Source organism: Pseudomonas sp. FG35, assembly GCF_057809295.1.
Genome location: NZ_JBMDJR010000007.1, coordinates 56,594 through 113,662 on the forward strand (window position 1 = coordinate 56,594; position 57,069 = coordinate 113,662).

A 57,069-nucleotide genomic window follows, 5' to 3' on the forward strand; every position below is an offset into this window, starting at 1 on the left:
GCCTGACGGGGGAAGTGCTTGAGGGATTCGACCATGGTCTGGCTCGCGGCCGGGGGAATGCGGAAACGACCGCCGTATGCCGGGTCGCCGACCAACGGGAAGTTGATGTGCGCCATGTGCACGCGAATCTGGTGGGTACGACCGGTTTCCAGCTTCACCCGAACGTGGGTGTGGGAACGGAAACGCTCCAGCACGCGGTAGTGGCTGACGGCAGGCTTGCCGCCTTCCATCACCGCCATGCGCTGGCGCTGCTGGCCGTGGCGGCCGATCGGGGCGTTGATCTTGCCGCCGGCGGTCACCACGCCGATCACGATGCACTCGTAGATCCGGCTGACGCTACGGCTCTGCAGCTGGGCGACCAGCTTGGTCTGCGCCTGAATGGTCTTGGCCACCACCATCAGACCGGTGGTGTCCTTGTCCAGACGATGCACGATACCGGCGCGCGGGACATTGATGATGTCCGGCACGTGGTGCAGCAAGGCGTTGAGCAAGGTGCCATCAGCGTGACCGGCAGCCGGGTGCACCACCAGACCCGCAGGCTTGTTGATCACCAGAATGTCGTCGTCTTCATAGACGATGTCGAGTTCGATGTCCTGAGCGACCCATTCACCCTGGGCCTCCTGCTCGGCAGTGAGCTCAAGGATGGCACCGCCATGAACAATGTCGCGCGGGCGGATGACCGCCCCGTCCACAGTCAGGCGACCTTCTTTGATCCAGGCGGAAAGGCGCGAGCGCGAGTGCTCGGCGAAGAGTTGGGCGGCGACTTGATCGAGGCGTTGGCCGCCCAATTCGGACGGCACCTCTGCGCGAAGTTCAATTTTATCGGACATGCTCGGACTGGGCGTCGGCTACAGCCTTTGGTTTCGGCTGCGCGCTTGTGGTTAAATACGGCGTCTTTTGCCCCGGGGCTTTTCAACGGGGCGCTCATCATAACAGGACGGCCCCGCCCAAGACAGCGGCCGTCATAGGGACGCAAGCCGCCATGCAAGTGAAACACCTGCTGCTGATCGCCATCCTCGCATTGACCGCTGCTTGCTCATCGAAGGAAGTCGTAGACGAAAACCTGAGTGAAGCCGAGCTGTACCAGCAGGCTCAACAGGACCTGGACAACAACAGCTACACCAGCGCCACAGCCAAGCTGAAGGCTCTGGAGTCGCGTTACCCGTTCGGTCGCTATGCCGATCAGGCGCAGCTGGAACTGATCTATGCCAACTACAAGAACGCCGAGCCGGAAGCTGCAAAATCCGCTGCCGAGCGTTTCATTCGTCTGCACCCGCAGCACCCGAACGTCGATTACGCCTACTACCTGAAGGGCCTGACCTCGTTCGACCAAGACGTCGGCCTGCTGGCGCGCTTCCTGCCGCTGGACATGACCAAGCGTGACCCGGGTGCCGCCCGCGACTCCTACAATGAGTTCGCCCAGCTGACCAGCCGCTACCCGAACAGCCGCTACGCGCCGGACGCCAAGCAGCGCATGATCTATCTGCGCAACCTGCTGGCCGCCTACGAAATCCACGTGGCCGACTACTACCTGACCCGTCAGGCCTATGTCGCCGCTGCCAACCGTGGTCGTTATGTAGTGGAAAACTTCCAGGAAACCCCATCGGTCGGTGACGGCCTGGCGGTGATGACCGAAGCCTACCAGCGCCTGCATCTGGACGAACTGGCGGCCACCAGCCTGGAAACCCTGAAGCTCAACTACCCGAATCACCCGAGCCTGCAGGACGGTCAGTTCGTGCCTCGCGTTGCCGAAGCCGACAACCGTTCATTCCTGAGCAAGGCCACTCTGGGCCTGATCGAATCCCGTCCGCCGCTGCCGCCGGGAGAGACCCGCGCCAACCAGGACGTGCAGAAGCAGTTCCAGGACGCGAAAGACGCGATCCCGAACGAGCTCAAGCCGAAAGACGAAAACGGCGACGTGATCGAAGAGCCGGAACCAGAGTCGAGCGACAGCGACCGTTCCATCTTCAGTTACATGACCTTCGGTCTGTTCGACTGATCACTTCGGTGATGCCAAAAAGGGAGATCTTCGGATCTCCCTTTTTATTGCCGCGCGTGATTGGGCTGTGCGCTTGTCGGGTCCTTGGCTAAACTGCCGGATCATTAGCCGAAAAGCCGCCCATCATGCTTCGTTTACTGTTCTGGATTGCCTTGATCGCCGCCGCTGTCTGGTTGTGGCGCAAATTCAAGGCCCCCGCCTCGTCCAACCGATCGCCTCGCGAACAGGATGCCGCGCCGATGGTGCGCTGCGCCCACTGCGGCGTGCATCTGCCCCGCGACCGCGCGCTGAACCTTCAACAACAGTGGTATTGCAGCCAGGCTCATCTTGAGCAAGGCCCCGGCTCCAGTGATCGCTGAGGCCGACAACGCCGACAGCAAACAGGCTCAGCGACTGCTGCGCCTCTATCATCTGTACCGTTTGAGTGTCGGCATCACCCTGGTGTTGCTGATCTCCAGCAACATGGACAACCGCCTGCTGACCTCGGCCAACGACGAGTGGCTGCGCAATGGCAGCTGGTTGTACCTGGTGCTGAACATCCTGCTGGTGGTGTTTCTCGAGAACATTCGCCGCCCCGCCCAGTTGTTCGGCCTGGCACTGGTCGACATCCTGCTGCTATGCGGCGTGTTCTATGCGGCCGGCGGCGTGGCCAGCGCGATCGGCAACCTGCTGATCGTCTCGGTGGCCATCAGCAACACCTTGCTGCGACGACGTATCGGCTTGCTGATCGCCGCCATCGCCACCCTCGGCATCGTCGGGCTCAGCTTTCTGCTGAGTTTCAGCCATCCCCTGAGCGCCAACGATTATCTGCAGGCCGGCACCCTCGGCGCCCTCTGCTTCGCGGCGTCATTGCTGGTGCAAGGTTTGATGCGCCGTCTCGAAGTCAGTGAGAACCTGGCCGAACAGCGCGCCAGCGAAGTCGTGGGGCTGGAAGCCCTCAACGCATTGATCCTGCAACGCATGCGCACCGGCATTCTGGTGCTCGACGAACAACGCCGGGTGCAACTGGCCAACCACAGTGCCAGGGTCCTGCTGGGCCAAACGCATCTTGAAGGTGACTTGATCGACGAGCACTCGAGCGCATTGGTCGAACGCCTGCAACTGTGGCTGAACAACCCGACCCTGCGGCCGCAAAGCCTGAAAATTGCCGGCAACGGCCTGGAGCTGCAGCCGAGTTTCATCGCCCTGGAACAGAACCCGAACCGCCAGACCCTGGTGTTTCTTGAAGACCTCGCCCAGATAGCCCAGCAGGCCCAACAATTGAAACTGGCTGCGCTGGGCCGGCTGACCGCCGGTATCGCCCATGAAATCCGCAATCCGCTGGGGGCCATCAGTCATGCAGCGCAGCTGTTGCAGGAGTCCGAGGAACTCGACAGCGCGGATCGGCGTCTGACGCAGATCATTCAAGACCACTCCCAGCGCATGAACCGAGTCATCGAAAACGTCCTGCAACTGTCCCGCCGCCAGCAAAGCGCACCGCAACGGCTCGACCTCAAGCCGTGGCTGGAGCAGTTCGTCAACGAGAGCCGCGAACGCTCCGGCGAGCGCCAGCACATTCACCTGCACATCGGCCTGGGGGATTTCCGCACGTTGATGGATCCCGGCCAGCTCACGCAGATTCTCGACAATCTGTTACGCAACGGCTGGCGCCACAGCGCCCTTTTGCACGACCCGGCCGAGGTCTGGATGACGCTGTTCATCGACCCCGAGAGCACGCTGGCCGTGCTCGAAGTGCAGGACAACGGCCCCGGCGTGCCGCTGGATCAACAGGCTCACCTGTTCGAACCGTTTTTTACTACCAGTAGCCAGGGTACCGGCCTTGGGCTTTATCTGTCCCGTGAGCTGTGCGAAAGCAATCAAGCGCGCCTAGACTTCAAATCACGCCAAGGCGGCGGCTGCTTTCGCATCACCTTTGCTCACGGACGGAAACAAAGTTGAACACGAGCCCACGGCAAAAAATCCTCATCGTCGACGACGAGCCGGATATCCGCGAACTCCTAGAAATCACCCTGGGACGGATGAAACTCGACACCTTCAGCGCACGCAATCTCGAAGAAGCCCAGGCACTGCTGCACCGCGAGACCTTCGATCTGTGCCTGACCGACATGCGCCTGCCCGACGGCACCGGCCTGGAGTTGGTGCAGCACATTCAGCAACGTTATCCACAACTGCCGGTGGCGATGATCACCGCCTACGGCAGCCTGGAAACGGCAATCAACGCCCTGAAGGCCGGGGCATTCGACTTCCTGACCAAACCGGTGGACCTGACACGCCTGCGCGAGCTGGTCGGCTCGGCATTGCGCATGCCGGCGCCGGGCAATGTCTGCACTTCGATCGACCGGCGGTTGCTCGGCGATTCACCGCCGATGCGCAACCTGCGCAAGCAGATCGACAAACTGGCCCGCAGCCAGGCACCGGTCTACATCAGCGGCGAGTCCGGCAGCGGCAAGGAGCTGGTGGCCCGACTGATTCATGAACAGGGCCCGCGCGCCAGCCAGCCGTTCGTGCCGGTGAACTGCGGGGCGATTCCGTCTGAGTTGATGGAAAGCGAGTTCTTCGGCCACCGCAAAGGCAGTTTCAGCGGCGCGGTGGAGGATAAACCGGGGCTGTTTCAGGCGGCTCATGGCGGCACACTGTTTCTCGATGAAGTGGCGGACCTGCCACTGCCGATGCAGGTCAAGCTGCTGCGGGCGATCCAGGAAAAAGCCGTGCGCAGCGTCGGCGGCCAACAGGAAACCGTGGTCGATGTGCGCATACTCTGCGCGACGCACAAGGATCTCGATGCTGAAGTGGCTGCCGAGCGATTCCGTCAGGATCTGTATTACCGGCTGAACGTGATCGAACTGCGTGTACCGTCCCTGCGCGAACGTCGCGAGGACATCGAGGCACTGGCCGGCCACATGCTCAAGCGCCTGGCCAATGGCACCGGGCAACCGGCGGCACGCCTTCATCCCCATGCCCTCGAGGCGCTGAAAAACTACCGTTTTCCGGGCAATGTGCGGGAGCTGGAAAACGTACTCGAGCGGGCGCACACCCTGTGTGAAAACCGCACGATCGAGGCCGAGGATTTACGCCTGAGTGAAGGTAATGGCGCCGCCGAGGCCGGGATTGCCGATCTGACGCAGATCGACAACCTGGAAGACTATCTGGAAAGCGTCGAACGCAAACTGATTCTGCAGGCGCTGGAAGAAACCCGCTGGAATCGCACGGCGGCGGCGCAGCGGTTGAGTCTTTCGTTTCGGTCGATGCGCTACAGGCTCAAGAAACTGGGGCTGGATTGAACATTCAGGGGAACGCAGCCTTTGTCGGCTGCGTTTTGTTGATATGGCTTCAGATCCGTCCGGCCGGTGCATACGGCGCCGGATCAATGATCGGCGCGCGCCCCAGCATCACATCGGCAAACAACTGACAGGACGCCGGCGCCAGCACCAGCCCGTTGCGGTAATGCCCGCAGTTCAGCCATAGACCGTCAACCCCCGGAACCCGGCCAATGTAGGGAATGCCCTCGGGCGAACCCGGTCGCAGCCCGGCCCAGTGCCCCACCACTTCGGCATCGGCCAGCGCCGGCAGCAACTCGACTGCCGAGGCCTTGAGGCTTTCCAGTGCGTTGTCCGTCGGGGTCTTGTCGAAGCCTTCGTGTTCCAGCGTACTGCCGATCAGAATGTGCCCGTCACGGCGCGGAATCGCATAACGCCCCTTGGCCAGCACCATGCTCGGCAGGAAATCCGCTGCGCACTTGTACAGAATCATCTGACCCTTGACCGGTTCCACCGGCAGCGACAGGTCCAGGTTCTTGAGCAGTTCGCCGCTCCACGCCCCTGCGGTGAGAACGACCTGATCACCGGTGATCAAACCCGTGGAGGTCTGCACGCCCACCACCCGCTCGCCCTCACGGACAAACCCGCTGACTTCACACTGCTCGTGAATCGTCACATTCGGCAGTGCCTGCAACGCCGCTTTCAAAGACTTCACCAGCCGCGGATTGCGCACGTTGGCCACATCGGCCATGTAGATCGCCCGGGAAAAACCGCCTCCGAGCACCGGCACCGCATCATGCGCCGCCGAGATATCCACAGCCCGCAGCGGACGGTTTTCCCGCGCGGCCCAGGCCAGCGCTTCGGCTTCGTCATCCAGGTCCAGCCAATACAGGCCGGTGGTCTGCACTTCGGGGTCGACCCCGGTATCGGCAAAAAGGCGCTCGCCCAGCTGTGGATAAAAATCCTGCGACCAGTGCGCCAGCGCGGTGACGGCCGGGCTGTAGCGCCACGGGTACAGCGGAGACACGATACCGCCGCCGGCCCAGGACGATTCCTGGCCGACGTTCGAACGATCCAGCAGCACCACGCTGCCGACCTCGGAGGCGAGGTTGTACGCAGTGAGCAGGCCAATCACCCCGCCACCGACAATCACCACTTGCTGTTGCCTGGTCATGTTTGATCCAACCGTAAAAAGACAGTGGGCGCAAAAGGCGCCCGAAATAAAGCGGCTCAGCGGCCCCAGCAATCCTTGGTAGTCAGCCCGGTGGTCGCGTTGTTCATGCTTCTGACACCGGTGTTGGTGAGAGTGAAATCCCCGCACTTGTCAGTGGCCATAGCCGTGCCGGTCTTGCGGGTCGCGGTCAGCTGGAAGGTCTGATCGGTGATCGTCGGCGTGATGGTGTAGAAATCGTTGCCGGTGCTCAACCCAGTGACACCGGTGTAGACGTTGTTCTTCGAATAGAAGCGTTCGAGGATCTGTGCCTGTTCCGACAAATTGCTGACTACGTCGGCACGGCGGCCCTTCTTTACGTATTCGGTGAGGCTCGGATAGCCGATGGTGATGACGATACCGATGATCGCAATCACGATCATGATTTCGATCAGGGTGAAACCTCGGTTGGATCTGCGCATGCCTCGAACTCTCGCTTACTGAATTTGCCGCCACATGATACGACGGCTGCCGCCGCCGGATTTTTCCACCAGGGTGGTGATACCGCCACTGGAATCGTTCACGACCTTGCGTGATGCACCGTTGACGATGGCGTTCAGGGTCGGGATACCGCCGGTGAACACCACGCCGCTGGAAATCGTGTCGTTGCTGTCGACCACGCCATCAGCGTTGGTGTCGAGCACCGCGTAGTTGAGCATCTTACCGCTGAACGCATCGAGTTCGATCAGTTTGCCGGTACCGAAACTGGAACACGGGTCTGTGGTATCGACGCTGGCCGTGGTAAACACGATGCGTCCCAGCACCAGACTGGCCTGGTTGATCACCCGTTCGCCGGTCAATGCGTTGTTGTACACCAGCGGCAGGTACCAGCCCTTCTCCGCCGGATACGTCGTGTCGTTCTGGCTGGTGGTGACGAACTGCCCGGTACTGCCGGAGAACACCCCGGTAATCGCCTGCGCCTGCAAACTGCTGACCGTGATCTGGCCCGACCCGCCATCGGCGTCCCACACCGAATAGAACGCCTGCAAATCCTTGTTGGTCTTGTCGGCGGTTTCGTTGAATTTGCCGGTGCCGACGAAAATCTGTTTGCCACCCAGAGCGTTGTCCGCCAGCAACGGTTGCGCGGTGATCGGCTGAGTCGCCCCGCCAGCCGTGGTAAATAACGGCTTGCCGGAAAACGCTACGCCCCAGCTGTCGGACGACGTGGCGCTCAGGTCGAACTTCCACAACCGTCCCTTCAAGTCACCGCCATACGCAGCCTGCACCACGTTCTGCGAATTGACCCGCAGCTTCACCGAGGACAAACCGTTGGTGGTTTCCGTACTGTCGATGACGATTTTCTTGATCAGCGAGCCGTCACGGACATCCAGCACATACAGCGCCGCCACGCCGGAGTTGCTGCCGTAACCGTTGGCAATGAATGCCGCCCAGCGACCATCGGCCAAGCGTGCCACTTCCGGGCGGGCATAGGCGTAACCCAGATCATTAAATGCGTTGGAAGTACTGGCGGTGGCCGGAGCGCTGACCTCCCACAAGGCACGGATGATGTTGCCCGCCGAGGCATCGAACAACTGGAGCCCGTAGAAAGTCTTGCCGCCGGCGCCCGTGCCGCCGATGGCCAGGGTTTTCCACGCCGTACCGAATTGCGCGTCGAATACACCGAGCTGACCATCCACCAGAAACTTGTGGCTGACGCCGTTGATGTAATTCGGATCGGCAATCAGGCGCAGCGAGGGCAATACGCTGGACGGCATGTAGGCATAGCGTCGGGTACCGTTGGCCGAGTTGATGACACTGACAAAACCGTCGTTGGCGTTCACCACGAGGCTGGCATTCATGTTCGAGGCTTTGGTGGTCAGGTAGGTACTGTAAGTGGTGTCACCGGCCAGATCGGAAGCGGTTTTTTCCGTGGGCGAAGCCAGCACCAGTGGTGAGTTGATGATGTCCCCGAGCAACACGCTGCGCACTTTGAGTCCGGTCTTGTTGGTGCCCTTGCTCCATTCGACCAGGTCGATGCCGCTGATACCGGTGGGCAACCCCTGGCTGAGAACAGTCTGCTGGGCCGGGGAGAGGTTGCCGTAGGCCAGCGTCACCGCCGCGTTGTTCAGGGTGTTCCACGACTGGTAGGTCGGCGCGGTGGCGCCGGGCACGATGGCCGTGTCGGTGGACCACAATACCGCCGAGGTGTTGACCGCCCCGGCCGAGGTAAAACCAAAGGACTTGATCGTGCCGCGCCAGTCCTTGGGGTCATAACTGGTCTGGAAGTAACTGGTGCCGCTCGCGAGCGTGGTGCCACTGGCCACACCGCTGCCGCCGGAGCCGGCCTTGGAGGTGATATCGCTCAGTGCCGACGACAGCGCGGCGTTCAGGCCGGCGCTGTCGGTCGCCTGGTAGTAGCGGCCCTGTCCGTAATCCGCTGCGTCCGAGAGCATGTCATTGGAGGCGGTGAAACCCACGGTGTAGGTGTTCATGTTCTGCCTGGGAAAGTCCACCGCATTCCAGCTCTTGCCAGCCGCGTCGGTGCCGGAGGAACGCATGTCGATGTCGAAGGCGAACTTGGCGATATCGTCCAGGTACAGCGTATCGCCCTCCCCGTCCCCGTTCAGGTTGTTCCCGTCATTGTTGATGCCATCCCAGTTCGGCAAGCGGCTGCCGCCCAGCGGGTCGTTGCTCGGAAAGGTGCGGTCGTAGGTCGGCAAACCGTCAGTGATCACCACGCCGTAGTTTTTCTGGCAGCGATACTGGATCGGGCTGGTGTAGGTGCTCGGCGTGCTGTTGTAGTAAGGCGCCATCCCGCGCATGTAGCGGGTGATTTCATAATAGGTCTCGGCCAGGGGAGTGTTGGCCACCGCGCTCAGGCCGTTGATCGAGGAAATCAGTGCGTTGTAGTTGGTGTCGGCCTGGGCCTGGGTCACGCTGCCGCTGACCGGTGACAGGTCGCTGATGGAGCGTGCAATGAAACCGCCGTTGCCGGGGTTGTTGCTGGTAGCCGGATTGAAGGTGGCCAGGCCCATGCGCAGGTTGCGGTTGCTGGTGACCAGTGCGGTGGAGACGTTGCGCGCCACGTTGATCCGGTAATCATTGGGAATGGCCCCGGTGGTGAAGTCGCGTGTGCCGTTGTTGATCGCCAGCCCGACCACGTAGGAAATGTAATCCGCCGAATAGCGAGTGTTGCCGCTGCCCACCGGATCCGGCAGCTTCAGGCAGAGCGGCGTCAGGCTGTTGTTGTAGAACGCATAAGCGCCGCCGGAGCAGCCGGAGGTTGGCAGGCTCGAGAGAAAGATCGTATCGCCGGTAATGGCGCTCGAGCTCAGGCACAGGCCAATGACTGCGTTGCACTGGCGGGCCGCCGTGCGATCCACGGTCGGATCAAATCCTGTCGCATAGATGATGCTGTTCATGCTGCCCGAGTCGTCGATCATCAACATCACGTTCGGCGGCACGGCGGCCGCGCTCAACAGCGGCGAATCGGACGGTGTGAAGGCATACGCCGGCGCGGCCAGATAGAGCCCGGCCAGCATGCCGAGTAGCAGCGACAACCACTTGAAGCGTCGCTCAATACTTCGCATAGACACTCTCCACCACACTGCGCGAAGTACCCGCGATGCCAACGGCCGTGACCCGGTACAAGGTCGCCGAGGTGTTGCTCGGCACGTTCACCGCAGTCAGGGTCGTGCCGATGTTCTGCACCCCGTAGAACCCACTGCCGGCGGCGATCCAGGTCACGCCCGACGTGGAGTTGAACCCCGCCGCGCTGACCACCGAGGATTCCGCCGGCGGCGCACATTGAGTAGTGCTGGCACACACCGCCAGCGTGTAACCATCCAGCTGCACCGCACTTTCGCCGATGCGCAGTGCCGCCTCGGCAGTCTGGAACGATTGATTGCGCAGGCTCACGCTGCCAGCCATTTTTTCCTGCAGGTTGGCGCTCTGCATCGATGACAGGCCGATCACCGTCAGGAGCAGCAGAAACACCAGGCTGACCAGCAACACCATGCCGCCCTGGGACCGTCGCCGATGGAGAGAAACACTCATCGCTCGCCCCTCACTGCAAGCGGTTGCGCAAGGCGGCAACCACGTTGAAGGTTTGATTGCGGACCCGATTATTCGGGTCAGTGAGGGTCAGGCTCAGGCGCACGCTGCGGATCCGCGCCGGATCACCCGGGTTGGCGCTGTAGGTGGAAGCCGCGACGTCGGTCGCGGAACTCGCCAGACCGAACATCACAGTGAACGCACTGACGTTATTCACCAGCACTTGCTGGGCCGGATTACCGCTGCCGGTGCCCATCAGAATCTGGTTGTTGCTGAAGCTGTAGATCAACCGACGGATCGGAAACGCGATCTGTCCCGTCGCCGCAGCCCGTGCGCCGGTATAAGCGGTGGCGCTGTTGCGGCAATCGGAGACCACGGTCCAGGTCGGCGTCCCGCCCGCGCTGCCGACATCGGCGGTGACCAGGGTCAGCTTGAGGTTGGCGTTGTCCCAGCTGATCGGCGTGATCTGGGCCGCATTGAAATCTCCCGCCGAGCTGGAATCGGTAATCGTGCCCAGGCAACCGAACATGCCCACCATGCGCAGTTCCTGAATCATCTTGCTCAACACGAACCGCGCGTCTTCCTGCATGGCGGCCGCACTGTTCTGGCTGACGTAGGTGTTCTTCGCCGCCAGGAAGATTTGCACCACACCCAGCACCACGATCAATCCCAGCGCCAGGGCGACCAGCATTTCGATCAGGCCAAAGCCGAGGTTATGGCGCTTCATGGCGTGGCCACCGGATCGACCGCGGCGCGGCTGGTCAGGACGAAACTGCGGGGCGCACTGGTCGTATTGGCGGCGCGCGCGTCACTCCAGGTGATGGTGATGGTGTACACGCGCTGATTGAGGGTGATGCTGCCGGTGGCGGTCGGGCCGCCGAAATTGACGATGTTGGTGGTGAAGTCGTAGAGATCCTGATCCCGGGCGACACTCAGGTTGCCCGTGGTCGGCGGTGTGACGGTGTAGTCGGCGCCCGAGTTGGCGCGGATTCGGTCCATCATGTCGTAGGCGATGAAACTCGCCTGGCTGGTCATGCGCGAGCTGTCGGTGTACTTCAGCGCATTGAGCTGAACCGCCGCCGCGCCCAGCAATCCGACCGTCAGAATCAACAACGCGACCAGCACTTCGATCAGCGTCATGCCCTCCTGTGCGTGCTTGCTCCCTGCCCTCATCCGCAACTTCCACCCAATTGAATTCGTCCGTTCAGACACACGTTCAGCGTCCTGCTTTGCGTTCCCAGCACATAACTGATGACCACCGCCGTGGACGGTGCCGCCAGTCCGCCCAGATTGTTGAAATCCAGCGCGGTCACTCCAGAGGGTAGCGTCAGAGCCGCGCCGCTGCTCATCGCTGGAACAACCCGCAATACATTGGCCGGAGTGCCAGTACTGTCGTAGACCGACAACTCGCCGGTCCAGACACTGCCGCCGGCGCTCGGCCGCAAGCGGGTGGTGACGCCCCGGTTGATCGCCTCGAGCCTTGCGTAGTTGAGGGCCCGTTGCAGGTCGCCGACCTCGGTGTCGGCCTTGCTGCCCTGCACCGAACGGGTGAATCCCGGCACCGCCATCGTGATCAGGATCACAAACACCGCGACCGCCACCAACAGCTCGATCAGCGTGAAACCTTTTGTACGATGATCCATCGATGCCCTCCGTTGCCGTCGGCTATACCTGTACAAACCTAGAACATTCGACCGGCATGCGCCGGTTGATTTACCGCGAACGGCGCACGGATTGCGCCGCTGTGCACAATCCAGGGAGGACGCGCACATGCCGCAACAGGGTTTCAGTCTGGTCGAACTGCTTATGGGACTGGCGATCGGCGCAATTGTTCTGTCGCTGGTCAGTCCGGCGCTGGCGGACCTCACCGAATCAAACCGGCGGCAGCTGGCCGCGCAGTCTTTGCTCGACGGGATCCGCAATGCCCGGACCATGGCCATCACGCGCAACCAAAGCGTGGTGATTCATGGCATCAACGGTGATTGGGGCCAAGGCTGGCGGATCATTCTGGATATCAGCGGAAAGGGTCCGGGAGATGCCGGTAATCCCTTGCTGATCGAGCAGGCGAGTGACGCAAAGATACCGATTGTCGGCAACTGGCTGGTGAGCCGCTACATACGCTTCAGCAGCCTGGGCCAGCCACTGGTGCCGGACCGGAAATTTCAGGCGGGGACGTTACATCTATGCTCGGCTCGCGAGCCGGTAAGCCAGCTCCAGGTGGTGCTGGCGGCAACCGGTCGCGTACGCCTGGTCAGTCAAAAGGCTGAACAGGCGCTGTGTCGAAAGGATAAAGCGATCAGATCGAGCGAACGCGCAGCTCTTTAGGCATCGAGAACGTGATGTTCTCCTCACGCCCGGCCAGTTCGTCGGCGCCGGTGGCGCCCCAGGCCTGCAACTGCTGGATCACGCCACGCACCAGAACTTCCGGGGCGGAGGCGCCGGCGGTGATGCCGATACGCTCGACACCGTCGAACCAGCTCTTTTGCAGGTCTTCGGCGCCGTCGATCAGGTAGGCCGGCGTGGCCATGCGTTCGGCCAGTTCACGCAGGCGGTTGGAGTTGGAGCTGTTAGGGCTGCCCACCACCAACACCACGTCGCATTCGTCGGCCAGTTGCTTGACCGCGTCCTGACGGTTTTGTGTGGCGTAGCAGATATCGTCCTTGCGCGGCCCGCCAATGGCCGGGAAACGCGTACGCAGCGCATCGATGACACGGCTGGTGTCATCCATGGACAGTGTGGTCTGGGTGACGAAGGCCAGTTTGTCCGGGTTATGTACCTGCAACTCGGCGACATCCTTCTCGTCTTCGACGAGGTAGATCGCACCGCCATTGCTGGCGTCGTACTGGCCCATGGTGCCTTCGACTTCCGGGTGACCGGCGTGACCGATCAGGATGCATTCACGGCCGTCGCGGCTGTATTTCGCGACTTCGATGTGTACCTTGGTCACCAATGGACAGGTAGCGTCGAACACTTTCAGGCCACGGCCGGCGGCTTCGGTGCGCACGGCTTGCGAGACGCCGTGGGCACTGAAGATCACGATAACGTCGTCCGGTACCTGATCGAGTTCCTCGACGAAAATCGCGCCACGACTGCGCAGGTCTTCGACCACAAACTTGTTGTGCACCACTTCGTGACGCACATAGATCGGCGGCCCGAAGACCTCCAGGGCGCGGTTGACGATTTCGATCGCCCGGTCCACGCCGGCGCAGAAGCCACGGGGGTTGGCGAGTTTGATTTGCATGCGGTGCCTCGTGTCTTGCGCGCGAAAGATTGGATCATTACAGGAGCCGGTCAGCCGGCTCCTGCAGAACAGCAATTACAGCGCTTTGACGGAGAAGATTTCCACGTCAAAGGTCAGCGTCTTGCCAGCCAGCGGGTGATTGAAGTCGACGGTCACTTGCGCGTCGTCGAACTCTTTCACCACACCCGGCAGCTCAGTATTGGCCGCATCGTTGAAGATCACCAGCAGACCCGGCGACAGTTCCATGTCCGCAAACTGCGAACGCGGAATGATCTGCACGTTTTGCGGGTTCGGCTGGCCGAAGGCGTTTTCCGGCTCGACGGTCAGTGTACGCTTGTCGCCAGCCTTGAAACCGAACAGTGCCGCCTCGAAGCCCGGCAGCAGGTTGCCGTCGCCGACCTTGAAGGTCGCAGGGGCTTTGTCGAAAGTACTGTCGACCGTGTCGCCGTTCTCCAGGCGCAATGCAAAGTGCAAGGTGACTTCCGTGTTCTGGCCGATGCGTTGCTCAGCCAATACCTGTTCAGTCATGAACGGCTTCTCCGGTTTTTTTACTTTTGAACATGTCCAGTGCCAGCATCACCGCGCCAACGGTGATGGCGCTGTCGGCGAAATTGAACGCCGGGAAGTACCAGCGGTTCTGCCAGTGCACCAGAATGAAATCGATCACATGGCCGAGGGCAATGCGGTCATAAAGGTTGCCCAGTGCGCCGCCCAGCACCAGCGCCAGCGCAATGGCCAGCCAGGTTTCGTTGCGACCCAGGCGTTTGAGCCAGACCACCAGCACCGCACTGACCGCAATCGCGATCAGGGCAAACAGCCAGCGCTGCCAGCCGGAGCTGTCCGCGAGGAAGCTGAAGGCAGCGCCGGTGTTGTAGGCCAGCGTCCAGCTGAACAGATCGGGAATGACCACGATCTGCTGGAACATCTCGAGCTTGCCTTCGAAGTAGAACTTGCTGGCCTGGTCGATGACCAGAACCAGCAAGCTCAACCAGAGCCAGCTCAGCCGTCCGAAACGGCCAACGGCATTAGGCATAGTGACGAACCTCACCGGCGCCATCGATGTTGTCCACGCAACGGCCGCAGATCTCCGGATGCTCCGGGTTCACGCCGACGTCTTCGCGGCAGTGCCAGCAACGGGCGCATTTCGGGAAGGCGGATTTGACGATCTTCAGCTTCAGCCCGCTGACTTCGGTGGCCACAGCGTCGGCTGGAGCCTGCACGAACGGCGCAACAGTGGCAGTCGAGGTGATCAGGACAAAGCGCAACTCGTTGCTCAGTTTGGCCAGGTCGGCAGTCAGCGCGTCTTCGGCGAACAGCGTCACTTCGGCTTGCAGGTTGCCACCGACGGCCTTGGCCGCGCGCTGGATTTCCATCTCTTTGTTGACCGCCACCTTCACTTCCATGATGCGATCCCAGTACTCGCGACCCAGCTCGAAGCCTTCCGGCAACTCGGTCAGGCCTTCGTACCAGGTGTTGAGCATCACCGATTCGTTGCGCTCGCCCGGCAGGTATTGCCACAGTTCGTCGGCGGTGAAGGCCAGGATCGGCGCGATCCAGCGCACCAGCGCTTCGGAGATGTGGAACAGCGCGGTCTGGCACGAACGACGGGCCTTGCTGTCGGCGCCGGTGGTGTACTGGCGATCCTTGATGATGTCCAGATAGAAACCACCCAGCTCCTGCACGCAGAAGTTGTGGATCTTCGAGTAGACGTTCCAGAAACGGTATTCGCCGTAGTTTTCCTGCAATTCGCGTTGCAGCAGCAGGGCACGGTCCACGGCCCAACGATCCAGCGCCAGCATGTCTTCGGCCGGCAGGATGTCGGTGGCCGGGTTGAAACCGGTCAGGTTCGACAGCAGGAAACGTGCGGTATTGCGGATACGACGGTAGGCATCGGCGCTGCGGGCCAGGATCTGGTCCGACACGGCGATTTCGCCCGAATAATCGGTCGAGGCCACCCACAGGCGCATGATGTCGGCACCCAGGGTGTCGTTGATCTTTTTCGGCTCAATCACGTTTTTCAGCGACTTGGACATCTTGCGGCCCGTCTCGTCGACGGTGAAGCCGTGAGTCAGCAGCTCGCGGTACGGCGCGTGATTGTCGATGGCGCAGCCGGTCAGCAAGGAAGAGTGGAACCAGCCACGGTGCTGGTCCGAACCTTCCAGGTAAAGGTCGGCACGCGGGCCGGTCTCGTGGCCCATCGGGTGCGAACCGCGCAGGACGTGCCAGTGGGTGGTGCCCGAGTCGAACCAGACGTCGAGGGTGTCGCTGATCTTGTCGTACTGCGGCGCTTCATCGCCCAGCAGTTCGGCAGCGTCGAGTTTGAACCAGGCTTCGATGCCTTCGACTTCAACGCGCTTGGCGACTTCTTCCATCAGCTCGACGGTCCGTGGGTGCAGTTCACCGCTTTCCTTGTTCAGGAAGAACGGGATCGGCACGCCCCAGTTGCGCTGACGGGAGATGCACCAGTCCGGACGGTTGGCGATCATCGAATGCAGGCGCGCCTGGCCCCAGGCCGGGACGAACTTGGTGTCTTCGATGGCTTTGAGCGAGCGTACGCGCAGGGTGTCGCCGGATACCGGCTCCTTGTCCATGCCGATGAACCATTGCGCGGTAGCGCGATAGATCAGCGGGGTCTTGTGGCGCCAGCAGTGCATGTAGCTGTGTTCGATGACGGTGGTGTGCAGCAGCGCACCGACTTCGGTCAGCTTGTCGACGATGGCCGGGTTGGCCTTCCAGATGAACTGGCCGCCGAAGAACTCCAGCGACGGCACGTAGACGCCGTTGCTCTGTACCGGGTTGAGGATGTCGTCGTTGACCATGCCGTATTTTTTGCAGGTCACGAAGTCGTCCACGCCGTAGGCCGGGGCGGAGTGAACCACGCCGGTGCCGGCGCCCAGTTCCACGTAGTCGGCCAGGTACACTGGCGACAGACGGTCGTAGAACGGGTGACGGAAATTGATCAGTTCCAGCGCCGAACCCGGAGCGGTCGCCAATACAGTGCCTTCGACGCCGTAACGGGTCAGGCAGGATTCGACCAGCTCTTCAGCCAGCACCAGCAGCTTGTCGCCGATGTCGACCAGGGCGTAGGTGAATTCCGGGTGAACGTTCAGCGCCTGGTTGGCCGGGATGGTCCACGGGGTGGTGGTCCAGATCACGATGGCAGCAGGTTTGGCCAGCGATGGCAGACCGAACGCGGCGGCCAGTTTGGCCTCGTCAGCGATCGGGAACGCGACGTCGATGGTCGAGGACTTCTTGTTCTCGTACTCGACTTCCGCTTCGGCCAGGGCCGAACCGCAATCGAAGCACCAGTTCACAGGCTTCAGGCCCTTGAACACGAAACCGCCCTTGACGATTTCGGCGAGGGCGCGGATTTCACCGGCCTCGTTCTTGAAGTTCATTGTCTTGTACGGATTGGCGAAGTCGCCCAGCACGCCGAGGCGGATGAACTCGGTCTTCTGCCCTTCGATCTGCTCGGTGGCGTAGGCACGGCACAGTTCGCGGGTCTTGTCCGCGCCAAGGTTCTTGCCGTGGGTCACTTCAACCTTGTGCTCGATCGGCAGGCCGTGGCAATCCCAGCCCGGGACATACGGCGCGTCGAAGCCCGACAGGGTCTTCGAGCGGATGATCATGTCCTTGAGAATCTTGTTCAGTGCGTGACCGATGTGGATCGTACCGTTGGCGTACGGAGGGCCGTCGTGCAGGACGAACTTCGGACGATCCTTGCCAATCTCGCGCAACTTTCCGTACAGGCCAATACTGTCCCAGCGCTGCAGGATCTGCGGTTCGCGCTGTGGCAGGCCGGCCTTCATTGGGAAGGCGGTGTCCGGAAGGTTTAGCGTGGCTTTATAGTCGGTCATTTAAGGCTCTTCATTAGCGATGGGCGCTAGGTGCGGCTAGTGCACGGGCGGCGGCGACATCCGCGCTGATCGCCGTTTTCAATGCCTCCAGGGAGGCGAAACGCTGCTCTTCACGCAGCTTCTGGTGGAAAACCACCGTCAAACGCCGGTCATACAGATCGCCGGCAAAATCTAAAAGATGGACTTCAAGGTGGGCCTTGCCATCACCTTGCACCGTGGGCCGCACGCCGATATTGGCGACGCCGGGCCAGGTCTTGCCGTCGATGTCGACGTCGACCAGGTAAACCCCGGTGAACGGCACGCGACGGCGTTTGAGTTGAATATTCGCCGTGGGCGTACCCAACTGGCGGGCCAACTTCTGGCCATGCAGCACGCGCCCGGCAATCCGGTACGGGCGACCCAGCAGGCGCTCGGCCAAGGCAAAATCGGCGGCGGCCAGCGCGTTGCGCACCTGAGTGCTGCTGACGCGGATGCCGTCCAGCTCGACGGTTTGCGCCGCTTCCACGGTAAAACCGTGGACCTGCCCGGCCTGCAACAGGAAATCGAAATCGCCGAGACGGTCGCAACCGAAGCGGAAATCGTCACCGACCTCCAGATGCTGCACGCCGAGGCCATCAACCAGGATGGTATCAACGAACTCGCTGGCGCTGAGCTTGCTCAGGCGCTGGTTGAACGCCAGGCACAGAACCCGGTCGACGCCTTCGGCGGCCAGCAGTTGCAGCTTGTCGCGCAACCGGGCCAGGCGCGCCGGCGCGGTCTCCGGGGCAAAGAATTCCCGTGGCTGCGGCTCAAAAATCACCACGCAGCTGGGTACGCCCAACTCGAGCGCACGCTCACGCAGTCGGGCCAGGATGGCCTGGTGACCGCGGTGAACACCGTCAAAGTTGCCAATAGTGGCGACGCAGCCCCGATGCTGGGGGCGCAGATTGTGGAGGCCTCGAACCAGCTGCATAACGCGCTTCTTGCTCATAAAGTGGCCGATTATAACCACACCCGACGGCCGACGACAGGCAACACCGTAACCCAAAGTGAACGAGCCGACAAAACTGCCGGCTCGCGCCCGCTTTTCAAGGGTGAAACCTCAGCTCAAGGCCTTGCGATTGAAGTCGCGCAGGCGGAAACCGAGCAGCAGCAACATGCCGAAGTAAGCCACCACACCGGCAACCACCAGGGCGCCCAGGCGCAGGAAGCGCTCCAACATGTGACCCTGATCCCACGCGGGCATGAAATGCATGCCGATCAACAGCACCGCCGACATCACCGCCACCGCGACCAACAGCTTGAAACCGAACTTCAACCAGCCCGGCTGTGGTTGATACATCTGTTGTTTGCGCAGTTGATAGAACAGCAACCCGGCATTAAGGCAGGCACCGGCACTGATCGCCAACGCCAGACCGGCATGGGCCAGCGGACCGATCAGCACCAGGTTGAACAGCTGAGTAACTACCAGAGTGAAGATTGCGATTTTTACCGGCGTACGGATGTTTTGTTGCGCATAAAAGCCGGGCGCCAGCACTTTGATCACGATGATCCCAAGCAGACCGACAGAATAGGCAATCAATGCCCGCTGCGTCATCTCCGCGTCAAATCCGCTGAACTGGCCGTACTGGAACAGCGAAACCGTCAACGGCTCGGCCAGAATCCCCAACGCCAGCGCACACGGCAGTACCAGCACGAAGCACAGCCGCAGGCCCCAGTCGAGTATCCGCGAATATTCGTGGCGATCCTTGCTGGCGTAGGTCTTGGCCAGTGTCGGCAGCAGGATCGTGCCCAGCGCCACACCGAGTACACCGGACGGCAACTCCATCAAACGGTCGGCGTAATACATCCACGACACCGAGCCCGCCACCAGGAACGAGGCGAAAATAGTGTTGATGATCAGGGAAATCTGGCTGACCGAAACGCCGATGATCGCCGGTAACATCTGCTTCATCACCCGCCAGACGCCGGTGTCGCGCAGATTCAGGCGTGGCAGCACCAGCATGCCGATTTTTTTCAGGTGAGGCAGTTGATAGAGCAATTGCGCCAGTCCACCTACCAACACTGCCCAACCGAGGGCCATGACCGGCGGATCGAAATACGGCGTCAGGAACAGCGAAAACACGATCATGCTGACGTTGAGCAGGGTCGGCACGAACGCTGGCACCGAGAAGCGGTTCCAGGTATTGAGGATCGCACCCGCCAGCGAAGACAGGGAGATCAGCAATATATAAGGGAAGGTCACTCGCAGCAGGTCGGAGGTCAGCTGGAATTTTTCCGGCGTATCGGTGAAACCCGGCGCCGTGGCCCAGATCACCCAGGGCGCGGCGATCATGCCCAGCGCGGTGACCAGCGCCAGTACCAGCGTCAGCAGGCCGGAAACGTAGGCAATAAAGGTGCGGGTCGCCTCTTCGCCCTTCTGGCTTTTATATTCGGCCAGAATCGGCACAAAAGCCTGGGAAAATGCCCCCTCGGCGAAGATCCTGCGCAGCAGATTGGGCAGTTTGAAGGCGATAAAGAAGGCGTCGGTCGCCATTCCGGCGCCGAAGATGCGGGCAATGAGCGTGTCGCGAACAAACCCGAGAATCCGGGAAAGCATCGTGATAGAGCTGACGGCGGCCAACGATTTGAGCAGATTCATTGAAGGAATGTGTGCCTGTCGATAAACAGCAGGCGAATAACGCGCCCACTTGTGCGATACTCCGCGCCGCAACAGCACAGAGCCAAAGCTCGCGAGTTTACAGGTCAAGCGCCGGAAATAAATATCCCGCCTCTTTATACCTACCACTTAGCGGAACGTCTCAAGCGCCCTTGACAAGACATCTCTTCATCGGCATGATTCGCGGCCTATTTTGTTTGCTATTTCCTAAAAAGTCTTTCGAGGAGCTCGACGGTGGCCAACTCACCTTCCGCCAAAAAACGTGCAAAACAGGCTGAGAAGCGTCGCAGCCACAACGCCAGCCTGCGTTCCATGGTTCGTACCTACATCAAGAATGTAGTTAAAGCCATCGACGCAAAAGACGCTGAAAAAGCTCAAGCTGCATACGTTCTGGCTGTGCCAGTTATCGACCGTATGGCCGATAAAGGCATCATCCACAAGAACAAGGCTGCTCGCCATAAGAGCCGCCTGAATGGCCACGTCAAGGCACTGAAAGCAGCTGCCTAAGCGACGTAGTCATTAAAAAACCGACCTCAGGGTCGGTTTTTTATTGCCTGTGATTTTGCTGAAATCAAGGCCAAAAAAAAGAGGAGCCAACCGGCTCCTCTTTTTTTACGCGCGATTAATGAGCCGATGCCCACGGCAGAATCGGGATCGCCGTCACCGCATTCTGCGGGCTGCCCTCGATCAGGCGATCGCTGTAGACCAGATACACCAGCGTATTGCGCTTCTTGTCGAGGAAGCGCACCACCTGCATGGTCTTGAACACCAACGAAGTGCGCTCTTTGAACACCTCTTCGCCATCCTTCAATTCACCCTTGAAGTTGATCGGCCCGACCTGACGACAAGCAATGGACGCCTCGGCACGATCCTCGGCCAGCCCCAACCCACCCTTCACACCGCCCGTTTTGGCGCGCGACAGGTAGCAAGTCACACCCTCGACCTTTGGATCATCGAATGCCTCGACCACGATCCGGTCGTTCGGCCCGACAAACTTGAACACCGTCGACACCTGACCGATTTCCTCGGCCGAGGCCAGCAATGGCAGCGCCATCAGCAAGCCCAACAATCCTTTTGCCATGCGCATCGCGTTTTCCTTACACCAGAATCAGGTTGTCACGATGAACCAGTTCCGGCTCAGCCATGTAACCCAGCAAACCGACAATCGCATCTGACGACTGACCGATGATTTTTTGTGCTTCCAGAGCACTGTAGTTCGCCAGGCCGCGGGCGATCTCACGACCGTCCGGCGCCACGCAAACCACCATTTCGCCGCGACGGAAACTGCCCTGAACCAGTTTGACGCCGACCGGCAGCAGACTTTTGTTGCCCTGGGACAACGCAGAAACCGCGCCATCATCCAGCACCAGCGTGCCACGGGTTTGCAGATGCCCGGCCAGCCACTGCTTGCGCGCCGCGAGCATGCCGCGCTCAGGCGACAGCAGCGTACCGATGCGCTCGCCCGCCTTCAGACGATCAAGCACGCGCTCCAGACGCCCACCAACAATGATGGTATGCGCCCCGGAACGTGCCGCCAGCCGCGCCGCGCGCAGCTTGGTCTGCATGCCGCCACGACCCAATGCACCGCCAGTACCGCCCGCCACCGCATCCAGTGTCGGATCATCGGCGCGCGCTTCGTAAATCAGTTGGGCGTCAGGGTTACTGCGCGGATCGGCGTCGAACATGCCGTCGCGATCCGTCAGGATCACCAGCAGATCAGCCTCGACCAGGTTGGCCACCAGCGCCGCGAGCGTGTCGTTGTCGCCGAAGCGGATTTCGTCAGTGACCACGGTGTCGTTCTCGTTGATCACTGGGATGACTTTCAGCTCGACCAGCGCACGCAAGGTGCTGCGGGCGTTCAGGTAACGCTTGCGATCGGACAGGTCGTCGTGAGTCAGAAGAATCTGCGCGGTGTGCCGGCCATGCTCGGCAAAGCTCGATTCCCAGGCTTGCACCAGACCCATCTGACCGATTGCAGCGGCAGCCTGGAGCTCATGCATCGCACTGGGTCGCGCAGTCCAGCCCAGGCGACTCATGCCTGCCGCCACCGCCCCGGAGGACACCAGCACCAGCTCGACGCCAGCCTCATGCAGAGCCACCATCTGCTCGACCCAGACACCCATTGCCGTGCGATCCAGCCCTTTGCCATCCGCTGTCAGCAAAGCGCTGCCGATCTTCACGACCCAACGCTGCGCACCTGTCACCTTGCTCCGCATCATCTTCAACCTTAGCTTGAGGGCAGCGCGACCTGGCTCTGCCCGTGACGTTATTCGTGATTCTTCGTGACCAACAATCGATTTCCAGATACTAAAACGCCGCTCGATTGAGCGGCGCTTAAGTTTACTGCAACGAATCAGTCACGCACGTAAATGATTTCCGGACCGTCTTCGTCATCCACATCTTCTTCGTCCCAATCATCGTCGCCGATGTCGTGAACCGACTTCACGCCACTGCGACGCAGGGCACGCTTGTCATCCAGCGCCTGCAACTGCGCACGGGCTTCGTCTTCGATGCGCTGATCGAGATCGGCCAGCTCTTCCTTGTAGGCCGGATCATTGGCCAGGCGATCGGCACGATCCTCCAGGTAGCGCATGATGTCGCGCGTCAGGCGCTCGGTGCCTTCTTTGGCAATGGCCGAAATCACGTAGACCGGACCGGTCCACTCCAGACGATCAACGATTTCCTTGACCCGCGCTTCGTGCTCTTCTTCGAGGATCTGGTCGCACTTGTTCAGCACCAGCCAGCGATCACGCTCGGCCAGCGACGGACTGAACTTGATCAGCTCGTTGACGATCACTTCAGCGGCGTCCGGCGCACTGCTTTCATCCAGCGGCGCCATGTCCACGAGGTGTAGCAACAGACGAGTACGCGCCAGGTGCTTGAGGAAACGGATCCCCAGGCCGGCACCGTCGGAAGCACCTTCGATCAGACCCGGAATGTCGGCAATGACGAAACTCTTCCAGCGGTCAACACTGACCACACCGAGGTTCGGCACCAGAGTGGTGAACGGGTAGTCGGCGACTTTCGGCTTGGCAGCCGACACCGAACGGATAAAGGTACTTTTACCGGCGTTCGGCAGGCCCAGCAGACCGACATCGGCCAGAACCTTCATTTCCAGCTTCAGGTCGCGCTGCTCGCCCGGCTTGCCCGGCGTAGTCTGACGCGGTGCACGGTTGGTACTGGATTTGAAACGGGTGTTACCCAGACCGTGCCAGCCGCCCTGAACCACCATCAGCTTCTGACCAGCCTTGGTCAGGTCGCCAATGACTTCCTGGGTGGCGGAATCGATCACGGTGGTGCCGACCGGCACGCGCAGGATCAGGTCTTCACCCTTCTTGCCGGTGCAGTCGGTGCTGCCGCCGTTGGAGCCACGCTCGGCATCGAAGTGCCGGGTGTAACGGTAGTCCACCAGGGTATTCAGGTTTTCGTCGGCCATCATGAAGATGGAACCGCCATCACCGCCGTCACCACCGTTCGGACCGCCGTTTTCAATGAACTTTTCCCGACGGAAACTCATGCAGCCATTGCCGCCGTCACCAGCCTTTACGCGGATCGATACTTCATCAACAAACTTCATAACCAACGCCTCTCGCCGTACGGACGAGCCGAAAAACAATCAAGACATAAGACTCTTGCAAAAATGAGCGCAGCGACCCCAATCCACGACCTGCATCGCACGCCGGCAGCCCATACAAACAGCTTTGCAAGAGACTCACCCCACAAACGAAAAAGCCCCGTCGCAAGACAGGGCTTCTCCAGCACTCTCGCAGTTAGGCTGCGACAACGCTCACGTAACGACGACCGAAGGCGCCTTTTACTTCAAACTTGATCACGCCTTCGATTTTCGCGAAGAGGGTGTGATCTTTACCCATGCCAACGCCGTAGCCAGCGTGAAATTGGGTGCCGCGCTGACGCACGATGATGTTGCCGGCCTTGATGACCTGGCCGCCATACATCTTCACGCCAAGGCGTTTGGCTTCTGAGTCGCGACCGTTACGGGTACTACCACCAGCTTTTTTGTGTGCCATGAGTTCAATTCTCCTAGTGAGGAATTAGGCTGAAATTAAGCCTGAATACCGGTGATTTTGATCTCGGTGAACCACTGGCGGTGGCCCATACGCTTCATGTGGTGCTTACGGCGACGGAACTTGATGATGCGGACTTTATCGTGACGACCTTGGGAGATCACTTCAGCCTTGACGGTTGCGCCAGCAACAACAGGTGCGCCGATATTCACGTCGTCGCCGTTGGCGACCAACAGAACGCGGTCAAAAGTCACGGATTCGCCAGTAGCGACTTCCAGTTTTTCGATCTTCAGGTATTCACCTTCAGCGACCTTGTATTGCTTACCGCCGGTAACGATTACTGCGTACATGGTATTTCTCCGATAATCCTGCTCACCCAGCTCTTTATAAGAAGAGGTATTGGCTGGCATGGCTGCATGGGGCTGGAACGGCCCAAGTGCAATTGCGTAAGGCAGGTGCTGCCCAGGAAGTTCAGGGTGCGCGATTGTACGCAAGCCTTCAAAGTCATGCAAGGGGCCATCCATCGCGCCTTGACAGGCCCGGACGCGGGTCCTAGCATGCCGCGCAACCCTTCTGGAGCACCTGTCGCTGATGCAACCCCAAGCTTTCTACCGCGCGGTGGCGGACGATTTTAGCGCCGTCGACGGCATCATCAAGAAGCAGCTGACTTCCCGAGTGCCGCTGGTATCGAAAATCGGCGATTACATCACGTCGGCCGGCGGCAAACGCCTGCGTCCTTTATTGGTGCTGCTGTGTGGCAAGGCCCTGGGTCGCGAAGGCGACGACATGCGCCTGCTGGCCGCCACCATCGAATTCCTGCACACCGCCACCCTGCTGCATGACGACGTGGTCGACATGTCCGGCATGCGCCGTGGCCGTTCGACCGCCAACGCCATGTGGGGCAACGCCCCGAGCGTGCTGGTCGGCGACTTCCTGTACTCGCGCTCGTTCGAGATGATGGTCGAACTGGGCTCGATGCCGGTGATGAAAATCCTGTCCCAGGCCACGCGCATCATCGCCGAAGGCGAAGTGCTGCAACTGTCCAAGGTTCGCGACGCCAGCACCACCGAAGAAACCTACATGGAAGTCATCCGCGGCAAGACCGCGATGCTCTTCGAGGCTTCGACACACAGCGCCGCAGCACTGGCTGGCGCGACCGCCGAGCAGAGCGAAGCCCTACGCACTTTCGGTGACCACCTGGGCGTTGCGTTCCAGCTGGTCGACGACCTGCTCGACTACAAGGGCGACGCCGAAACCCTGGGCAAGAACGTCGGTGACGATCTGGCCGAAGGCAAGCCGACCCTGCCGCTGATCTACACCATGCGCGAAGGCACGCCGGAGCAAGCCGCACTGGTACGCCAGGCGATCCAGAAAGGCGGGATCGAAGACCTGGAAAGCATCCGTATCGCCGTGGAAGCCTCCGGTTCGCTGGAATACACCGCGCAACTGGCCCGTGATTACGTGGCTCGCGCGATCAAGTGCCTCGACGCGCTGCCGGCCAGCGAATACCGCGATGCACTGGTTGAGCTGAGCGAGTTCGCGGTCGCCCGCACGCACTGATCAGCATCGCGTCATCAAAAAACCGCAGCCTCCGTTGGAGCCTGCGGTTTTTTGTTGCCTGCCATCAGCGGTTAAAACCCTATACAATGTGCGACTTTTAGCGATCCCCTCTCCAAGGAGCCTTAGTGAGCACGTTGCCACCCTGCCCGAAATGCAATTCCGAATACACCTACGAAGACGGCACCCAACTGGTGTGCCCGGAGTGCGCCCACGAGTGGTCTGCCGGCGGTGAAGCCGAAGTGACGTCCGATGATGCCGTGAAGAAAGATTCGGTCGGTAACGTCCTGCAAGACGGCGACACCATCACCGTGATCAAGGACCTGAAGGTCAAAGGCACCTCGCTGGTGGTCAAGGTCGGCACCAAGGTCAAGAACATCCGCCTGTGCGATGGCGATCACGACATCGACTGCAAGATCGACGGCATCGGCCCGATGAAACTCAAATCCGAGTTCGTCAGAAAAGTCTGAGTCTGCTGTCTTCCATCCCGCGCCCGCCGTGGGATGGAGCTTCACCCCCCCGCAATCCCCAGCAAATCCTCGCGATAGCCAAACGCCAGCTGTTTTGACCTTACGCAATCTTTACCCGCAAAAAATCACAAACCGCCAATAGGCGCTTGCTATTTGACGAATAAGAATTATTCTCATTGAAACCCTTTCAATGGAGATGAGACCCATGACTTATTTGATCGACGCCTGGCTGGATCGCCCGCACCCGTACCTCAGAATCCTGCATCGGGAAACCGGTGAAGTCTGTGCCGTACTGGAAGAAGAAGCCCTGCACGAGTTGCAGGATCAAGGGGATCTGGACGTCAGCGGCCTGAGTTCCAGCGAGCCATTGGTGCTCAAGGAGCTGGTGCGCAATCTGTTCCTGTTCTGCTATGCCCGGGCCTTGCGCCCGACCAGTGAACTGCACAACAAGATCGAAGTATGAAAAACGCGGAGAAACCCTGCACAAGCCACGCTTGTGCAGGGTAACGGGATTACAGAACCTCGAGCAGCTCGACGTCAAATACCAGAACGCTGTGCGGCGGGATGCTGCCAACGCCTTGAGCGCCGTAAGCCAGTTCGCTCGGCACGTACAGACGCCATTTGCTGCCGGCATTCATCAGTTGCAGGGCTTCGGTCCAGCCCGCGATAACGCCACCGACCGGGAATTCAGCCGGCTGGCCGCGCTCGTAGGAGCTGTCGAACACAGTGCCGTCGATCAGTGTGCCGTGGTAGTGAGTACGCACGGTGTCTTCACGGGATGGCTTGGCGCCTTCACCCTGAGTCAGCACTTCGAACTGCAGGCCGGATGCCAAAGTCGTGATGCCTTCTTTCTTGGCGTTTTCAGCCAGGAATGCCAGACCTTCGCCTGCGGCGGCTTCAGCCTTGGCAGCGGCTTCAGCTTGCATGATCTCGCGGATCACCTTGAAGCTGGCGGACATGGCTTCCTGGCTGACACGGCTTTCCTTGCCGGCGAATGCGTCGGTCAGACCGGCCAGGATGGCGTCCAGGCTGACACCCGGTGGCGGGTTGTCGCGCAGCTGGTCACCCAGCTGACGGCCGATACCGTAGCTGACGCGGGTTTCGTCGGTGGACAGATTTACTTCGGACATGACACTGCTCCGCTGTGCGGACGGCCTCGGAACACGCCGTGCGTACACAGCGCGTCCCGGCGCGCCCGGAACCAAAAGGGCGAGCAGACTAGCACAGATGTTCCGGCAATGATCAGGCCCCTGGGCCTACAGTGCGGACCGCCAGGCCAGCGGCACCTTCAGGCTTTCTTCGGCACTGGCGCCAAGACCGCACATTTCATCGTGCACCGAGGTGTGCACCAGGTTGAACGGCAGCATCGGAAAGTTATGCAGCACATCCCGGGCATGCTCGACCGAACGCAGTGTCAGCATTTTTCCCTGCGCATCGCTCAGCGGGTACGCCGCACCATGCATCCGGGCTTCAAGCAGATAGATTCCGCCTTCCATGGAGATCAGGTTCAGTTCGTCGACCTTTCTGGCGACGGCAAACGCATTCAGTTCTTGCAGGTTCATGAACGCACCTCACGCGGTGGCAAGCCTTGAGACCTACAGGGATATGCCTCGGCCGAACAAAGTACAAGCCACAAACGACACCGCCCGTCTGTTTCGCAACAGACGGGCGGTTTTGTTACAGCCAACGACAGCGCATCAGTGCTTGGTGAGCTTGTCCAGATAACCCATGGCGAACGCCGAAATCACGAAGGTCATGTGAATGATCACGTACCACATCAGGTGTTCGGGATCGACATTCTTGGCATCCATGAAGATCCGCAGCAGGTGGATCGAGGAGATCGCCACGATCGACGCCGCCACTTTCATCTTCAGTGACGAGGAGTCCATGGTGCCCAGCCAGCTGAGCTTTTCCTTGCCTTCATCGATGTTCAGCTCGGACACGAAGTTCTCGTAGCCGGAAATCATCACCATCACCAGCAAGCCACCGACCAGCGCCATGTCGATCAGCGACAGCAGCACCAGAATCAGCTCGGACTCGGCCATGGAGAAGACATTGGGAATGACATGAAACACTTCCTGGAAGAATTTCAATGCCAGCGCCAGCAGCCCCAGGGACAGCCCGATGTAGATCGGCGCCAGCAGCCAGCGCGTGGCGTACATTGCATTTTCGATAAAGCGTTCCATTGACTCTCACACAAGAAGGGTTGAAATCGGCGGCGAGTATACCAGCCGCCCATGACAGCCAGAAACCGCCCGGAAATCCGCCACCTGCGTGTGTGTGTCAAAGTTTTTCTGCTAGTGTCCAAACCATTGACAGCCCAGCGACAGTGGACAGGACGACTGGAAATGGATGTGCGATTGCCGATAACGACTGCCGGAATTTGTCTCGCCATATTGCTTGGCGGGTGTTCGCCCGGCGATGAAAAACCCGCCGTCAGCCTCGAAGAAAAGACTGCGCGGTTCGAGCAATCGCTGGACGCCATCACCGACCCGAAACTCAAGGACGCCGTGACCGAACTCGGCGGTTCGCTGCTGTTGCTTGAACGCGCACAACAGAAGCTCGACAACAAACCGCCCCGCACCGAATACGGCGAGGACGCTCTCGGCGTGCTCAGGCATTACCCAACACCCCAGGCGCTGGTCGACACGTTCATCAATGGCCTGTTCGTGCTGCACAAGGACTCCAGTTCCGATTACCTCACCGACCTGCAGCCGGTGTTCCCCTTCGTGCTCAACATCCCCGGCGGTTTTCTGTTCCCCCATGGCGTGGAATGGCATTCGGTGACCCTGAGCAACAAACGGATCATCGCCTATCAGCCGGAATGGTCGGAGACCGATCCGGGCATTCAGTTGAGTCCGTCCAGCTCCAACGTCACCAACCCCGATGACCTGACCGTCACCTACCCGTTCATCGAAGGGCTGAATGTCGACAAGAAGAACCTGCCGCGCCCGGTCAGCCTGCAAGGCCAGGTGGAAGTCATCGCCCCGAAACGCCTGCACAGTTTCAACCTGGACAAAAAGGACGTCGGCCAGACCCGCTCCGACGGCAACCTCAGCGTGACCCTGCTGAAACTGGACACGCACTACGCCGAACTCGAGTTCAGCAACCAGCTGCCGCTCGCCCCGGAAGTCGCCAACACCCGGCTCAATCCGTTGATCGTTCAGGCCCGCGACTCGACGGGCCAATATCTGGTGCGTGCCGGCGCCATCAACGAAAACCCCGAGCAGGTGGCGTTCTATCAAAAGCAGTTGGCGTACCTGCAGCAGCAAAAAGCCTGGAGCGAGGCGCTGGAAAAAAAGCTGGACGATGAACAACAGGCCTTTGAGCAACAGCATCCGCACCACTACAACAAGGTGTACTTCAACGGCCCGATCGACACCCTCGAAGTCAGCCTGCTGGATTTTTCCGAGGCGACCGTCACCCGCAAGGCGCTGGACCTGCCGGTGCGCGAATTCGATCCGCATACCACGGAAAAAGCCGTGCAGCCGCTCGACCTGCCGATCACTGTCTACGACGATCAGGCTCCCGAATGGCTCAAAGGCGCGTCCCTGACTGAAGAACAGCTGAAAAGCGGCGTTCATATCCGCCAGTCGGTTGAAGAACCAAGCGCCGCGCGCATCGAATTCGACCACCGCAAAACCTTCAATGATGAAATGCTCGGCGACGACTTCAGCCCCGGCGAAAGCCCGGTGACGTTCTTCACTGAAAAGCACAACGGCAAACTCGACGAGCCCATCGAGCTGCCGCCCGAGGCATACCAGGTCGATCCACTACAGGCGACCATCACCTACGACCTGAACCTGTTCCCGGAAACCCCGGCGATTGCCGTCGGCTCGATGCCGTTGTTCCTGGCCACGGTGGACAAACAGGCTTATGAAGCCAAGGCCCTGCCCAAAGGTCTGGAAATCAGGAACAACGCGTTGGTGGTGGATTTGAAGCGATACCCGGCCAACGAATGGCGCTTCTTCGTCAAGGACGACAGCGGTCATTACCTGAAGCAGATTCTGTCGGTCAGCCACGACGCGAGCGCGGAAGGGCCGGCGTTATTCGGCGTGCATTATTTCTATGGCCGTCCGACGCACGTGGAAACCTACCAGCGAACCGACCTCGCCACCGTGCAATACGGCTTTGAGGTCAAACTCGACAAGGCGCAGACCCAGGGCGCTGCACCCTGATCGGCGCTGATGATCGGCACTCTAGTGATCGAAAGTGCCGATACTGCGTCCGCGCCCACCGTTGATCTGCCGCAACTGCGCCTGCAGATGCAACGACCAGATCTGTGGATCATTGGCCAGCTCATAGCCGTGCATCGTCAGGCTTTCAACGATGGTGTCGAGAATCGACTCGGCGGCGATCGGCCCGTGAAACGGGCCCTGGGCTTTGATGGCGGAAGGTTGTTCACCAGCCATGCCGGCGGCGAAGAGCAATGTCCACATGCCGTTATCGCCGGCCAACGGCTTGATGGCGCATTCGATACGGGTCACGAGACCCAGGCATTGACGGGTGAGGCAGAGGTTGCGCGACATGGCGGCGACCCTCGGTAAAGCCGGTGTTCAGCCCTTGCTGAAGAGCTGTTTCGATCCAGTGATACTGTCGATGTCCTTGAGCAGAGAATAGAAGAAAAGTCCGCCGCGCAAGCCGCCCAGAACCAGAAGGCGCCGAATGGTCATTGTGTGAATATTGACGCCAGAGTGATGGCACTTTTGCCGACGTTCGCGACAAAACAAAAACGGGAGCCAAGACTCCCGTTTTTTTGACTGCCGCTGACTCAGGCCGGTTTGGCCTCCGCCAGCGCCTCCTGCGCCAGTTCCTTCTCGGCCTCCTTCAGATCCTCTTCGCTGATCATCTCGGCAATCACCCGCAGACGCTCCACCACCCGCGCGTTGACGCTGCCTTCCGGAAATTCGCCCTGTTCGTTCGGCTCACCGGCCGGCTCGCCCACCAGCAGGCTCAACGCTTCGTCGGCCTGACGCACCGCGTAAACGTGGAACTGCCCGGCACGCACCGCTGCCAGCACCTTCTCATCGAGCATCAAGGTGGCGACGTTGGCCTGCGGAATGATCGCGCCCTGCTCGCCCGTCAGCCCGCGCGCTTCGCAGAGACGGAAGAAGCCTTCGATCTTCTCGTTGACCCCGCCCACCGCCTGCACTTCACCGAACTGGTTGATCGAGCCGGTGATCGCGAAGCATTGCTTGAGCGGGGTTTTCGACAACGCCGAAATCAGCGTGCACGCCTCGCCCAGCGACGCACTGTCGCCATCGACGTAGCCGTAGGATTGCTCCAGCGCGATGCTCGCGGAAATCGCCAGCGGGAATTCCTGGGCGTAACGGCTGCCCAGATACCCGGTGAGGATCATCACGCCCTTGGAGTGGATCGGCTGGCCGAGGTTGACCTCACGTTCGATGTCGACGATGCCGCTGCCGCCCGGGTACACCGTGGCGGAAATCCGCGCCGGCACGCCGAACGCCGAGTCACCGACTTCGAGCACGGTCAGCCCGTTGCACTTGCCGACCGCCGCGCCGTCGGTGTCGATCAGGATGATCCCCGCCAGCATGTCGTCGAGAATCCGCGCCGACACCCGACCGGTGCGAGTGGCCTTGGCCTTGAGCGCACGCTCGATGTGGCCGGCGTCGGTCATTTCATCGTTGGCCAGATGCCGGATGAAATCCGCCTCGCTGACCAGCTGGAACAGATCGCCGATCCGCGCCGACAAACGCCCCTGGTGTTCGGCCAGACGCGCACTGTAGGTCGCCAGGCGCGCCACCGCGTCGGCGGTCAGCGGCGCCATGCCCTCTTCCGAAGTTCGGGTTTTCAGCAACTGGGCGAACTGCTCCAGGCTTTCGTCGACCATCGGGATGTCTTCGTCGAAGTCCACCAGAACGCGAAACATCTCCTGAAAGTCCGGATCAAGGTCCTGCAGCGTGTAATACAGCTGACGGGCACCGATGATGATCACTTTGACCTGCAGCGGAATGTGCTGCGGGTTGAGCGTCATGGTGGCGAAACGGCCCATCTCGCCCAGCGGCGATTCCATCTTCAGCTTGCGCGATTGCAGGGCGCGCTTGAGCGCATCCCATACGAACGGCTCACCGAGCATTTTTTCCGCTTCAAGAATCAGGAAACCGCCATTGGCGCGGTGCAGCGCACCCGGACGCAGCTGGCGATAGGTGGTGTAGAGCGCGCCCTGATCGGTGGTGTACTCGATGCGGCCGAACAGGTTTTCGTAGGTCGGATGCGGCTCGAACACCACCGGTGCACCGCCGCTGGCCGGATGGCCAACCACCAGGCTCGGGGCGTATTGCTCTTCCAGCAGCTTGCGGGCGACGGCGTCGGTCTTGCTGTCATCGACCAGTTGCTCGACCACGGTTTTCAGCAGATAGACCTGCATCGCTTGCAGGTAACCGCAGACGGCCGCATTTTCCGCGTACTTTTCCGACAGCGGTGCGAGCAAGGGCTGCAAGGCCAGGGTGATGGTTTCTTCGTTGAGCTGACGCAGCTGGTTGCTCGACTCGCGCTTCCACTGCGGCAGGCTGGCGAGTTCTTCGTTCAGGCGTTCTTCGAGAGCGGAAATATCGTCGTGAAAGCGTTCACGCTCGGCTTCCGGCAATTGAGCGAATTCAGCTTCGTCCAGCGCCTTGCCTTCGAGCATCGGGGTGAAGGCAATGTTGCTGCTGTCGCGATACAGGGCGACGTCTTTTTCCAAAGCCAGACGTTCGATGACATCCAGTGCCTTGTCATAGCGCTGGTTGAAGGCGCGGTCGATGGCGCTTTTTTTCTGCTGGTAGGACGGGTGTTCGAACACCGCAGGAAAGGTCGCCAGCAGGTTGTCGATCAGGCCGTTGATATCGCCGATAAAAGCACCGGCAGTGCCCGATGGCAGTTCCAGCGCACGGGGCTCGCGCGGCTCATCGAAATTGTTGACGTAGACCCAGTCCGCCGGGGTCTGCAGGCGTTTGCCTTCGGCCTTCAGGTAGCGTTTGACGAACGAGAACCGGCCGGTGCCGGGCTCGCCCATGACGAACACGTTGTAACCGGGGCGTGGCATGGCCACACCGAACTGCAAGGCTTCGACCGCACGTTCCTGGCCAAGCACACCGCGAAAGGGCTCCAGATCATTGGTGGTAGTGAAGCTGAACTGTTCAGCGGAAAACGGACGGGTCAGCGCTTCGGGCGCTAGACGCAAGCTGGCAGCAACAGGATCAGGCATCGGGCTTCCTTAACAATCAGGCGGGGCAGATAGCGGCATTCTGGCGCTGCCCGAGCCCCACTGGCAAGGCGCGCCACACGACAAAGCATAGACAACCGGCCAACCATGACACTGCCCCAGTAAAACCGGGGTTATCACCAAATCTTTTGTAAAAAATCACGGAACCCCGGGAACGTGCCTAAACTCCAAACTGCGCGGCTGGAACTAATACCGGCCCACTGGCTTCGTTTGGATCTGTTTCGTACAGAGCTTGGGGGGCCAGAACCCTGTCCATTGGTATGCACATAAAGAGAACAAAGCTATGAAACGGATTCTTCTCGGTACTCTCTTCACCGCTGTATCCATCAACGCAATGGCGCAAGCTCCAGGCGGCCCGGATTGCGGTTGGGGCAACATGCTGTTCGAAGGTCAGCGTGGCACCCCGGCTCACTTCCTGGCATCCACCACCAACGGCACCTCCGGCAACGCCACGTTCGGCATGACGTCCGGCACCAACGGTTGCTCCACCAACGCTTCGCTGACCTATGGCGGCAAATCCTGGTTTGCCATGAATGGCATGATGAACGAGCTGTCCGAAGACATGGCAAAAGGCAACGGCGAAGCGCTGACGACCTATGCCGTGGTACTGGGCGTGGCGCCGGAAGACCGTGCGCACTTCGCTGCTGTCACTCACGAGCACTTCCAGCAGATCTTCAGCAAGGCTGACGTGACCGCTGAAGACGTGCATACCAACACCCTGGCCGTTCTGAAGGCAGACCCACGTCTGGCCAAGTACGCGACTCAGGCTTAAGCTCGACCCACCCGCTTCCTTCGGGAAGCGGGTTTTATTTTTTCGGCCCGCCCTCCTTGGGTCTTTGTTTCTTTCGACTTAAGTTGCCATTTATGCTCAAACGCCTTGCCTGGCTGGCGCTGTGTGTCTGCGCCCCGCTGTCCGCCGCGCCCCACATCGACCCTCAACGTTTGCAGCAACTGGCCAACGACCGCTTCTGGATTTCCCTCGGTCATTACGAAACCGCCAAGCTCGGTGGCTGGCGCAGCTACGTCAGCGACAAAAAATTCTTCCTCGCCCCCGACGGCAACGAACACCCCGACCATGAGCTGGCCGCTACCGTGCAAGCGCTGTACGCCCCCGCCAGTCTCGGTGAGCAACACGCCCAGTGCGTCTACCCGGCACGCACCCGCTGGCTGAAAGATCAACTCAACCTGACCGACCTGCCGACGCCGGACTGCGCCGAATTCAAGAAATGGTTCAAGGACGTCTCGCCCCACAGCGCAGTGATGATTTTCCCGGCGGCCTATCTCAACAGCCCGTCGTCGATGTTCGGCCATACCCTGCTGCGCATCGACCAGGCCGACGTGCAAAGCGACAAGACTTCGTTGCTCAGTTACGCGATCAACTTCGGCGCCTACATCGAAGGCTCGGACAACAGCATTCTTTACGCCTGGAAAGGCCTGATGGGTGGCTATCCGGGACTGTTCGCGCTGGTGCCCTATCAGGAAAAACTCTCGGAATACCGCAGCCTTGAAAACCGCGACCTGTGGGAATACCGGCTCAATCTGACGCAAGCCGAAACAGCGCGGATGGTCGAGCATGTGTGGGAGCTGAAGCAGATCCAGTTCGACTACTTCTTCTTCGATGAAAACTGCTCCTATCGTCTGCTGGAACTGTTGCAGGTGGCGCGCCCAAGTCTGCGCCTGACCGAGCAATTCCCGCTGACGGCGATCCCCACCGACACCGTCAAAGCGGTGAAGGAAGCCGGTCTGGTCGAGCACATCGAATACCGCCCGTCCCGCGAGCGCGAACTGCTCAGCCGCGCCGAGCCCCTGAGCGGCGAAGAACAGGACTGGGTGCTGAAAGTCAGCGCCGATCAACAGCAATTGCAGGACCCGGCCTTCAAGGCCCTGCCTCGGGATCGCCAGGCGCTGATTGTTGACGCGGCGTATCGGCTGGAGCGCTACCGCGCCAACGGCCAGGAAAGGGATCCACAGCGCGCCCAGCGCAGTTTCGAACTGCTGCGGGCGATCAACAAGAACCCGGCGCCGGAGCTGCAGATTCCCCAACCGGGCCTGCCCGAAGACGGACACGAATCGCGCACCTGGCAGGCCGGTCTCGGCACTCGCGGTGACCGCGCATTCGGCGAGTACGGCTTGCGCATGGCCTATCACGACCTCAACGACAACGCCGAGAGTTTCCCCCTCGGCGCACAGATCGAAATCCTGCAGATGAAGCTGCGCCAGTACGAAGGCAATCACTGGCAGTTCCAGCAGCTGGATCTGGCGACCATCCGCTCGCTGACGCCGCGCAATGCGCTGTTGCAACCGCTGTCGTGGCAAGTCACCGGTGGTCTTGAACGGGTGCCGGGCAAGCATGACGACGAGACGTTGGTCAGCCACGTCAACGGTGGCGGTGGCGGCACCTGGGCGTTGGGTGACGATGTGCTGGGGTTCGCCCTCGGCACGGTGCGCGTTGAACACAACAATGATTTCGCCGAGTTCGTTTCCCCCGCAGGCGGTTTCAATACCGGCGTGCTGTGGAAAAACCCGTTGGGCAATCTTAGCCTGGAGGCCAAAGGCGATTACTTCTTCAACGGTGAAGTGCGCCGCAGCCTGAGTCTGAACCAACAGTGGGAATTGTCGCGCAACCTCGGCCTGCGCCTGAGCGCCCAGCGTGAGTTCAGCCATCTGGCCACGCCGGAGACCGAAGTGATGCTGGAAGTGAAGTGGTATCACTACTGAGGTTTTGATCTTTCTTTCACGACCCATCGACGAATCCGCTTCTAGACTTTCCTTATCAGCCGTTTGACGGCCCGGGAGAGTGTGATGTGGCGGTGTGTGTTTTTTGCGGGCGTGTTGCTGTTGCTGGGTGGCTGTCAGAGCACCCACGAAGATCTGATTGCCAAGGGTTATCCACCGGCGTTCGCTGACGGTTTCGATGACGGTTGCATCAGCGGTCGCCAGGCCGCCGGCTCGATCAGCGGCGAGTTTCGCAAGAACGTGCCGCGTTATCTCAAGGACAAGCAATACGCCGAAGGCTGGAGCGACGGCTTCCGCCAGTGTCAGGCGATGCTGGAAAACAAGGATCGCGAACAGTATCGCAACGAACACTGGGACGAACGCGAGCGCGCCTGGCAGCAGGAGAAGGATCAGGGCGCAGCGCGGGCTTATCGTTCGCAGTAGGTCGCTTCCAGACATCCAGCGAAACCTTTTGCCTGCGACCATGGCCCAACGGCTATAACAGGAGCCCACCATGAGTCGCGCTTTCGTCAACGAAGACAACGCCGCTGCGCAAGCCGATCAGCCGGTCGAACGGCAGGTCAGCACCCAGCCCAACTACGTCACGCCGCAAGGACTTACCCAGTTGCAGACGAAACTCGCCGAACTGCAAAGCCTGCACGCCGAACAGTCCGCCAAGGGCGAACAGGCCGACAAGCAGCGGCTGGCCGATCTCGAACGGGATTTGCGTTATTTCAATCAACGGGTCGCCAGCGCTCAGGTCGCGCCGGCCCCGACGTCGAACGACAAGGTGCAGATCGGCAGTTGGGTGACCTACGCCGACGAACACGGCACCGAGCGCCGGGTGCAACTGGTCGGCGAGGATCAGGCCGATGCGGCCAACGGCCTGATCAACTGGGCCTCACCGCTGGGCCGTGCGCTGCTTGGCGCGCGGCTCAACGATGAAGTGCTGTGGCAGCGCCCGGCCGGTGATCAGCTGATTGAAGTGATCCGCATCGAGCGCTCTTGAGCCCCGTTGCTTAAACCACGCCTTGGGCGAGCATCGCGTCGGCGACTTTGACGAAGCCGGCGATGTTCGCGCCTTTGACGTAGTTGATCCGGCCGTTTTCCTCGCCGTAGTGCACACAGGCGTGGTGGATCGACTGCATGATCCCGTGCAACTTGCTGTCCACCTCGCCGCCCGTCCACAGCAGGCGCATGGCGTTCTGCGACATCTCCAGCCCGCTGACCGCCACGCCGCCGGCATTCGAGGCCTTGCCCGGCGCGAACAGAATCCCGGCCTCGATAAAGATATCCACAGCCTCAAGGGTGGTCGGCATGTTCGCGCCTTCGGCCACGCAGACGCAGCCGTTGCGCAGCAAGGTGCGGGCGCTTTCGGCGTCGAGTTCGTTCTGGGTCGCGCATGGCAGCGCGATGTCGCACGGCAACGACCATGGCAATTGACCGGCGCGGAACTCCAGGCCGAAGGCGGAAGCCAATTCGCTGATCCGTCCGCGCTTGACGTTCTTCAGTTCCAGCAGCGCCAGCCACTGTTCTTCGCTCAGGCCCGCCTCGCAATACAGCGTGCCTTCGGAGTCGGAGAGGGAAATCACCTTGCCGCCCAGATCCATCACCTTGCGGGCTGCGTACTGCGCGACGTTGCCGGAACCGGAGATCGCCACGCGTTTGCCTTCGACGGTCTGCTCGCGGCGCTTGAGCATTTCCTCGGCGAAGTACACGCAACCGAAACCGGTGGCCTCCGGGCGGATCAGGCTGCCGCCGTAGGTCATGCCCTTGCCGGTCAGCACGCTGGTGAACTGGTTGCTCAGGCGTTTGTACTGGCCGAACAGGAACCCGATCTCCCGCGCGCCGACACCGATATCACCGGCCGGCACGTCCACGTCGGCACCGATGTGGCGGTACAGTTCGCTCATGAACGCCTGGCAGAAACGCATGACTTCGGCGTCGCTCTTGCCCTTCGGATCGAAGTCCGAACCGCCCTTGCCGCCGCCCATGGGCAACGAGGTCAGGGAATTCTTGAAGGTCTGCTCGAAGGCGAGGAATTTCAACACGCCCAGATTCACCGAAGGATGGAAACGCAAACCGCCCTCGTAAGGGCCGATGGCGCTGTTCATCTGGATGCGGAAACCGCGATTGACCTGGACCTTGCCCTGATCGTCGACCCACGACACCCGGAACACCACCGCCCGCTCCGGCTCACAGATACGCTCCAGAATCCCCGAGGTCAGATAGTGCGGATTGGCTTCGAGAAACGGCCACAGGCTGCGCAGGACTTCTTCGACGGCCTGGTGGAATTCGGGTTGATCCGGATCGCGTTTTTTCAGACGGGCGAGGAAGGATTCGACGGATTCGATCATGGGAAAAGTCTCGGCAGATTTGTTGTCGTTGGAGGAGATTGAGCCGGACTGTAACAAACGATATGTACACAGCAACAGACAAAAATGTCGCATTTATGAAAACAAATAGTACACACGCTATAAAACAGTCTGCATTGCAGGCAAAAAAAAGCGGAGCCCGAAGGCTCCGCTTTTTCATGCAACCAACCCGTAATCAGGCCAGTTTCTTGTGGCGTACCCGGTGTGGCTGGGCCGCTGCTTCGCCGAGGCGCTTTTTGCGATCGGCTTCGTACTCGGTGTAGTTGCCCTCGAAGAACACTGCTTGCGAGTCGTCTTCGTACGCCAGGATGTGAGTCGCGACGCGGTCAAGGAACCACCGATCGTGAGAGATCACAATGGCGGCGCCCGGGAAGTCCAGCAGGGCTTCTTCCAGGGAACGCAGGGTTTCAACGTCGAGGTCGTTGGACGGTTCGTCGAGCAGCAGGACGTTGCCGCCCTCCTTCAGGGTCAGCGCCAGGTGCAGACGACCGCGCTCACCACCGGACAGGTCCTTGACGAACTTCTGCTGATCGCCGCCCTTGAAGTTGAAGCGACCGACGTAGGTACGCGACGGGATCTCGTAGTTGCCGATGCGGATCTGGTCGGAACCATCGGAGATCTGCTGGAACACGGTCTTGCTGCCGTCCAGGTCTCCGCGGCTCTGGTCAACGCAGGCCAGTTGCACGGTTTCGCCGATCTCGATGCTCCCGGAATCCGGGGTTTCCTTGCCCATCAGCATGCGGAACAGGGTCGACTTACCGGCACCGTTACCGCCGATCACGCCGACGATGGCGCCCTTCGGCATGGAGAACGACAGGTTGTCGATCAGGACGCGATCGCCGTAGCCCTTGGTGACGTTCTTGAATTCGATGACCTTGTCGCCCAGGCGTGGACCGGCCGGGATGTAGATCTCGTTGGTTTCCGAACGCTTCTGGAATTCCTGCGACTGCATTTCTTCGAAGCGTTGCAGACGAGCCTTGGATTTCGACTGGCGGGCCTTGGCGCCTTTGCGCACCCACTCCAGCTCTTCCTTCATGGCTTTTTCGTGAGCCGATTGCTGCTTGGATTCCTGGGCCAGACGATCGGACTTGGCTTCCAGCCAACCCGAGTAGTTGCCCTCGTAAGGAATGCCCGCGCCGCGGTCGAGTTCCAGAATCCAGCCGGCAACGTTGTCCAGGAAGTAACGGTCGTGCGTGATCGCTACCACAGTGCCCGGGAAGTCGTGCAGGAAGTGTTCGAGCCAGGCAACGGAGTCGGCGTCCAGGTGGTTGGTCGGTTCGTCGAGCAGCAGCATGTCCGGGGCGGACAGCAGCAGACGGCACAGGGCCACACGACGCTTTTCACCACCGGACAGGTGTTCGACCCTGGCGTCCCAGGCCGGCAGACGCAGCGCATCGGCGGCAACTTCCAGCTGGCGCTCCAGGTTGTGACCGTCGCTGGCCTGCAGGATCGCTTCGAGCTTGGCCTGTTCGGCGGCCAGCTTGTCGAAGTCGGCGTCCGGGTCGGCGTAAGCGGCGTAGACCTCATCCAGACGCGCTTGCGCATCCTTGATCACGCTGACCGCTTCCTCGACCACTTCGCGCACGGTCTTGGTCGGATCCAGCTGTGGCTCTTGCGGCAGGTAACCGATGTTCAGGTCCGGCATCGGGCGCGCTTCGCCTTCGAACTCGGTGTCGACGCCGGCCATGATTTTCAGCAGGGTGGATTTACCCGAACCGTTGAGGCCGAGTACGCCGATCTTGGCGCCGGGGAAGAAAGACAGCGAAATGTTTTTCAGGATTTCCCGCTTCGGCGGAACAACTTTGCCCAGCCGATGCATGGTGAAGACGTATTGAGCCATGGAGAACCTTGGGTCAGTGACTGATGAATGATTGGGACACAGGCAATGCCCGGCCAGACCGTGCGCGTCGTTCACTGGAAGATATCAATGCGTGCGCGCGGAAAGTCTAGGAGCTGGAACGCTCCCGCGTAACCGGCAAAGCTACCTGAATGACGGAAGGCAGTCCAGCCGAGCGGGGCTGGCACTTCGCCACAACTCAAGGCATGCTAGCCGCCTCTTGGGCGTCCGGCTTATAGTGCACGTCGCGCCAGTCCAGCCAGACCGCAGGATTACAGCTTGTCCAACGTCACTCCGCCAGCCTCTGTGAGCAGCACCCAACCGGCGCCCGGCTCGTCCCTGCGCGGAACATTGAAAGGCGCGCTGGCGACATTGGTGCTGTTGCTGCTCGCGCTGCTGTTCTGGCAACTGCTCGATCAACTGCGCGAAACCCAGAAAAACCAGCGCCAGTACACCATCGACTACACCGCTGACCTCGCCGCACAGGTCAGCCTGAACATGGCGTTGAACGCGCAGATCGCCCTCAACCTGCTACCGATCGTCGAACAACCGCAGTCGGCCGACGAACAGCAGGCGCTGCTGCGCAAACTTCAGAAGTCGCTGCCCGACCTGCGCAGCCTGGCCCTGCTCAGCCCCTCCGGAAAAATCCTCAGCGACAGCGCGACTGACAGCCAAGACGCCGATTACCTCAGCGATCTGGTACGCCGCAGCCGCGCTCAGGCGCATTACTTCAGCAATGACGACGACGGCTCGGTGGTGCATCTGCTGTTGCATCAGGCCAGTGGCAGCACTCGCGGTTACTGGGCACTGCGGCTGACACCCACCTTCTTTAAAGCACTGACTAAACAGGGCGAAACCGGGATCCGTCCTCTGTGGCTGGTGGAGAATCGCATCAACCATCAGATCATCAGCCGCGACGAAGCGATGCCCATCGGCAGCACCAGCGTCCTGACCCCGGACGATCTGGCCAACAGCGTGCTGACCGTGCCGCTGAGCAGCAGCGACTGGCAACTGCGTGGCCTGTTCGACCGTCAGCATGTGCTCGAACAACTGCTGCCGGCGTTCATCGGCAAATGCCTGTTGGGCCTGGCGCTCTCGCTGCTGCCGTTTATCGCGTTGCTCAACATGCGTCGCCGTCAGCGTCAGGTGCATGAAGGGCGTCGGCGTTATCAGGATATTTTCGAAGGCACCGGCGTGGCGTTGTGCGTGCTGGATCTTTCGGGGCTCAAGCAGGTTTTCGAAAAGGCCCAGATCCAGACCAGCGACCAGCTCAAGGCCTGGCTCGACCAGCCGGCGCAGCGCCAGCAATTGCTCCACGAACTGCGGGTGACCGAGGTCAACCAGGTCGCGCTGCAACTGCTCAACGTCAATTCCTGCGACCACGCCTGGCAACTGCTGATCGACGGCCAGCCGCAAAGTCAGTGCGCCATCGGCAATCAGGTACTCGACGCCGTGCTCCAGCAGCAAAAGCAGCTGGAACTGGAAATCAAGCTCCCGGACATCAATGGCCGCGACCAGCATCTGTGGCTGGTGCTGCGCCTGCCGCAGGAGCAGCACGACTACAAGGCCGTGATCCTGAGCATCAACGACATCACCAGCCGCAAACTGATCGAACTGTCGCTGCTGGAGCGCGAAGGTTTCTGGTCGGACGTGGTGCGCACCGTGCCGGATCACCTGTACGTGCAGGACGTGATCAGCCAGCGGATGATCTTCAGCAACCACCACCTCGGCCAGACCCTCGGTTACAACCGCACCGAACTGCATCAGATGGGCGAGTATTTCTGGGAAATCCTTCTGCACCCGGAAGACGCCGACTATTACCACCGCTCGCGGCAGATGCAGCGTCACGCCGGTTACAGCCAGTTGTTGCAATGCCAGCTGCGCTTCCGTCATCGCGACGGCAAATGGCGGCGCTTCGACATTCGTGAACAGGCGCTGGCCCGGGACAAGCACGATCAGGTGACGCGGATCATCGGCGTGGCCAAGGACATCACCGAGCAGATCGAAGCCAGCGAATCCCTGCGCGACAGCGAACAACGCTACCGGATGCTCGCCGAAAGCATCAGCGACGTGATTTTCTCCACCGACAGCCAGCTGTCGCTGAACTACGTCAGCCCGTCGGTGCAAGCGGTGCTGGGTTATGACGCCGAATGGATTTTCCAGAACGGCTGGCAATCGACCATCGCCAACCCACAGCAACTGAGCGGCATCTATCACCTGATGGATCGGGTCAGCAAAGCGCTGGGCAAACCCGAGCAACTGGTGACTTTGCGAAGCCAGGTGCAGACCCAGATGTTCCTGTTCGACTGCCTGCGCGCCGACGGTCGCAAGATCCCGATCGAACTGCGTCTGGTGCTGGTGTGGGACGAACATGGCGCCTTCGAAGGCGTGCTCGGGGTCGGCCGCGACATCAGCCAGCAGCGCCGCGCCGAGAAAGACCTGCGCATGGCGGCCACGGTTTTCGAGCACTCGACCTCGGCGATCCTGATCACCGACCCGGCCGGTTACATCGTCCAGGCCAACGAGGCGTTCAGCCGGGTCAGCGGCTACGCGGTCAGCGAAGTGCTCGACCAGTTGCCGAACATGCTGACCGTCGACGAACAGCAGGACGCGCACCTGCGCTACGTGCTCAAGCAGTTGCATCAGCACAGCACCTGGGAAGGCGAAGTCTGGCTCAAGCGCCGCAATGGCGAGCATTACCCGGCGTGGGTCGGCATCACTGCGGTGCTCGATGACGAGGGCGATCTGGCCAGTTACGTGTGCTTCTTCAGCGACATCAGCGAGCGCAAGGCCAGCGAGCAGCGGATCCACCGCCTCGCCTACTACGACGCCCTGACCCACCTGCCGAACCGCACGCTGTTCCAGGATCGTCTGCACACCGCGCTGCAATCGGCCGAGCGGCAGAAGTCGTGGGTGGTGCTGATGTTCCTCGACCTCGACCGTTTCAAACCGATCAACGACTCCCTCGGTCACGCCGCCGGTGACCGCATGCTCAAGGACATGGCCACGCGGTTGCTGGCCTGCGTCGACGATGACGACACCGTGGCGCGGATGGGCGGCGACGAATTCACCCTGTTGCTGCAACACCGCTCCAGCCGCGAGATGGCGCTGAACCGGGCGATCCACGTGGCCGAGCAGATTCTCGCCAGCCTTGTACGGCCGTTCGTGCTGGAGGGTCGCGAATTCTTCGTCACCGCCAGCATCGGCATCGCCCTGAGCCCGCAGGACGGCAACGAACTCAGCCAGCTGATGAAGAACGCCGACACCGCGATGTACCACGCCAAGGAGCGCGGCAAGAACAACTTCCAGTTCTATCAGGCCGACATGAACGCCAGTGCGCTGGAGCGTCTGGAACTGGAAAGCGACCTGCGCCACGCGCTGGAGCAGAACGAATTCGTGCTGTATTACCAGCCGCAGTTCAGCGGCGACGGCAAACGCCTGACCGGCGCCGAAGCCCTGCTGCGCTGGCGTCATCCCCGCCGCGGGCTGGTGCCGCCGGGGGACTTCATTCCGGTGCTCGAAGAACTCGGGCTGGTGGTGGACGTCGGCGACTGGGTGATCAGCGAGGCCTGCCGTCAGCTCAAGACCTGGCACCAGAGCCGCGTGCGCGTGCCGAAGGTCTCGGTAAACATCTCGGCGCGGCAGTTCTCCGACGGCCAGCTCGGCACGCGGATCGCCACCATCCTCAAGGAGACCGGCCTGCCGCCGGCGTGCCTGGAGCTGGAACTGACCGAAAGTATCCTGATGCGCGAAGTCAGCGAAGCGATGCAGATCCTTGCCGGTTTGAAGAACCTCGGCCTGAGCATTGCGGTCGACGACTTCGGCACCGGTTATTCGTCGCTGAACTACCTCAAGCAATTCCCGATCGACGTGCTGAAGATCGACCGCACCTTCGTCGACGGCCTGCCGTCCGGCGAGCAGGACGCGCAGATTGCCCGGGCGATCATCGCCATGGCTCACAGCCTGAATCTGGCGGTGATCGCCGAGGGTGTGGAAACCCATGAACAACTGGACTTCCTGCGCGAGCATGGCTGCGACGAGGTTCAGGGTTATCTGTTCGGGCGGCCGATGCCGGCGGGCCGGTTCGAGGCGCAGTTCAGCAATGATGCGCTGTTCATGTTCGACTGAAGATCGGCGGCGCAATCTTCGCGGGCAAGCTCACTCCCACAGGGATTGATGTTGATCACAAAATCGCGGGCCGGCCTCGGTTATTGTGCGAACCGGCTGGTCAGCGAAGGCCGGCACGGACGCCACATATCTGGTCATGAACGCCACTTGTCTGCGACATGATGTCGTTTCATATGCCATCCAAAACCTGTTGGGGTAGAATGCCCCCCTTTTCTGCCCCCGATCCTTGAGGACCGCCATGTTCAGCCGTGATTTGACTATTGCCAAGTACGACGCCGATCTTTTTGCCGCCATGGAGCAAGAAGCCCAGCGCCAGGAAGAACACATCGAGCTGATCGCTTCGGAGAACTACACCAGCCCAGCGGTGATGGAAGCTCAAGGCTCGGTACTGACCAACAAGTACGCCGAAGGCTACCCGGGCAAGCGCTACTACGGTGGTTGCGAGTACGTCGACGTTGTCGAGCAACTGGCCATCGACCGCGCCAAGGAACTGTTCGGCGCCGACTACGCCAACGTTCAGCCGCACGCTGGCTCCCAAGCCAACGCCGCTGTCTACCTGGCCCTGCTGTCGACCGGTGACACCATCCTGGGCATGAGCCTGGCTCACGGCGGTCACCTGACCCACGGCGCCAGCGTTTCCTCCTCCGGCAAGCTGTACAACGCCATCCAGTACGGCATCGATGCCAACGGCCTGATCGACTACGACGAAGTCGAGCGCCTGGCGGTCGAGCACAAGCCGAAAATGATCGTGGCCGGTTTCTCTGCCTACTCGCAGATCCTCGACTTCCCGCGCTTCCGTGCCATCGCCGACAAGGTTGGCGCCTACCTGTTCGTCGACATGGCTCACGTGGCCGGTCTGGTCGCCGCTGGCGTCTACCCGAACCCGGTTCCGTTCGCTGACGTCGTGACCACCACCACCCACAAGACCCTGCGCGGTCCACGTGGTGGCCTGATCCTGGCCAAGGCCAACGCCGACATCGAGAAGAAGCTGAACTCCGCCGTATTCCCGGGCGCCCAAGGTGGCCCGCTGGAGCACGTGATCGCCGCCAAAGCGATCTGCTTCAAGGAAGCACTGCAGCCTGAGTTCAAGGCTTACCAGCAACAAGTGGTGAAAAACGCCCAGGCCATGGCCGGCGTGTTCATCGAGCGCGGTTTCGACGTGGTTTCCGGCGGTACTGAAAACCACCTGTTCCTGCTGTCGCTGATCAAGCAGGAAATCTCCGGTAAAGACGCCGACGCCGCTCTGGGCAAAGCGTTCATCACTGTGAACAAGAACTCCGTGCCAAACGACCCACGCTCCCCGTTCGTCACCTCCGGCCTGCGCTTCGGTACTCCGGCAGTGACCACTCGCGGCTTCAAAGAGGCGGAGTGCAAAGAGCTGGCGGGCTGGATCTGCGACATCCTGGCTGACCTGAACAACGAAGCGGTGATCGACGCCGTTCGTGAGAAAGTCAAAGCCATCTGCAAGAAACTGCCGGTATACGGCGCTTGATTGCGACGTTAAACCCGTAACATGAAAAACCGGCCAGTGATGGCCGGTTTTTTTTCGCCCGCAAGAAAGTTTCGATCGCTAAATGGCTCAAGGTCGGGGCCTCGCGCTCAACTGGTCAGACCGGTCATGCCAATTCGTCATTTTTCACTTGCGATCCCTAAAAAACAGCGCCTAGACTGCACCCGCACTGGACATACCGGTAAGACCACAATAATTAAGTCCTGAATCTGATGCGCCCCGCGCACGGCAGCCAGGACACCGACCAGGATTCCTCCCATGCTCAGATGGTGCTCGCGCTCAATCTTCCTCCAAGTGGTTCTCGGACTGATGCTCGGCATCGTCTGCGGACTGACCCTTCCCGAATACTCGGCCCAGCTCAAACCGCTCGGCGACGGTTTCATCAAACTGATCAAGATGCTCATCGGCCTGATCGTGTTCTGCGTGGTGGTCAGCGGCATCAGTGGCGCCGGCGACTTGAAGAAGGTCGGGCGCATCGGCCTCAAGTCGGTTATCTACTTCGAAGTACTGACCACCATCGCCCTGGTGATCGGTCTGGTGTTCGCCTTCACCACCGGGATCGGCAGCGGCGCCAATATCCATCTGGAGCAGCTGTCCGCCGCCGACATGGGCGACATCGCCGAACGCGGTCAGCACATGCACACCACCACCCAGTTCCTGATGGACCTGATCCCCACCTCGGTACTCGGCGCCTTTGCCGACAACAATATCCTTCAAGTGCTGTTGTTCTCGGTGCTGTTCGGCAGCGCGTTGAATCTGGTGGGCGAAGCGGCTTCCGGGATCTCGCGGCTGATCAACGAACTGAGCCATGTGATCTTCCGGATCATGGGCATGATCGTGCGTCTGGCTCCGATCGGCGTGTTCGGCGCCATCGCCTTCACCACCAGCAAATATGGCCTGGATTCGCTGCAGCACCTGGGCAGCCTGGTCGGTTTGTTCTACCTGACCTGCATCGCTTTCGTCGCGCTGATTCTCGGTCTGGTGATGCGTCTTTCCGGCCTGCGCATGTGGCCGTTGCTCAAGTACCTGCGTGAAGAGTTACTGATCGTCATGGGCACAGCGTCCTCCGACGCCGTGCTGCCGCAGATCATGCGCAAGCTTGAACATCTGGGCATCGGCAGCTCGACTGTCGGGCTGGTGATTCCCACCGGTTACTCGTTCAACCTCGACGGTTTTTCGATCTACCTGACCCTGGCCATCGTGTTCATCGCCAACGCCACCGGTACACCGCTGGCCATGACCGATCTGCTGACGATTTTGCTGGTATCGCTGATTACCTCCAAAGGTGCCCACGGCATTCCCGGTTCGGCGCTGGTGATTCTCGCGGCCACGCTGACGGCGATCCCGGCGATCCCGGTGGTCGGTCTGGTGCTGGTACTGGCGGTGGACTGGTTCATGGGCATCGGCCGGGCGCTGACCAACCTGATCGGCAACTGCGTCGCCACAGTGGCCATCGCCCGTTGGGAAAAGGACATCGACGTGCAGCGGGCGAACAAGGTGCTCAACGGCGAGCAGGGCTATAACTTTCAGCCGAGAAAAACGGTCGCTCAAGCGGCGGCCAAAGAATTCTGAATGAGCGCCGTGCCTGCGCCAATGCAGGCACGGCTCATGGAGCGAACACGTGATTACTACATCAACCGTCGTCAACTCAGTGGTGGAAAAACTCCGGGCCGCGCTGGCCCGGGGTCAGTGGCGCTCCGGCGAAATGCTGCCGGGCCAGCGTGAACTGGCCGAACAACTGGGTATCAGCCGCCCGAGCCTGCGTGAAGCGGTGATCGTGCTGGAGACCCTTGGCCTGGTGCGCTCGATGCCCGGCAAAGGCGTGGTGGTCCTCGACGCCCAGACCAGTGACAACCAAAACCACGACAGCGCCGTGGCCGGCGCCAGCCTCGAAGACGTGCTGCAACTGCGCTACACCCTTGAACCGTTCATCGTTGGTCTGGTGGCGCAGTCGATCAGCAGCAAGGAAGTCGGCCAGTTGCGCCTGACCCTGATGGACATGCGCGAAGCCCTCGAAGCGGGTGACAGCGAGGCCGGCGTCAGCGCCTACATCGCCTTTCACGAAGAACTGTTCACCCTGACCTCGAACCCGATTTTCCAGAGCGTGGTGCAACAGACCAGCAATGCCCTCAAGCAAAGCGCCGAAGTGCTGCGCAATTCACCGGAGCACCTGGCCGAACGCCTTGAGGAAAACGAAGCCGTAGTACGCGCGATCCGCAGCAAGAACAGCGCCCAGGCCAGCGCCGAAATGCGCCGGCACATCCTGCGTGAAGGCCAGCGGATGGGCATCGAGCTGAATATCCCGGATGACAACCTGAGCCACTGAAACGCCTCACACTGGAGACCGGCCATGAACAGTCTTGCCACGCCGTCGCACCCTCGCCCGACCTCGACGGCCCTGCCCTTCTCCCGCCTGCACGCGCCGGTGGACGATCTGTATCCGCGCCTGTTCGATGCGATCCTCGAGCAACGCATCGATGCCACCAGCCGTTTCACCGAAGAGAGTCTCAAGCAGATGTTCGGTGTCAGCCGCGCCGATGTGCGTCGGGTGCTGACCCAGCTGTCCCACGAACAGATCATCGTGCTGCGGGCCAACCATCGGCCACGGGTGGCCGCGCCGGACGCCGAGCAGACACGTCAGGCCCTGCACGCCCGGCGTCTGGCCGAGAACACGCTGGTGCGGCTGGCTTGTCAGCATGCGCAGGCTGAAGATTTGAAGCGCCTGCGAGCACTGATCGAACGGGAGCGCCAAGCTGTGGATCAAGATCGGCGCGGGGCGGCAATTCGCCTGTCCGGGGAGTTTCATTTGCAGGTAGCGAAAATGGCGCAGAATGCACCTTTGGCGCATTTTCTCGGCTCGCTGGTGCCGCTGACCTCACTGGCGATTGCGCGATGCACTGAAACCACGCACAGCTGTTGCGGCTGGCAGGATCACGCCCGGATCGTCGAGGCGATCGAGCGTGATGACTCCGTCGAGGCGGCGTCGCTGATGAACCGTCATCTGGATCACCTGGAGCAGACGATTCTCAGCGGCTCCACGCACTGAGAGCGCGGCGGACTCAGTTCGCCGCCACCCTGGCAAACCCCGCCCGGATTTTCTCTTCCGGCAAATCGTCGGCGATAAACACGATCACGCTTTCCCGCGCCTCGCCCTCGGCCCACTCGGTGTCCCAGTCGAAGCCGTAGAGTTTCAGCACGCCCTGAAACACCAGCCGCCGATCTTCGCCCGCGATGTTCAACACGCCTTTGTAGCGCAGCAATTGCTTGCCGTGCTCTTCCAGCAATTCATTCATGAATTCGCTGAGCTGATCGATATCCAGCGGTTGGTCGGTACGCAGCACCAGACTGGAAATCCGGTCGATGGACGGCGCCTTGCTCACCGGCCGCAGACTCACCCCGCCGCCAAGATCGGCATTCAGGTTGAAACCGCGCACATCAAGCAATTCGGCCAGATCGATGTTGCCGTGTTCGACCACGCGAATCGGTGCCCGGCGGTTGATGCGGGTCAGTCGGTCGCTGAGCGCGGTGAACGCGGCCTCGTCCACCAGATCGGTCTTGCTCACCAGCAAGCGGTCGGCAAAACCGATCTGCGCCTGGGCGATGGTCTGGGTCAGGTGCAGCTCGGCGTGAGCGGCGTCTACCAGGGTGATGATGCCGTCGAGCAGGTAACGCTCGCGTAGTTCTTCGTCGATGAAAAAGGTCTGCGCCACCGGGGCCGGGTCGGCCAGACCGGTGCACTCGATGACCAGCCGATCAAAGGCGATTTCGCCGCTGTCCAGCCGTTCGAGCAGCAGATACAGAGCTTTGGTCAAGTCGGTGTGGATGGTGCAGCAGACGCAGCCGTTGGCCAGGGTCATGACTTGCACCGGCTCGTCGCCCAGCAATTGGGTGTCAATACCGGCGTCGCTGAATTCGTTTTCAATCACGGCGATTTTCAGGCCGTGCTCGGCTTTCAATAAATGACGCAGCAAGGTGGTCTTGCCGGCGCCGAGGAAACCGCTGAGCACCGTGACCGGGATGGGAGAAGACAAACTCGATCTCCTTCAATTGCACAAATAAAATGGGAGCAGGCCGAAAGACCTGCTCCCACCTATCTCTGGTGAACCGCGATCAGCGATTCAGCAGCACTTCGGCCCACCCTTGCCACCGTAACGGGCTTCCTGACGTTCGCGAAAGAACATCTCGTAGCTCATCACCGGTTTGTCCGGGTGTTTGGTCTGCATATGCTCGACGTAGGTGTCGTAGTCGGGCATGCCGACCATCAGGCGCGCGGCCTGACCGAGGTATTTACCGAGGCGACTCAGGTCATTGAACATGCTGCAATCCTCTGGTTACGCGTCCGGCAGGGCCTGGAATGGCGATTCTTTGTCCGTACGCTCTTTTTTGCCCCAGGCGGCGATGCCGACCTTGAGCGCATAGAACAGGATGCTGAATACCACGAACAGGAACAGCGCGGTCAATGTAGCGTTGGTGTAGGCGTTGAAGATCACGTGCTGCATCTGCTCGACGCTTTTCGCCGGCGCCAGCACCTGACCGTTGGCCAATGCATCGCTGTACTTCTTGGCCAGAGACAGGAAGCCGATCGCCGGGTTGGCGTCGAACAGCTTGATGAAGCCTGCAGTCGTGGTGCAGATCAGCAGCCAGGTGGCCGGCAGCAGGGTGACCCAGATGTAACGCTGGCGCTTCATCTTGATCAGGACCACGGTGCCGAGCATCAACGCGATACCGGCCAGCATCTGGTTGGAGATACCGAACAGCGGCCACAGGGTGTTGATCCCGCCCAGTGGATCGACCACGCCCTGATACAGCAACCAGCCCCACATCGCCACACAACCGGCGGTGGCGATCAGGTTGGCGGACCAGGATTCAGTACGTTTGAGTGCCGGCACGAAGGAGCCGAGCAAGTCCTGCAGCATGAAGCGACCGGCACGTGTACCGGCATCGACTGCGGTCAGAATGAACAGCGCTTCGAACAGGATCGCGAAGTGGTACCAGAACGCCATGGTGTTTTCACCCGGCAGGACACTGTGCAGGATCTGCGCGATACCGACCGCCAGGGTCGGTGCACCACCGGCACGAGCCAGAATGGTGGTTTCGCCGATGTCATGCGCCACGGCTTGCAGGGCTTCCGGGGTAATTGCAAAGCCCCAGTTACTGACTGCGGTTGCCACGGACACCACATCACCGCCGACCACGGCGGCCGGGCTGTTCATGGCGAAGTACACGCCTGGCTCGATCACCGAGGCAGCGACCATGGCCATGATGGCCACGAACGATTCCATCAGCATGCCGCCGTAACCGATGTAACGGGCGTTGGTTTCGTTATCCAGCAGCTTCGGCGTGGTCCCGGAAGAGATCAGCGCGTGGAAACCGGATACCGCACCGCAAGCGATGGTGATGAACAGGAACGGGAACAGACCGCCCTTCCACACCGGGCCGGTGCCGTCGACGAACTGGGTCAGTGCCGGCATTTTCAGCTCGGGCATGGTCACCAGGATGCCGATCGCCAAGGCGACGATGGTACCGATCTTGAGGAACGTGGAGAGATAGTCACGCGGCGCCAGAATCAGCCACACCGGCAGCGAAGCGGCGACGAAACCGTAACCGACCAGCATCCAGGTAATCTGCACGCCAGTGAAGGTGAAGGCCTTGGCCCAGACCGGATCGGCGGCAATCTGCCCACCCAGCCAGATCGAACCCAGCAGCAGCAACACGCCGACGACCGAGATCTCGCCGATGCGGCCCGGACGGATGTAGCGCATGTAGATGCCCATGAACATCGCGATCGGGATGGTCGCCATCACGGTGAAGATGCCCCACGGGCTCTCAGCCAGGGCTTTCACCACGATCAGCGCCAGCACCGCGAGGATGATGATCATGATCAGGAAGCAGCCGAACAGGGCGATGGTGCCGGGGATACGGCCCATTTCTTCACGCACCATGTCACCCAGCGAACGGCCGTTGCGACGGGTCGACATGAACAGAACCATGAAGTCCTGCACCGCGCCCGCCAGCACCACGCCGGCGATCAGCCACAGCGTACCGGGCAGATAGCCCATCTGCGCCGCCAGTACCGGGCCGACCAGCGGCCCCGCGCCGGCGATGGCCGCGAAGTGGTGACCGAAGAGAATGTGTTTGTTGGTTGGAACGTAGTCCAGACCGTCGTTGTTGAGCACGGCGGGGGTGGCCCGACGCGGATCGAGTTGCATCACATTGTTAGCGATGAACAGACTGTAGTAACGGTACGCAACCAGATAGATGGCCACGGCGGCGACCACAATCCACAAGGCGTTGATCGCCTCGCCTCGGCGCAATGCCACTACGCCCAGGGCGCACGCTCCTACGATTGCCAGCAGCAGCCAGGGTAAGTGGCGTAGCAGGCTATTATTATTTTTCATTTTATTATTCCAGCCAGGGTGGACAAGAAAGACAGCCACCCCGAGTTTAGCGCTACTGGCGGCAAAGGCCATACCCCGACATTGGTCTAGACAGTCCATTCGTTGGCATCACCCCGCCGGTCGGGTCTATAGTCAGCTGACCTTCCTGAGGATTGCGCCATGAGCGAGCACCCGTCCGAGCGTCGCCGCTTCAAACGTATCGCGTTCGACGCCAGAACCGAATTGAGCCAGGGCGAGTACATCTGGCCGGTGAAGCTGATCGACCTGTCGCTCAAAGGGCTGTTGATCGAGCGGCCCGAGCCGTGGCTGGGCAATCCCGAGCAGGACTTTTTCGTCGACATTCATCTGAGCGAGGACGTGCACATCGAGATGGATGTGCAACTGGCTCATGAAGATCACGGCCAGCTCGGTTTCGTGTGCCGGCATATCAGCCTGGAGTCGATTCAGCGCCTGCGTCGCCTGATCGAACTCAATCTGGCCGACGAAACCGAACTGGAACGCGAGCTTGGGGCGCTGATTGACGTCTGATCACTCGAACAACGAGTCCAGCGCCTGCTCCAGACGCGTCACCGCAATGATCTGCAAACCCGGAGGCGCTTCCTTCGGCGCATTGCCCTTGGGCACGATCGCGCGCTTGAAGCCGTGCTTGGCGGCTTCCTTCAATCGCTCCTGACCGCTCGGCACCGGGCGCACTTCGCCGGACAGGCCGACTTCACCAAACACCAGCAAATCATGGGGAAGCGGACGGTTGCGCAGGCTCGACATGACGGCGGCCATCAACGCCAGGTCAGACGCGGTTTCCAGCACCTTCACCCCGCCGACCACGTTGAGGAACACGTCCTGATCGTGGGTCGGAATGCCGCCATGCCGGTGCAGAACAGCCAACAGCATCGCCAGACGATTCTGGTCCAGACCCAGCGTCACCCGACGCGGATTGGCCAGATGGCTGTCATCCACCAGTGCCTGGACTTCCACCAGCATCGGTCGGGTGCCTTCCCACGTTGCCATCACCACACTGCCCGGGACTTCTTCCTGAGCGCGGGTAAGAAAAATCGCCGAAGGGTTGGAGACTTCTTTCAGGCCCTTGTCGGTCATGCCGAACACGCCGAGTTCGTTGACGGCACCGAAACGGTTTTTCACCGCTCGCAGCAAACGCAACCGGCCATCGGACTCGCCTTCGAAATACAGCACGGTATCGACCATGTGTTCCAGAACCCGCGGCCCTGCAAGCGCGCCTTCCTTGGTCACGTGGCCGACCAGGAAAATCGCCGTGCCGCTTTGCTTGGCGTAACGCACCAGCAACGCCGCACTTTCGCGTACCTGGGATACGCCGCCCGGCGCCGATTGCAATTGTTCGGTGAAAATCGTCTGGATCGAGTCGATCACCATCACCTTGGGTTTTTCCTGGCGGGCGGTGGCGATGATGGTTTCGATGCAGGTTTCGGTCATGACCCGCAGTTGATCCTGCGGCAGGCCCAGGCGGCGTGCGCGCATGGCGACCTGTTGCTGGGATTCCTCACCGGTGACGTACAGCGCCGGCATGCTCTTGGCGAGGTTGCACAGGGTCTGCAACAGAATCGTCGATTTGCCGATACCGGGATCGCCGCCGATCAGCACCACCGAACCGTCCACCAGACCGCCGCCAAGGACTCGGTCGAGTTCACCGGAGGCTGTGGAAAAACGCGGAATCTCTTCAATGCTGACTTCGGCCAGGGTCTTGATCTGGGCCTGTTGTCCGGCCCAGCCGGTGCGCCCGCTCGGGGCGGCGGCACCGCCGCTCTCGACCATGGTTTCGGTCAGGGTGTTCCAGGCGCCGCATTCGCCGCACTGCCCGGCCCACTTGGGAAAGGTTGCGCCGCACTCGGTGCAGCCGTACATGCGCTTGGCCTTGGCCATCTGAACCCCCGGCAAAAACCGAGATGATAACGCAGCCATCGTCGATCAGCGCGGCGCACCGGACCGGATTTCTCCGCTGGCCAGACGCGCGGCGCTGCTGTCGGTCAAACCCCGACAGTTGCCGGGGTTTGAGGGGCGCGCGGTCAGTCGGCCAGTTTGGCCGCCAACGCCTTGACCCGACTCAGGTCACCCTTGGCCACTTTGGTCACCCCGGCGCCGTATTCCGGATCCGCCTTATAGAGGAAGGACAGCATGATGTGCTTGCTCTCGTCATCGGCACTCGCCAGCGAACCGCCAAAGCTCTCGATCAGATCCTGACGTTCCTTCTTGCTGAACGAGCGATACAGATCTCCGGCCTGCTTGAAGTTCTGTTCACGCTGGATCTTCGCCTGTTGCGTGCTGCCCTGCAGCGCGGTCTGGCTGTATCGCGCGCCTGCCGTCTCTTCACGCGGCTGCAGACGGCTAGGCTCATAGTTGACGCCCGAGGTGCTCGCACCGGCATTCATCGCGCCATCCTGATTGCCATTGTTGACAGCAGTTTTGGCGGCATTGATCGGCAATTGCAGGGCGTTGGCGCCAAGGCGATACATCTGGGTATCGGCGTAGGCAAATATCCGGCCTTGCAACAGACGGTCTTCCGAAGGCTCGATGCCCGGCACCACATTCGATGGCGCCATGGCGACCTGTTCAGTTTCCTGGAAGACATTCGCAGGATTACGGTTCAACACCATTTGTCCAACTTTTCGCTCTGGAACACCTGGCCAGATCTTGGTTGCATCAAGAGGATCGAATTCAAACTTGGACAAGTCTTGCGGATTCAAGACTTGAATGTACAAGTCCCACTTGGGAAAGTTTCCTTTTTGAATGTTTTCTACCAAGTCGTGAGTCATGTGGCTGTAGTCGCGCCCCTGAACTTTCTCAACTTGTTGCGGATCGAGATTTTTGATGCCTTGCAAACTTTTCCAGTGAAACTTCACATAGTGCACATCGCCCTTGGCGTTAACCAACTTGTAGGCGTGCACACTATTGCCGTCCATCTCCCGATAGCTGGCCGGAGTGCCCGAGTTGGAATACAACTCGGTCAATGTGCGGGTGGCTTCCGGTACATGGGAGAAGAAATCGAAGCGACGCGAGTCATCGTCAAGGTTAGTACGCGGATCGGGCTTGAAGGCATGCACCATGTCCGGAAACTTGATCGCATCGCGGATGAAGAACGTCGGAAAGTTGTTGCCCACCAGATCCCAATTGCCGTCAGCGGTGTAGAACTTGGTTGCGAACCCCCGAGGGTCACGCAGGGTTTCCGGAGAGTGATTGCCGTGAACCACCGCCGAGAAACGTACGAACACCGGCGTGACCTGGCCGGCGGTAAACACCTTGGCCTTGCTCAGATCACTCAGATCGTTGGTTGTGGTGAACGTGCCATGGGCACCGGTGCCGCGAGCATGCACGACACGTTCGGGAATGCGTTCACGGTCGAAACGTTGCAGCTTCTGGATCAGTTGCACGTCCTGCAACAGCACCGGGCCATTGGCGCCGGCGGTTTGCGAGTTCTGGTTGTCGCCGACTGCCGCACCGTTATCCCGGGTCAGGGGGGCGGCGTTCACGGAAAGGGTCAGCAGGCTGGCGGCCAATACGCCAATGGTGCGACGGGGAATAATCCCTGAACCAAGTGTGGAATTCATTTCAGGTTCCTCTGTTTTTTTGAGGCGCATCCAGGTGCGCCAGACAGAGGCTAAGAGCTCAGCCAGACAAACATAAATAGAAAGATCGTAACGCGATGATTGATTAATTTTTCTTCAGGATCAGGGAGTTGCAGCGTATTTCGCGCGCGATTAGTGGCACTTTGCAAACTAATTGCGAAATGGTGTGTCGATAAAAACGGGCTTTGTAAGAAGGTGTTACGCGCAGGACGCGTTATGCTGATTTACACTGCGTACACCAAACTCATCTGTAACAAGGAAATAACTATGGGCGTGCTCAGCGAGTTCAAGGCCTTCGCGGTCAAAGGCAATGTGGTCGACATGGCCGTCGGTATCATCATCGGCGCGGCCTTCGGCAAAATCGTTTCGTCGTTTGTCGGCGATGTGATCATGCCGCCAATCGGCCTGCTGATCGGCGGAGTGGATTTCAGTGACCTGGCCATCACGCTGAAAGCCGCCGAGGGCAGCGCCCCTGCGGTGGTGCTGGCGTACGGTAAATTCATCCAGAGCGTTCTTGACTTCGTGATCGTCGCCTTCGCGATTTTCATGGGCGTCAAAGCCATCAACCGCTTGAAACGCGAAGAAGCCGTAGCGCCTACCTTGCCGCCCGTGCCGACCAAGGAAGAAGAACTGCTGGGCGAGATCCGCGATCTGCTCAAGGCCCAGAACAACCGGCCCTGAAGACTGAAACGGCGCCTGAGGGCGCCGTTTTCTTACCAGTAGTTTTCCACCGCGACCTGCCCCGGTCGCCGGGTCAGACTCAAGGCCATGCCACGTTGCTTGAGCAGGGCCCGGGTGTCATCGATCATCTGCGGGTTACCGCAAAGCATGACTCGCGAATGCGCCGGCGTCAGCTCCACGCCTGCCCTATTCTCCAGCTCGCCATTTTCGATCAGCGTGGTGATGCGCCCGTTGAGGGCGCCGGCATACGGTTCACGGGTAACCACCGGGATGAACTGGAACTTATGAGCATATTCAGCCAGGTAGTCACGCTGAGTCAGCTCGGCAATCAGCTGCTGATAAGCCAGTTCCCGC

Annotated in this window: 53 protein-coding genes (2 of these 53 only partly in view); 21 read left to right on the top strand and 32 right to left on the bottom strand. The window is 60.6% G+C overall.

Annotated features, from left to right (window positions below; genetic code table 11):
- Positions 1–830 carry the 5' portion of a 23S rRNA pseudouridine(1911/1915/1917) synthase RluD gene (gene rluD, locus ACODTD_RS15335; protein ID WP_011335991.1) on the bottom strand. It extends 133 nt beyond the left edge of the window, so the window shows 830 of its 963 coding nt (coding positions 1–830); its start codon is at positions 828–830; its stop codon lies beyond the left edge, outside the window.
- Positions 831–982: 152 nt separating this feature from the next.
- On the opposite strand from rluD, the gene ACODTD_RS15340 reads away from it, so the two are divergent.
- From ACODTD_RS15340 to ACODTD_RS15355, 4 genes are all read left to right on the top strand, one after another.
- Complete coding sequence (locus tag ACODTD_RS15340) at positions 983–1,999, top strand: outer membrane protein assembly factor BamD (RefSeq protein ID WP_007959566.1); 1,017 nt, start codon at positions 983–985, stop codon at positions 1,997–1,999.
- Between the two features lie 125 nt (positions 2,000–2,124).
- Positions 2,125–2,358 carry a PP0621 family protein gene (locus ACODTD_RS15345; RefSeq protein WP_011335992.1) on the top strand — a complete coding sequence of 78 codons (234 nt, stop codon included), beginning with the start codon at positions 2,125–2,127 and terminating at the stop codon, positions 2,356–2,358.
- The gene (locus tag ACODTD_RS15350) at positions 2,348–3,937 is read left to right on the top strand and encodes an ATP-binding protein (protein ID WP_011335993.1); all 1,590 of its coding nucleotides are present in this window, start codon (positions 2,348–2,350) and stop codon (positions 3,935–3,937) included. Before ACODTD_RS15345 ends, ACODTD_RS15350 begins: the two co-directional genes overlap by 11 nt.
- Positions 3,934–5,280 (top strand): sigma-54-dependent transcriptional regulator, encoded by a 1,347-nt coding sequence (locus ACODTD_RS15355; protein WP_011335994.1) that lies wholly within the window; start codon positions 3,934–3,936, stop codon positions 5,278–5,280. Before ACODTD_RS15350 ends, ACODTD_RS15355 begins: the two co-directional genes overlap by 4 nt.
- Positions 5,281–5,329: 49 nt before the next feature.
- On the opposite strand, the gene thiO is transcribed toward ACODTD_RS15355, so the two are convergent.
- The 7 genes from thiO to ACODTD_RS15390 are packed head-to-tail and all read right to left on the bottom strand — an operon-like array spanning position 5,330 to position 12,102.
- Positions 5,330–6,430, bottom strand: a complete 1,101-nt coding sequence (thiO, locus tag ACODTD_RS15360) for a glycine oxidase ThiO (protein ID WP_011335995.1) — start codon at positions 6,428–6,430, stop codon at positions 5,330–5,332.
- Positions 6,431–6,486: 56 nt separating this feature from the next.
- A complete protein-coding gene (locus tag ACODTD_RS15365; protein ID WP_011335996.1) occupies positions 6,487–6,888 on the bottom strand; it encodes a type IV pilin protein in 402 nt (133 codons plus the stop codon).
- Between the two features lie 15 nt (positions 6,889–6,903).
- Positions 6,904–9,996 (bottom strand): pilus assembly protein, encoded by a 3,093-nt coding sequence (locus ACODTD_RS15370; RefSeq protein WP_201818678.1) that lies wholly within the window; start codon positions 9,994–9,996, stop codon positions 6,904–6,906.
- Positions 9,983–10,462 carry a pilus assembly PilX family protein gene (locus ACODTD_RS15375; RefSeq protein ID WP_011335998.1) on the bottom strand — a complete coding sequence of 160 codons (480 nt, stop codon included), beginning with the start codon at positions 10,460–10,462 and terminating at the stop codon, positions 9,983–9,985. Before ACODTD_RS15375 ends, ACODTD_RS15370 begins: the two co-directional genes overlap by 14 nt.
- Before the next feature lie 10 nt (positions 10,463–10,472).
- A complete protein-coding gene (locus ACODTD_RS15380; RefSeq protein ID WP_011335999.1) occupies positions 10,473–11,186 on the bottom strand; it encodes a PilW family protein in 714 nt (237 codons plus the stop codon).
- Positions 11,183–11,632 (bottom strand): type IV pilus modification protein PilV, encoded by a 450-nt coding sequence (gene pilV, locus ACODTD_RS15385; RefSeq protein WP_011336000.1) that lies wholly within the window; start codon positions 11,630–11,632, stop codon positions 11,183–11,185. Before pilV ends, ACODTD_RS15380 begins: the two co-directional genes overlap by 4 nt.
- Positions 11,629–12,102: a GspH/FimT family pseudopilin gene (locus ACODTD_RS15390; protein WP_011336001.1), complete on the bottom strand. Its 474-nt coding sequence runs from the start codon at positions 12,100–12,102 to the stop codon at positions 11,629–11,631. The genes pilV and ACODTD_RS15390 overlap by 4 nt, the downstream gene beginning before the upstream one ends.
- A gap of 127 nt (positions 12,103–12,229) precedes the next feature.
- On the opposite strand from ACODTD_RS15390, the gene ACODTD_RS15395 reads away from it, so the two are divergent.
- Complete coding sequence (locus ACODTD_RS15395) at positions 12,230–12,784, top strand: GspH/FimT family pseudopilin (RefSeq protein WP_011336002.1); 555 nt, start codon at positions 12,230–12,232, stop codon at positions 12,782–12,784.
- On the opposite strand, the gene ispH is transcribed toward ACODTD_RS15395, so the two are convergent.
- From ispH to murJ, 6 genes are all read right to left on the bottom strand, one after another.
- Entirely contained in the window at positions 12,756–13,700 is a 945-nt protein-coding gene (gene ispH / locus ACODTD_RS15400) for a 4-hydroxy-3-methylbut-2-enyl diphosphate reductase (RefSeq protein ID WP_007959549.1), read from the bottom strand. The two genes, ACODTD_RS15395 and ispH, sit on opposite strands and share 29 nt — an antisense overlap.
- A gap of 75 nt (positions 13,701–13,775) precedes the next feature.
- Positions 13,776–14,213 (bottom strand): FKBP-type peptidyl-prolyl cis-trans isomerase, encoded by a 438-nt coding sequence (fkpB, locus tag ACODTD_RS15405; protein ID WP_170928297.1) that lies wholly within the window; start codon positions 14,211–14,213, stop codon positions 13,776–13,778.
- A 7-nt stretch (positions 14,214–14,220) separates the two neighbouring features.
- A complete protein-coding gene (lspA, locus tag ACODTD_RS15410) occupies positions 14,221–14,733 on the bottom strand; it encodes a signal peptidase II (protein ID WP_011336004.1) in 513 nt (170 codons plus the stop codon).
- The gene (gene ileS, locus ACODTD_RS15415) at positions 14,726–17,557 is read right to left on the bottom strand and encodes an isoleucine--tRNA ligase (protein ID WP_201818684.1); all 2,832 of its coding nucleotides are present in this window, start codon (positions 17,555–17,557) and stop codon (positions 14,726–14,728) included. Before ileS ends, lspA begins: the two co-directional genes overlap by 8 nt.
- 13 nt (positions 17,558–17,570) lie before the next feature.
- Positions 17,571–18,509, bottom strand: coding sequence for a bifunctional riboflavin kinase/FAD synthetase (gene ribF, locus ACODTD_RS15420; protein WP_007959537.1), 939 nt, complete (start codon positions 18,507–18,509; stop codon positions 17,571–17,573).
- Positions 18,510–18,638: 129 nt separating this feature from the next.
- Positions 18,639–20,177 carry a murein biosynthesis integral membrane protein MurJ gene (gene murJ / locus ACODTD_RS15425; protein WP_011336007.1) on the bottom strand — a complete coding sequence of 513 codons (1,539 nt, stop codon included), beginning with the start codon at positions 20,175–20,177 and terminating at the stop codon, positions 18,639–18,641.
- Positions 20,178–20,429: 252 nt separating this feature from the next.
- Here murJ and rpsT point away from each other — a divergent pair, with 252 nt between their 5' ends.
- Positions 20,430–20,702 (top strand): 30S ribosomal protein S20, encoded by a 273-nt coding sequence (gene rpsT, locus ACODTD_RS15430; protein WP_011336008.1) that lies wholly within the window; start codon positions 20,430–20,432, stop codon positions 20,700–20,702.
- 115 nt (positions 20,703–20,817) lie between these two features.
- On the opposite strand, the gene ACODTD_RS15435 is transcribed toward rpsT, so the two are convergent.
- The 5 genes from ACODTD_RS15435 to rplU all read right to left on the bottom strand — a co-directional run bounded on the left by ACODTD_RS15435 (position 20,818) and on the right by rplU (position 24,570).
- The gene (locus tag ACODTD_RS15435) at positions 20,818–21,282 is read right to left on the bottom strand and encodes a CreA family protein (RefSeq protein ID WP_007959533.1); all 465 of its coding nucleotides are present in this window, start codon (positions 21,280–21,282) and stop codon (positions 20,818–20,820) included.
- Positions 21,283–21,292: 10 nt separating this feature from the next.
- Positions 21,293–22,411: a glutamate 5-kinase gene (gene proB / locus ACODTD_RS15440; RefSeq protein ID WP_041475432.1), complete on the bottom strand. Its 1,119-nt coding sequence runs from the start codon at positions 22,409–22,411 to the stop codon at positions 21,293–21,295.
- A 137-nt stretch (positions 22,412–22,548) separates the two neighbouring features.
- Positions 22,549–23,772, bottom strand: a complete 1,224-nt coding sequence (cgtA, locus tag ACODTD_RS15445) for an Obg family GTPase CgtA (protein WP_011336011.1) — start codon at positions 23,770–23,772, stop codon at positions 22,549–22,551.
- 193 nt (positions 23,773–23,965) lie between these two features.
- Complete coding sequence (rpmA, locus tag ACODTD_RS15450) at positions 23,966–24,223, bottom strand: 50S ribosomal protein L27 (RefSeq protein WP_003228360.1); 258 nt, start codon at positions 24,221–24,223, stop codon at positions 23,966–23,968.
- Positions 24,224–24,258: 35 nt separating this feature from the next.
- Entirely contained in the window at positions 24,259–24,570 is a 312-nt protein-coding gene (gene rplU, locus ACODTD_RS15455; RefSeq protein WP_003228361.1) for a 50S ribosomal protein L21, read from the bottom strand.
- A gap of 241 nt (positions 24,571–24,811) precedes the next feature.
- On the opposite strand from rplU, the gene ACODTD_RS15460 reads away from it, so the two are divergent.
- From ACODTD_RS15460 to ACODTD_RS15470, 3 genes are all read left to right on the top strand, one after another.
- On the top strand, positions 24,812–25,780 hold the full coding sequence (locus ACODTD_RS15460; protein ID WP_007950962.1) for a polyprenyl synthetase family protein: 969 nt from the start codon (positions 24,812–24,814) through the stop codon (positions 25,778–25,780).
- A gap of 125 nt (positions 25,781–25,905) precedes the next feature.
- Entirely contained in the window at positions 25,906–26,247 is a 342-nt protein-coding gene (locus tag ACODTD_RS15465) for a zinc ribbon domain-containing protein YjdM (protein ID WP_011336012.1), read from the top strand.
- 205 nt (positions 26,248–26,452) lie between these two features.
- Positions 26,453–26,710, top strand: coding sequence for a PA4570 family protein (locus tag ACODTD_RS15470; RefSeq protein ID WP_007950964.1), 258 nt, complete (start codon positions 26,453–26,455; stop codon positions 26,708–26,710).
- 49 nt (positions 26,711–26,759) lie between these two features.
- Here the strand turns inward: ACODTD_RS15470 and bamJ are convergent, their stop codons facing one another.
- The 3 genes from bamJ to ACODTD_RS15485 form a co-directional block, all read right to left on the bottom strand.
- Complete coding sequence (gene bamJ, locus ACODTD_RS15475) at positions 26,760–27,377, bottom strand: BamJ family beta-barrel-assembly machinery protein (RefSeq protein ID WP_011336013.1); 618 nt, start codon at positions 27,375–27,377, stop codon at positions 26,760–26,762.
- Between the two features lie 126 nt (positions 27,378–27,503).
- Positions 27,504–27,809 carry a DUF6482 family protein gene (locus ACODTD_RS15480; RefSeq protein WP_011336014.1) on the bottom strand — a complete coding sequence of 102 codons (306 nt, stop codon included), beginning with the start codon at positions 27,807–27,809 and terminating at the stop codon, positions 27,504–27,506.
- 135 nt (positions 27,810–27,944) lie between these two features.
- Positions 27,945–28,433, bottom strand: a complete 489-nt coding sequence (locus tag ACODTD_RS15485; RefSeq protein WP_007950967.1) for a TIGR00645 family protein — start codon at positions 28,431–28,433, stop codon at positions 27,945–27,947.
- Positions 28,434–28,595: 162 nt separating this feature from the next.
- Here ACODTD_RS15485 and ACODTD_RS15490 point away from each other — a divergent pair, with 162 nt between their 5' ends.
- Positions 28,596–30,425, top strand: a complete 1,830-nt coding sequence (locus tag ACODTD_RS15490; RefSeq protein ID WP_011336015.1) for a hypothetical protein — start codon at positions 28,596–28,598, stop codon at positions 30,423–30,425.
- A gap of 21 nt (positions 30,426–30,446) precedes the next feature.
- Here the strand turns inward: ACODTD_RS15490 and ACODTD_RS15495 are convergent, their stop codons facing one another.
- Positions 30,447–30,776: a PA4575 family protein gene (locus tag ACODTD_RS15495; protein WP_007950969.1), complete on the bottom strand. Its 330-nt coding sequence runs from the start codon at positions 30,774–30,776 to the stop codon at positions 30,447–30,449.
- Between the two features lie 242 nt (positions 30,777–31,018).
- Entirely contained in the window at positions 31,019–33,457 is a 2,439-nt protein-coding gene (locus ACODTD_RS15500; protein WP_011336016.1) for a Lon protease family protein, read from the bottom strand.
- Positions 33,458–33,758: 301 nt separating this feature from the next.
- On the opposite strand from ACODTD_RS15500, the gene ACODTD_RS15505 reads away from it, so the two are divergent.
- From ACODTD_RS15505 to ACODTD_RS15520, 4 genes are all read left to right on the top strand, one after another.
- Complete coding sequence (locus tag ACODTD_RS15505) at positions 33,759–34,247, top strand: DUF3015 domain-containing protein (RefSeq protein WP_007950971.1); 489 nt, start codon at positions 33,759–33,761, stop codon at positions 34,245–34,247.
- Between the two features lie 92 nt (positions 34,248–34,339).
- Positions 34,340–36,193, top strand: a complete 1,854-nt coding sequence (locus ACODTD_RS15510; RefSeq protein WP_489104983.1) for an Lnb N-terminal periplasmic domain-containing protein — start codon at positions 34,340–34,342, stop codon at positions 36,191–36,193.
- 84 nt (positions 36,194–36,277) lie between these two features.
- Positions 36,278–36,634, top strand: a complete 357-nt coding sequence (locus tag ACODTD_RS15515) for a hypothetical protein (RefSeq protein ID WP_011336018.1) — start codon at positions 36,278–36,280, stop codon at positions 36,632–36,634.
- Positions 36,635–36,704: 70 nt separating this feature from the next.
- Positions 36,705–37,199: a GreA/GreB family elongation factor gene (locus ACODTD_RS15520; protein ID WP_489104984.1), complete on the top strand. Its 495-nt coding sequence runs from the start codon at positions 36,705–36,707 to the stop codon at positions 37,197–37,199.
- A gap of 10 nt (positions 37,200–37,209) precedes the next feature.
- Here ACODTD_RS15520 and gdhA read toward each other — a convergent pair whose 3' ends face one another.
- Positions 37,210–38,547 (bottom strand): NADP-specific glutamate dehydrogenase, encoded by a 1,338-nt coding sequence (gdhA, locus tag ACODTD_RS15525; protein ID WP_489104985.1) that lies wholly within the window; start codon positions 38,545–38,547, stop codon positions 37,210–37,212.
- 193 nt (positions 38,548–38,740) lie between these two features.
- Positions 38,741–40,405, bottom strand: a complete 1,665-nt coding sequence (ettA, locus tag ACODTD_RS15530; RefSeq protein ID WP_489104986.1) for an energy-dependent translational throttle protein EttA — start codon at positions 40,403–40,405, stop codon at positions 38,741–38,743.
- Positions 40,406–40,681: 276 nt separating this feature from the next.
- Between ettA and ACODTD_RS15535 the strand changes: the two genes are divergently transcribed.
- The 5 genes from ACODTD_RS15535 to ACODTD_RS15555 all read left to right on the top strand — a co-directional run bounded on the left by ACODTD_RS15535 (position 40,682) and on the right by ACODTD_RS15555 (position 49,086).
- Positions 40,682–44,530: a sensor domain-containing protein gene (locus ACODTD_RS15535; RefSeq protein ID WP_489104987.1), complete on the top strand. Its 3,849-nt coding sequence runs from the start codon at positions 40,682–40,684 to the stop codon at positions 44,528–44,530.
- A gap of 238 nt (positions 44,531–44,768) precedes the next feature.
- On the top strand, positions 44,769–46,022 hold the full coding sequence (glyA, locus tag ACODTD_RS15540) for a serine hydroxymethyltransferase (protein ID WP_489104988.1): 1,254 nt from the start codon (positions 44,769–44,771) through the stop codon (positions 46,020–46,022).
- Between the two features lie 276 nt (positions 46,023–46,298).
- On the top strand, positions 46,299–47,612 hold the full coding sequence (locus ACODTD_RS15545; RefSeq protein WP_011336023.1) for a C4-dicarboxylate transporter DctA: 1,314 nt from the start codon (positions 46,299–46,301) through the stop codon (positions 47,610–47,612).
- A gap of 49 nt (positions 47,613–47,661) precedes the next feature.
- Positions 47,662–48,366 carry a FadR/GntR family transcriptional regulator gene (locus ACODTD_RS15550; protein WP_011336024.1) on the top strand — a complete coding sequence of 235 codons (705 nt, stop codon included), beginning with the start codon at positions 47,662–47,664 and terminating at the stop codon, positions 48,364–48,366.
- Positions 48,367–48,390: 24 nt separating this feature from the next.
- A complete protein-coding gene (locus ACODTD_RS15555; RefSeq protein WP_489104989.1) occupies positions 48,391–49,086 on the top strand; it encodes a GntR family transcriptional regulator in 696 nt (231 codons plus the stop codon).
- A 13-nt stretch (positions 49,087–49,099) separates the two neighbouring features.
- On the opposite strand, the gene yjiA is transcribed toward ACODTD_RS15555, so the two are convergent.
- The 3 genes from yjiA to ACODTD_RS15570 form a co-directional block, all read right to left on the bottom strand.
- On the bottom strand, positions 49,100–50,071 hold the full coding sequence (yjiA, locus tag ACODTD_RS15560) for a GTPase (protein WP_489104990.1): 972 nt from the start codon (positions 50,069–50,071) through the stop codon (positions 49,100–49,102).
- 87 nt (positions 50,072–50,158) lie between these two features.
- Positions 50,159–50,356, bottom strand: coding sequence for a YbdD/YjiX family protein (locus ACODTD_RS15565; RefSeq protein WP_003228401.1), 198 nt, complete (start codon positions 50,354–50,356; stop codon positions 50,159–50,161).
- Between the two features lie 15 nt (positions 50,357–50,371).
- A complete protein-coding gene (locus tag ACODTD_RS15570) occupies positions 50,372–52,438 on the bottom strand; it encodes a carbon starvation CstA family protein (protein WP_007950983.1) in 2,067 nt (688 codons plus the stop codon).
- A 159-nt stretch (positions 52,439–52,597) separates the two neighbouring features.
- On the opposite strand from ACODTD_RS15570, the gene ACODTD_RS15575 reads away from it, so the two are divergent.
- A complete protein-coding gene (locus ACODTD_RS15575) occupies positions 52,598–52,966 on the top strand; it encodes a PilZ domain-containing protein (protein WP_064599557.1) in 369 nt (122 codons plus the stop codon).
- Here the strand turns inward: ACODTD_RS15575 and radA are convergent, their stop codons facing one another.
- Complete coding sequence (radA, locus tag ACODTD_RS15580; RefSeq protein WP_007950985.1) at positions 52,967–54,334, bottom strand: DNA repair protein RadA; 1,368 nt, start codon at positions 54,332–54,334, stop codon at positions 52,967–52,969.
- A 143-nt stretch (positions 54,335–54,477) separates the two neighbouring features.
- Positions 54,478–56,016: a catalase KatB gene (gene katB, locus ACODTD_RS15585; RefSeq protein WP_221615888.1), complete on the bottom strand. Its 1,539-nt coding sequence runs from the start codon at positions 56,014–56,016 to the stop codon at positions 54,478–54,480.
- 285 nt (positions 56,017–56,301) lie between these two features.
- On the opposite strand from katB, the gene mscL reads away from it, so the two are divergent.
- Entirely contained in the window at positions 56,302–56,715 is a 414-nt protein-coding gene (gene mscL / locus ACODTD_RS15590; protein WP_041475433.1) for a large-conductance mechanosensitive channel protein MscL, read from the top strand.
- A gap of 32 nt (positions 56,716–56,747) precedes the next feature.
- Here mscL and ACODTD_RS15595 read toward each other — a convergent pair whose 3' ends face one another.
- Positions 56,748–57,069: the final stretch of a ferredoxin--NADP reductase gene (locus ACODTD_RS15595; protein WP_011336030.1), read on the bottom strand. Its footprint extends 455 nt past the window's final position; the window shows 322 of its 777 coding nt (coding positions 456–777); the start codon falls outside the window, past its right edge; the stop codon is at positions 56,748–56,750.

Excerpts from the sequence above, each read along its gene's own strand:
- ACODTD_RS15340 (WP_007959566.1), top strand. The coding sequence starts at position 983 with ATGCAAGTGAAACACCTGCTGCTGATCGCCATCCTCGCATTGACCGCT.
- ACODTD_RS15345 (WP_011335992.1), top strand. The coding sequence starts at position 2,125 with ATGCTTCGTTTACTGTTCTGGATTGCCTTGATCGCCGCCGCTGTCTGG.
- thiO (WP_011335995.1), bottom strand. The coding sequence starts at position 6,430 with ATGACCAGGCAACAGCAAGTGGTGATTGTCGGTGGCGGGGTGATTGGC.
- ACODTD_RS15365 (WP_011335996.1), bottom strand. The coding sequence starts at position 6,888 with ATGCGCAGATCCAACCGAGGTTTCACCCTGATCGAAATCATGATCGTG.
- ACODTD_RS15370 (WP_201818678.1), bottom strand. The coding sequence starts at position 9,996 with ATGCGAAGTATTGAGCGACGCTTCAAGTGGTTGTCGCTGCTACTCGGC.
- ACODTD_RS15375 (WP_011335998.1), bottom strand. The coding sequence starts at position 10,462 with ATGAGTGTTTCTCTCCATCGGCGACGGTCCCAGGGCGGCATGGTGTTG.
- ACODTD_RS15380 (WP_011335999.1), bottom strand. The coding sequence starts at position 11,186 with ATGAAGCGCCATAACCTCGGCTTTGGCCTGATCGAAATGCTGGTCGCC.
- pilV (WP_011336000.1), bottom strand. The coding sequence starts at position 11,632 with ATGAGGGCAGGGAGCAAGCACGCACAGGAGGGCATGACGCTGATCGAA.
- ACODTD_RS15390 (WP_011336001.1), bottom strand. The coding sequence starts at position 12,102 with ATGGATCATCGTACAAAAGGTTTCACGCTGATCGAGCTGTTGGTGGCG.
- ACODTD_RS15395 (WP_011336002.1), top strand. The coding sequence starts at position 12,230 with ATGCCGCAACAGGGTTTCAGTCTGGTCGAACTGCTTATGGGACTGGCG.
- ispH (WP_007959549.1), bottom strand. The coding sequence starts at position 13,700 with ATGCAAATCAAACTCGCCAACCCCCGTGGCTTCTGCGCCGGCGTGGAC.
- lspA (WP_011336004.1), bottom strand. The coding sequence starts at position 14,733 with ATGCCTAATGCCGTTGGCCGTTTCGGACGGCTGAGCTGGCTCTGGTTG.
- ileS (WP_201818684.1), bottom strand. The coding sequence starts at position 17,557 with ATGACCGACTATAAAGCCACGCTAAACCTTCCGGACACCGCCTTCCCA.
- ribF (WP_007959537.1), bottom strand. The coding sequence starts at position 18,509 with ATGCAGCTGGTTCGAGGCCTCCACAATCTGCGCCCCCAGCATCGGGGC.
- murJ (WP_011336007.1), bottom strand. The coding sequence starts at position 20,177 with ATGAATCTGCTCAAATCGTTGGCCGCCGTCAGCTCTATCACGATGCTT.
- ACODTD_RS15435 (WP_007959533.1), bottom strand. The coding sequence starts at position 21,282 with ATGCGCATGGCAAAAGGATTGTTGGGCTTGCTGATGGCGCTGCCATTG.
- proB (WP_041475432.1), bottom strand. The coding sequence starts at position 22,411 with ATGCGGAGCAAGGTGACAGGTGCGCAGCGTTGGGTCGTGAAGATCGGC.
- cgtA (WP_011336011.1), bottom strand. The coding sequence starts at position 23,772 with ATGAAGTTTGTTGATGAAGTATCGATCCGCGTAAAGGCTGGTGACGGC.
- rpmA (WP_003228360.1), bottom strand. The coding sequence starts at position 24,223 with ATGGCACACAAAAAAGCTGGTGGTAGTACCCGTAACGGTCGCGACTCA.
- rplU (WP_003228361.1), bottom strand. The coding sequence starts at position 24,570 with ATGTACGCAGTAATCGTTACCGGCGGTAAGCAATACAAGGTCGCTGAA.
- ACODTD_RS15460 (WP_007950962.1), top strand. The coding sequence starts at position 24,812 with ATGCAACCCCAAGCTTTCTACCGCGCGGTGGCGGACGATTTTAGCGCC.
- ACODTD_RS15470 (WP_007950964.1), top strand. The coding sequence starts at position 26,453 with ATGACTTATTTGATCGACGCCTGGCTGGATCGCCCGCACCCGTACCTC.
- bamJ (WP_011336013.1), bottom strand. The coding sequence starts at position 27,377 with ATGTCCGAAGTAAATCTGTCCACCGACGAAACCCGCGTCAGCTACGGT.
- ACODTD_RS15480 (WP_011336014.1), bottom strand. The coding sequence starts at position 27,809 with ATGAACCTGCAAGAACTGAATGCGTTTGCCGTCGCCAGAAAGGTCGAC.
- ACODTD_RS15485 (WP_007950967.1), bottom strand. The coding sequence starts at position 28,433 with ATGGAACGCTTTATCGAAAATGCAATGTACGCCACGCGCTGGCTGCTG.
- ACODTD_RS15490 (WP_011336015.1), top strand. The coding sequence starts at position 28,596 with ATGGATGTGCGATTGCCGATAACGACTGCCGGAATTTGTCTCGCCATA.
- ACODTD_RS15495 (WP_007950969.1), bottom strand. The coding sequence starts at position 30,776 with ATGTCGCGCAACCTCTGCCTCACCCGTCAATGCCTGGGTCTCGTGACC.
- ACODTD_RS15500 (WP_011336016.1), bottom strand. The coding sequence starts at position 33,457 with ATGCCTGATCCTGTTGCTGCCAGCTTGCGTCTAGCGCCCGAAGCGCTG.
- ACODTD_RS15505 (WP_007950971.1), top strand. The coding sequence starts at position 33,759 with ATGAAACGGATTCTTCTCGGTACTCTCTTCACCGCTGTATCCATCAAC.
- ACODTD_RS15510 (WP_489104983.1), top strand. The coding sequence starts at position 34,340 with ATGCTCAAACGCCTTGCCTGGCTGGCGCTGTGTGTCTGCGCCCCGCTG.
- ACODTD_RS15515 (WP_011336018.1), top strand. The coding sequence starts at position 36,278 with ATGTGGCGGTGTGTGTTTTTTGCGGGCGTGTTGCTGTTGCTGGGTGGC.
- ACODTD_RS15520 (WP_489104984.1), top strand. The coding sequence starts at position 36,705 with ATGAGTCGCGCTTTCGTCAACGAAGACAACGCCGCTGCGCAAGCCGAT.
- gdhA (WP_489104985.1), bottom strand. The coding sequence starts at position 38,547 with ATGATCGAATCCGTCGAATCCTTCCTCGCCCGTCTGAAAAAACGCGAT.
- ettA (WP_489104986.1), bottom strand. The coding sequence starts at position 40,405 with ATGGCTCAATACGTCTTCACCATGCATCGGCTGGGCAAAGTTGTTCCG.
- glyA (WP_489104988.1), top strand. The coding sequence starts at position 44,769 with ATGTTCAGCCGTGATTTGACTATTGCCAAGTACGACGCCGATCTTTTT.
- ACODTD_RS15545 (WP_011336023.1), top strand. The coding sequence starts at position 46,299 with ATGCTCAGATGGTGCTCGCGCTCAATCTTCCTCCAAGTGGTTCTCGGA.
- ACODTD_RS15555 (WP_489104989.1), top strand. The coding sequence starts at position 48,391 with ATGAACAGTCTTGCCACGCCGTCGCACCCTCGCCCGACCTCGACGGCC.
- ACODTD_RS15565 (WP_003228401.1), bottom strand. The coding sequence starts at position 50,356 with ATGTTCAATGACCTGAGTCGCCTCGGTAAATACCTCGGTCAGGCCGCG.
- ACODTD_RS15570 (WP_007950983.1), bottom strand. The coding sequence starts at position 52,438 with ATGAAAAATAATAATAGCCTGCTACGCCACTTACCCTGGCTGCTGCTG.
- ACODTD_RS15575 (WP_064599557.1), top strand. The coding sequence starts at position 52,598 with ATGAGCGAGCACCCGTCCGAGCGTCGCCGCTTCAAACGTATCGCGTTC.
- radA (WP_007950985.1), bottom strand. The coding sequence starts at position 54,334 with ATGGCCAAGGCCAAGCGCATGTACGGCTGCACCGAGTGCGGCGCAACC.
- katB (WP_221615888.1), bottom strand. The coding sequence starts at position 56,016 with ATGAATTCCACACTTGGTTCAGGGATTATTCCCCGTCGCACCATTGGC.
- mscL (WP_041475433.1), top strand. The coding sequence starts at position 56,302 with ATGGGCGTGCTCAGCGAGTTCAAGGCCTTCGCGGTCAAAGGCAATGTG.